The sequence below is a fragment of the Alloprevotella tannerae ATCC 51259 genome, from assembly GCF_000159995.1.
GTDB lineage: Bacteria > Bacteroidota > Bacteroidia > Bacteroidales > Bacteroidaceae > Alloprevotella > Alloprevotella tannerae.
Genome location: NZ_GG700642.1, coordinates 943,913 through 1,001,583, shown reverse-complemented (window position 1 = coordinate 1,001,583; position 57,671 = coordinate 943,913). Strand labels below are relative to the sequence as shown.

50 protein-coding genes and 3 pseudogenes (2 of these 53 running past the window's edge) are annotated in these 57,671 nt (G+C 46.1%); 21 read left to right on the top strand and 32 right to left on the bottom strand.

What is annotated here, in order from left to right:
- Positions 1-482: the 5' portion of a porin family protein gene (locus tag GCWU000325_RS10950; protein ID WP_006254912.1), read on the bottom strand. It extends 256 nt beyond the left edge of the window; 482 of the gene's 738 nt are visible here — the first part of the coding sequence; its start codon is at positions 480-482; the stop codon falls past the left edge of the window.
- Between the two features lie 160 nt (positions 483-642).
- Between GCWU000325_RS10950 and GCWU000325_RS04160 the strand changes: the two genes are divergently transcribed.
- The 5 genes from GCWU000325_RS04160 to GCWU000325_RS04135 all read left to right on the top strand — a co-directional run bounded on the left by GCWU000325_RS04160 (position 643) and on the right by GCWU000325_RS04135 (position 6,385).
- Positions 643-1,332, top strand: a complete 690-nt coding sequence (locus GCWU000325_RS04160) for a DNA alkylation repair protein (protein WP_006254911.1) — start codon at positions 643-645, stop codon at positions 1,330-1,332.
- A 458-nt stretch (positions 1,333-1,790) separates the two neighbouring features.
- Entirely contained in the window at positions 1,791-2,615 is an 825-nt protein-coding gene (locus GCWU000325_RS04150) for an ABC transporter substrate-binding protein (protein ID WP_006254909.1), read from the top strand.
- Between the two features lie 69 nt (positions 2,616-2,684).
- Positions 2,685-4,721, top strand: a complete 2,037-nt coding sequence (locus GCWU000325_RS04145) for a tetratricopeptide repeat protein (RefSeq protein WP_006254908.1) — start codon at positions 2,685-2,687, stop codon at positions 4,719-4,721.
- Complete coding sequence (locus GCWU000325_RS04140; RefSeq protein WP_244832875.1) at positions 4,681-6,024, top strand: carboxylesterase family protein; 1,344 nt, start codon at positions 4,681-4,683, stop codon at positions 6,022-6,024. The genes GCWU000325_RS04145 and GCWU000325_RS04140 overlap by 41 nt, the downstream gene beginning before the upstream one ends.
- 28 nt (positions 6,025-6,052) lie before the next feature.
- A complete protein-coding gene (locus tag GCWU000325_RS04135) occupies positions 6,053-6,385 on the top strand; it encodes a cupin domain-containing protein (RefSeq protein WP_006254906.1) in 333 nt (110 codons plus the stop codon).
- Between the two features lie 22 nt (positions 6,386-6,407).
- On the opposite strand, the gene hflX is transcribed toward GCWU000325_RS04135, so the two are convergent.
- Complete coding sequence (hflX, locus tag GCWU000325_RS04130; RefSeq protein WP_006254905.1) at positions 6,408-7,673, bottom strand: GTPase HflX; 1,266 nt, start codon at positions 7,671-7,673, stop codon at positions 6,408-6,410.
- Between the two features lie 825 nt (positions 7,674-8,498).
- Here hflX and GCWU000325_RS04125 point away from each other — a divergent pair.
- Positions 8,499-8,747, top strand: a pseudogene (locus GCWU000325_RS04125) (HU family DNA-binding protein); the annotation flags it as partial.
- Positions 8,748-9,083: 336 nt separating this feature from the next.
- Here the strand turns inward: GCWU000325_RS04125 and ppdK are convergent.
- The 5 genes from ppdK to GCWU000325_RS04100 form a co-directional block, all read right to left on the bottom strand.
- On the bottom strand, positions 9,084-11,807 hold the full coding sequence (gene ppdK, locus GCWU000325_RS04120; protein ID WP_006254902.1) for a pyruvate, phosphate dikinase: 2,724 nt from the start codon (positions 11,805-11,807) through the stop codon (positions 9,084-9,086).
- Positions 11,808-11,952: 145 nt separating this feature from the next.
- Positions 11,953-13,530 (bottom strand): peptide chain release factor 3, encoded by a 1,578-nt coding sequence (locus GCWU000325_RS04115; RefSeq protein ID WP_006254901.1) that lies wholly within the window; start codon positions 13,528-13,530, stop codon positions 11,953-11,955.
- 56 nt (positions 13,531-13,586) lie between these two features.
- Positions 13,587-14,456, bottom strand: coding sequence for a dTDP-4-dehydrorhamnose reductase (gene rfbD / locus GCWU000325_RS04110; RefSeq protein WP_006254900.1), 870 nt, complete (start codon positions 14,454-14,456; stop codon positions 13,587-13,589).
- Between the two features lie 4 nt (positions 14,457-14,460).
- Complete coding sequence (locus tag GCWU000325_RS04105) at positions 14,461-15,003, bottom strand: DUF4924 family protein (protein WP_006254899.1); 543 nt, start codon at positions 15,001-15,003, stop codon at positions 14,461-14,463.
- Between the two features lie 41 nt (positions 15,004-15,044).
- A complete protein-coding gene (locus GCWU000325_RS04100) occupies positions 15,045-15,710 on the bottom strand; it encodes a LysE family translocator (RefSeq protein ID WP_040599311.1) in 666 nt (221 codons plus the stop codon).
- A 611-nt stretch (positions 15,711-16,321) separates the two neighbouring features.
- Between GCWU000325_RS04100 and GCWU000325_RS04095 the strand changes: the two genes are divergently transcribed.
- Together GCWU000325_RS04095 and mtgA are read left to right on the top strand one after the other, a co-directional pair.
- Entirely contained in the window at positions 16,322-16,705 is a 384-nt protein-coding gene (locus GCWU000325_RS04095) for a DUF3127 domain-containing protein (protein ID WP_006254897.1), read from the top strand.
- A gap of 105 nt (positions 16,706-16,810) precedes the next feature.
- Positions 16,811-17,497 (top strand): monofunctional biosynthetic peptidoglycan transglycosylase, encoded by a 687-nt coding sequence (mtgA, locus tag GCWU000325_RS04090; RefSeq protein WP_006254896.1) that lies wholly within the window; start codon positions 16,811-16,813, stop codon positions 17,495-17,497.
- Between the two features lie 96 nt (positions 17,498-17,593).
- On the opposite strand, the pseudogene GCWU000325_RS04085 reads toward mtgA, so the two are convergent.
- The 4 genes and pseudogenes from GCWU000325_RS04085 to GCWU000325_RS04070 form a co-directional block, all read right to left on the bottom strand.
- A pseudogene (locus GCWU000325_RS04085) lies at positions 17,594-18,097 on the bottom strand (cytidine deaminase); the annotation flags it as partial.
- A gap of 570 nt (positions 18,098-18,667) precedes the next feature.
- A complete protein-coding gene (locus tag GCWU000325_RS04080; RefSeq protein WP_006254893.1) occupies positions 18,668-19,603 on the bottom strand; it encodes an IS982 family transposase in 936 nt (311 codons plus the stop codon).
- A gap of 106 nt (positions 19,604-19,709) precedes the next feature.
- A pseudogene (locus GCWU000325_RS04075) lies at positions 19,710-20,366 on the bottom strand (IS982 family transposase); the annotation flags it as partial.
- A gap of 96 nt (positions 20,367-20,462) precedes the next feature.
- Positions 20,463-21,701, bottom strand: a complete 1,239-nt coding sequence (locus tag GCWU000325_RS04070) for an IS4 family transposase (RefSeq protein WP_040598904.1) — start codon at positions 21,699-21,701, stop codon at positions 20,463-20,465.
- A 349-nt stretch (positions 21,702-22,050) separates the two neighbouring features.
- On the opposite strand from GCWU000325_RS04070, the gene GCWU000325_RS04065 reads away from it, so the two are divergent.
- Positions 22,051-22,956 carry an IS982 family transposase gene (locus tag GCWU000325_RS04065; protein WP_083787965.1) on the top strand — a complete coding sequence of 302 codons (906 nt, stop codon included), beginning with the start codon at positions 22,051-22,053 and terminating at the stop codon, positions 22,954-22,956.
- Positions 22,957-22,980: 24 nt separating this feature from the next.
- Here GCWU000325_RS04065 and GCWU000325_RS04060 read toward each other — a convergent pair whose 3' ends face one another.
- The 10 genes from GCWU000325_RS04060 to spt all read right to left on the bottom strand — a co-directional run bounded on the left by GCWU000325_RS04060 (position 22,981) and on the right by spt (position 32,501).
- Positions 22,981-23,856 (bottom strand): F0F1 ATP synthase subunit gamma, encoded by an 876-nt coding sequence (locus GCWU000325_RS04060; protein WP_006254888.1) that lies wholly within the window; start codon positions 23,854-23,856, stop codon positions 22,981-22,983.
- Between the two features lie 11 nt (positions 23,857-23,867).
- On the bottom strand, positions 23,868-25,451 hold the full coding sequence (gene atpA / locus GCWU000325_RS04055) for a F0F1 ATP synthase subunit alpha (protein ID WP_006254887.1): 1,584 nt from the start codon (positions 25,449-25,451) through the stop codon (positions 23,868-23,870).
- 61 nt (positions 25,452-25,512) lie between these two features.
- Entirely contained in the window at positions 25,513-26,052 is a 540-nt protein-coding gene (locus GCWU000325_RS04050; protein WP_006254886.1) for a F0F1 ATP synthase subunit delta, read from the bottom strand.
- A gap of 2 nt (positions 26,053-26,054) precedes the next feature.
- Positions 26,055-26,561, bottom strand: a complete 507-nt coding sequence (gene atpF, locus GCWU000325_RS04045) for a F0F1 ATP synthase subunit B (protein WP_006254885.1) — start codon at positions 26,559-26,561, stop codon at positions 26,055-26,057.
- 90 nt (positions 26,562-26,651) lie between these two features.
- Complete coding sequence (gene atpE, locus GCWU000325_RS04040) at positions 26,652-26,897, bottom strand: ATP synthase F0 subunit C (RefSeq protein WP_006254884.1); 246 nt, start codon at positions 26,895-26,897, stop codon at positions 26,652-26,654.
- A gap of 17 nt (positions 26,898-26,914) precedes the next feature.
- Entirely contained in the window at positions 26,915-27,985 is a 1,071-nt protein-coding gene (gene atpB / locus GCWU000325_RS04035; RefSeq protein ID WP_006254883.1) for a F0F1 ATP synthase subunit A, read from the bottom strand.
- Between the two features lie 23 nt (positions 27,986-28,008).
- Entirely contained in the window at positions 28,009-28,416 is a 408-nt protein-coding gene (locus tag GCWU000325_RS04030; protein ID WP_006254882.1) for a hypothetical protein, read from the bottom strand.
- A complete protein-coding gene (locus GCWU000325_RS04025; RefSeq protein ID WP_006254881.1) occupies positions 28,413-28,655 on the bottom strand; it encodes a F0F1 ATP synthase subunit epsilon in 243 nt (80 codons plus the stop codon). Before GCWU000325_RS04025 ends, GCWU000325_RS04030 begins: the two co-directional genes overlap by 4 nt.
- A gap of 58 nt (positions 28,656-28,713) precedes the next feature.
- Positions 28,714-30,249: a F0F1 ATP synthase subunit beta gene (gene atpD, locus GCWU000325_RS04020; protein WP_006254880.1), complete on the bottom strand. Its 1,536-nt coding sequence runs from the start codon at positions 30,247-30,249 to the stop codon at positions 28,714-28,716.
- Positions 30,250-31,313: 1,064 nt separating this feature from the next.
- Positions 31,314-32,501, bottom strand: a complete 1,188-nt coding sequence (gene spt / locus GCWU000325_RS04015; protein ID WP_006254877.1) for a serine palmitoyltransferase — start codon at positions 32,499-32,501, stop codon at positions 31,314-31,316.
- A gap of 199 nt (positions 32,502-32,700) precedes the next feature.
- Here spt and GCWU000325_RS04010 point away from each other — a divergent pair, with 199 nt between their 5' ends.
- The 3 genes from GCWU000325_RS04010 to GCWU000325_RS04000 all read left to right on the top strand — a co-directional run bounded on the left by GCWU000325_RS04010 (position 32,701) and on the right by GCWU000325_RS04000 (position 36,057).
- Entirely contained in the window at positions 32,701-33,723 is a 1,023-nt protein-coding gene (locus tag GCWU000325_RS04010) for a diacylglycerol/lipid kinase family protein (RefSeq protein ID WP_006254876.1), read from the top strand.
- Between the two features lie 114 nt (positions 33,724-33,837).
- On the top strand, positions 33,838-35,334 hold the full coding sequence (locus GCWU000325_RS04005; RefSeq protein WP_006254875.1) for an amino acid ABC transporter substrate-binding protein: 1,497 nt from the start codon (positions 33,838-33,840) through the stop codon (positions 35,332-35,334).
- 9 nt (positions 35,335-35,343) lie between these two features.
- Positions 35,344-36,057, top strand: a complete 714-nt coding sequence (locus GCWU000325_RS04000; protein ID WP_006254874.1) for a porin family protein — start codon at positions 35,344-35,346, stop codon at positions 36,055-36,057.
- Positions 36,058-37,075: 1,018 nt separating this feature from the next.
- On the opposite strand, the gene GCWU000325_RS03995 is transcribed toward GCWU000325_RS04000, so the two are convergent.
- Both GCWU000325_RS03995 and GCWU000325_RS03990 read right to left on the bottom strand, forming a co-directional pair.
- Positions 37,076-37,693, bottom strand: a complete 618-nt coding sequence (locus tag GCWU000325_RS03995) for an aminotransferase class IV (protein ID WP_006254872.1) — start codon at positions 37,691-37,693, stop codon at positions 37,076-37,078.
- A gap of 14 nt (positions 37,694-37,707) precedes the next feature.
- A complete protein-coding gene (locus tag GCWU000325_RS03990) occupies positions 37,708-38,697 on the bottom strand; it encodes an aminodeoxychorismate synthase component I (RefSeq protein WP_006254871.1) in 990 nt (329 codons plus the stop codon).
- A gap of 224 nt (positions 38,698-38,921) precedes the next feature.
- Here GCWU000325_RS03990 and GCWU000325_RS03985 point away from each other — a divergent pair, with 224 nt between their 5' ends.
- Complete coding sequence (locus GCWU000325_RS03985) at positions 38,922-39,509, top strand: anthranilate synthase component II (protein ID WP_040598899.1); 588 nt, start codon at positions 38,922-38,924, stop codon at positions 39,507-39,509.
- 96 nt (positions 39,510-39,605) lie between these two features.
- Here GCWU000325_RS03985 and GCWU000325_RS03980 read toward each other — a convergent pair whose 3' ends face one another.
- Positions 39,606-40,433, bottom strand: coding sequence for a hypothetical protein (locus tag GCWU000325_RS03980; protein WP_154646570.1), 828 nt, complete (start codon positions 40,431-40,433; stop codon positions 39,606-39,608).
- A gap of 85 nt (positions 40,434-40,518) precedes the next feature.
- Positions 40,519-41,346: a hypothetical protein gene (locus tag GCWU000325_RS03975; RefSeq protein ID WP_040598888.1), complete on the bottom strand. Its 828-nt coding sequence runs from the start codon at positions 41,344-41,346 to the stop codon at positions 40,519-40,521.
- A 302-nt stretch (positions 41,347-41,648) separates the two neighbouring features.
- On the opposite strand from GCWU000325_RS03975, the gene glmS reads away from it, so the two are divergent.
- The 5 genes from glmS to GCWU000325_RS03955 all read left to right on the top strand — a co-directional run bounded on the left by glmS (position 41,649) and on the right by GCWU000325_RS03955 (position 46,962).
- Positions 41,649-43,514, top strand: coding sequence for a glutamine--fructose-6-phosphate transaminase (isomerizing) (gene glmS / locus GCWU000325_RS03970; protein ID WP_006254867.1), 1,866 nt, complete (start codon positions 41,649-41,651; stop codon positions 43,512-43,514).
- A 113-nt stretch (positions 43,515-43,627) separates the two neighbouring features.
- Positions 43,628-44,191, top strand: a complete 564-nt coding sequence (locus GCWU000325_RS03965) for a DUF4738 domain-containing protein (protein WP_006254866.1) — start codon at positions 43,628-43,630, stop codon at positions 44,189-44,191.
- Positions 44,192-44,426: 235 nt separating this feature from the next.
- Positions 44,427-44,606 (top strand): hypothetical protein, encoded by a 180-nt coding sequence (locus tag GCWU000325_RS12165; RefSeq protein ID WP_006254864.1) that lies wholly within the window; start codon positions 44,427-44,429, stop codon positions 44,604-44,606.
- Positions 44,607-44,816: 210 nt separating this feature from the next.
- On the top strand, positions 44,817-45,671 hold the full coding sequence (dapF, locus tag GCWU000325_RS03960) for a diaminopimelate epimerase (protein WP_006254861.1): 855 nt from the start codon (positions 44,817-44,819) through the stop codon (positions 45,669-45,671).
- A gap of 70 nt (positions 45,672-45,741) precedes the next feature.
- A complete protein-coding gene (locus tag GCWU000325_RS03955; protein ID WP_006254860.1) occupies positions 45,742-46,962 on the top strand; it encodes an LL-diaminopimelate aminotransferase in 1,221 nt (406 codons plus the stop codon).
- Between the two features lie 310 nt (positions 46,963-47,272).
- On the opposite strand, the gene GCWU000325_RS03950 is transcribed toward GCWU000325_RS03955, so the two are convergent.
- The 7 genes from GCWU000325_RS03950 to GCWU000325_RS03920 form a co-directional block, all read right to left on the bottom strand.
- On the bottom strand, positions 47,273-48,583 hold the full coding sequence (locus GCWU000325_RS03950; RefSeq protein WP_006254858.1) for a clostripain-related cysteine peptidase: 1,311 nt from the start codon (positions 48,581-48,583) through the stop codon (positions 47,273-47,275).
- Positions 48,555-49,229, bottom strand: a complete 675-nt coding sequence (locus GCWU000325_RS03945; protein WP_006254857.1) for a DUF4230 domain-containing protein — start codon at positions 49,227-49,229, stop codon at positions 48,555-48,557. Before GCWU000325_RS03945 ends, GCWU000325_RS03950 begins: the two co-directional genes overlap by 29 nt.
- Positions 49,226-49,882 carry a DUF4230 domain-containing protein gene (locus GCWU000325_RS03940; RefSeq protein WP_169303814.1) on the bottom strand — a complete coding sequence of 219 codons (657 nt, stop codon included), beginning with the start codon at positions 49,880-49,882 and terminating at the stop codon, positions 49,226-49,228. Before GCWU000325_RS03940 ends, GCWU000325_RS03945 begins: the two co-directional genes overlap by 4 nt.
- A gap of 611 nt (positions 49,883-50,493) precedes the next feature.
- Positions 50,494-51,255 carry a lysophospholipid acyltransferase family protein gene (locus tag GCWU000325_RS03935; RefSeq protein WP_006254852.1) on the bottom strand — a complete coding sequence of 254 codons (762 nt, stop codon included), beginning with the start codon at positions 51,253-51,255 and terminating at the stop codon, positions 50,494-50,496.
- 4 nt (positions 51,256-51,259) lie between these two features.
- The gene (locus GCWU000325_RS03930) at positions 51,260-52,402 is read right to left on the bottom strand and encodes a metallophosphoesterase (protein ID WP_006254851.1); all 1,143 of its coding nucleotides are present in this window, start codon (positions 52,400-52,402) and stop codon (positions 51,260-51,262) included.
- Between the two features lie 85 nt (positions 52,403-52,487).
- Positions 52,488-53,828 (bottom strand): dihydroorotase, encoded by a 1,341-nt coding sequence (locus GCWU000325_RS03925; RefSeq protein ID WP_006254850.1) that lies wholly within the window; start codon positions 53,826-53,828, stop codon positions 52,488-52,490.
- Between the two features lie 96 nt (positions 53,829-53,924).
- Positions 53,925-54,674, bottom strand: a complete 750-nt coding sequence (locus GCWU000325_RS03920; protein ID WP_006254849.1) for a polyprenol monophosphomannose synthase — start codon at positions 54,672-54,674, stop codon at positions 53,925-53,927.
- A 176-nt stretch (positions 54,675-54,850) separates the two neighbouring features.
- Between GCWU000325_RS03920 and GCWU000325_RS10945 the strand changes: the two genes are divergently transcribed.
- From GCWU000325_RS10945 to GCWU000325_RS03910, 3 genes are all read left to right on the top strand, one after another.
- On the top strand, positions 54,851-55,969 hold the full coding sequence (locus tag GCWU000325_RS10945) for a TlpA family protein disulfide reductase (RefSeq protein WP_006254847.1): 1,119 nt from the start codon (positions 54,851-54,853) through the stop codon (positions 55,967-55,969).
- A gap of 212 nt (positions 55,970-56,181) precedes the next feature.
- Positions 56,182-56,346: a hypothetical protein gene (locus GCWU000325_RS11940; protein ID WP_006254846.1), complete on the top strand. Its 165-nt coding sequence runs from the start codon at positions 56,182-56,184 to the stop codon at positions 56,344-56,346.
- A 291-nt stretch (positions 56,347-56,637) separates the two neighbouring features.
- On the top strand, positions 56,638-57,671 hold the 5' portion of the coding sequence (locus tag GCWU000325_RS03910; protein ID WP_006254845.1) for a lipoprotein N-acyltransferase Lnb domain-containing protein. Its footprint extends 265 nt past the window's final position; only the first 1,034 of its 1,299 coding nucleotides appear in the window; it begins with the start codon at positions 56,638-56,640; its stop codon lies off the right edge, out of view.

Here is a 57,671-nt window from a genome sequence, read left to right as displayed (position 1 = left end):
TGATAGCTTAGCAAAGCAGAAACTCCGGCATTGGTCATATTATTACCGCCCCAGTTGAGATGATCCGCATATAAACCGGCGGCCAGTGACCAATGTTTATTCAGCGGCAAGGCATAAGTCAAGGTCACATGCTGGCCAAATCCTACGCCGCGTGGGGCATACTTCCCGAATCCCGCAGTAAGCGACAGACCAAATTGTGCATTCAGTCCCTTATGTAAGCCCCAAGGCATATTATTGCGGTAATTCGCGTTTATCAGATGCCTTGTGGCTCCCGATGGATGGGGGAGTGCGGCGTCGGCTATTTTATCTTTGTCTACCGATGATGCAGATATGGTGTCTTCCGTAAGATCTTGCGTTGTCTTGGCGGCCGTTGATGCTTGTGAAGTGGTCGCAGTTTTTCTCGGTGTTTGCGTATTTATCTTATTTTGCGCCATTGCCGATGTACAAATGACGCAGAAGAGGTATAGCATGACTTGTTTCATATCAAAGCAATCTATTTTTCTAAAGCGAAAATACGATATTTGTTTTGAATATGGCCTAATCGGTCACGTTTTTTAACGTGATTTGCTGAAATAAATGCTTTTAGTAGGCTATCAGCTCCCGCTTTCTGCTTACTTTCGCCAATCTAAACGATTAGTATAAATGGAAATTACAGCAATACGTGCACATTTGGAAGGTCTGAAGGACCCTCATTTAGCTCAATTTTCTTCCGGTTTGCTGCCGGGACTTACGCGCCCTATTCTAGGAGTTCGCACGCCGCAGTTGCGAACTTTTGCTAAGACGTTGGCAAAAACTGATTGGAGAGATACTTTGGTAGAGCTTACAGCCGAAACGTATGAAGAATTGCTGCTTGAAGGCTTGATTATTGCTTATGCGGCTACGACGCGTGAAGAGCGATTTGCACTTGTCAGCGGTTTTGTTCCTAAAATTGACAATTGGGCGGTGTGTGATACTTTTTGCAATTCCCTCAAATCCTTCCGCCGATATGGGGCTGCGGGCTGGGAGTTTGTATTACCCTATATCCGCTCCTCTGTCGTTTATGAGCAACGCTTTGGAATTGTTATGGGGCTTTCTCATTATGTCACGGCCGACTATATTGATGCTTTCTTGGCTGAGATTTCTGCGTTACGTCCTTTGGGACATTACGGCGCAATGGCCGCCGGCTGGGCTTTGTGTGAATGTTTTGTGAAGTTTCCGGACCAAACTTATCCGCTTTTAATTGATGGAAAACTTCCCTTGGCTTCGCTTAAGAAAGCTCGCCAAAAGATTCTTGAGTCTTTGCGCCCTTCTGCAGCTTGGAAAGCACGGATTCGAAGTATTGCAATTACATGAAATTGTGCGATAGTCTTTATTGTCAGATTCTTATTTTGATAATCAAATAATAAAGTTTGCTAAAATATTGCATAGCAGCACGATAATAAGTTTATTCCAACAAATTATTGCGAGGTAAATGACGCATTTTTCTTTACGCATGGTTTGATTGCTGCATTTTGCATCACGAAAGTATTGTCTTTCCCTCGTGAGAGGACGATCGTCCTCTCACGAGGGAAAGAGCGTACCATCACGATAGTACAAATCAATGATGAGACAAAGGATTTCAGGAATGAAATGAAAGGTGGTAGAAAAACAGAGGAAGACGCGCAAGAATTTGCACTTACTCTGCACCGCAAAGCGTTTACGTGCGCAAAAAGCGGTTGTAAGAGATCAATTTAAGACGGCGTAGTGCAATATTTTGAATTAAACTTTTGAGAATCCTCCTTTCGGCAGTATTTTTGCATAAAAGACAGAATATGCATAAGACTCTCCTTTTACTTTTCCTGCCGGCCTTGATAGCTTGTGCGGGAAAAACGAGTTCAAAGCCTAAAGAAAGCAATAATCAGCAGGCTTCGGAGCAGACACAGGTGGTCGTAGCCGTTCCGATGACGCTCGATGTGCTTCCATTGCTGGTGGCCGATGCTCATGGTTACTTCAAACAACACAATATTCCGATTGCTTTTCGCGTATATCCCTCTCAAGCTGATTGCGATACGGCTTTTCTCGGCCAGGCACAAGGGATATGCACGGATAGGTTAGGGCAGGCCCACTTGGGGAGCGTTGCACAGAGCGAGGCTCCACTCTTAGTAATGCATAGAAAGTGGGGACTTGTGGCCTCTGCAGGTTTGCGTATCCGCCATTTGAAAGAGATGAAAGATCGAACAGTGGCCGCTGCAAAATATTCTTATTCGGATGAGACGTGCACGGAAGCTTTGAGGCAAAACGGCTTGCCTGACAATTTCGTTTTGCGTCCACGCATCAATAGCTTTACGATTTGCAGTGCTATGGTACAAGGCGGACAAGTGGATGGTGCGGTTTTGCCGGAGCCTTACTTGACTGAGGCTGTGGAGAATGGATGCAAATTATTGTATTCCGGAACTTCGGCCCAGAGTTTCTTGCTCATTAAACGCAAAAGCCTGCCCCGGATTGATTCTCGGCGCTTATCTGCCGTTTATAATCAAGCGTCCGATAGCCTTAATCAAAGAGGCATCAGTTTTTGTCAAGATATCTTGATGCGGCAATACCATTTAAATCCTGCTGTTATCAACAAATTGAAATTGCCGCACTATGCAAGACAATAAAATAAAGAGGAGTAAGCATAGCAAGGGAAACTCACTCACTGCGCTTGCGTCATTTAAGTAGCTGAATGTATGGATAAGAGTACGTTTGATATATTGTATAAAGACACGATTGAGAGTTTGCGCGCCCATCGTTTGCTGGACGCTCTCAACGCCTTGTCGGGCTTGATACCGGAAAGCGAAGAACTCGCTGTGACGAGAGAGGATTATATCCGCTTACTGGACTATTTTAAGCAAGGATTGCCGGATCCTGATCGCGAAACGCTGTTTTTACAATTCATAAACAAGGCTTTTTTGCTCTCAGATAAGGCTAAGTATGATTTTCTTAAAACGCAGCTTGGCACTTGCTTTAACCGCTTGTATACCTTGCGGGAAACGGATGAGTTTTATCAGATAGCAGCTTCTGCGCCTTATGATCGAGGTGCATACGAACAAGTTTCGGCTCGATTAAAAGACGAGATGCTTGCGGAGGCACAAAAGCAAATTATCTTAAGTGCGCTTACTTTATCTGTCGTTTATTTGTTTGATGCCTACAAGATCCAACTCTTGCTGGAAAATGTCACGAGTTCCGTGCTCAAAATACGGGCCCGCGCATTCTCCGGCCTTGTATTGGGCTGTATTTTACACTATGACAGACTTAGCAGACACGCCGATCTGACAGCGCGCCTGCAGCTGCTTGCCGATGTCCCTGACTTTTGCCGCGATTTGCTAACGATGCAATTGCAATTGATGCGCACAGCGTGGACTAAAAAGGATGAAAGTAAGTTGCGCGACGAGATTATGCCTGACATATATCGAGCTGCAAGCAAGATGACTCAAGGAAAGAATTTGGATTTTACGAATCCTGATGAATTAGCTAATTTGGACTTAAATCCGGCTTGGGCTTCAGATGAAGAAGTAGACAATATAGGAAAAAAAATGCAGGCCTTGGCGGATATGCGTGAACAGGGTGTTGATACATTCTATACTGCCTTTGCGCAAATTAGTAGGACACATGCTTTTTTCAGTGACATAAAGAATTGGTTCACGCCCTTTTCGCTCCGACATTCCGTCTTTGGCGACCGAGGTGAGTCTTTGTCGGGCCTGAGTGGGCTTTTTGAGATGCATGCGGCAGGCGATACGGAAAAATTCGGAATGTTTCTGATGATAGATCAATTGTCTTCAGGTCAATTGGACGGTATTAAGCAGAATATCAGGCAAATTAACGAGCAGCAAGCAGCCTTGCAGGACAAAATACATCAAACTGATGCTGTACAAACAATAGCAGAAGAGATTCGTTTTTGTATGCAAGATCTCTATCGTTTCTTTTCTTTATACCGTTATCGCGATAAAGATGCTAATCCGTTTGCTTCGTTCTTGTCGATGGTCGATTTGCCGCTCTTTAAGCCCATCTTGCAAACCAAAGAAGCCTTGGTGCTTTTAGGTAATTATGCCTTTCGTGAGCAGGAATGGACTTTAGCCGTCTCTTTATTCCAAAAGTTGGACGCTACAATGCAGGGACCTGAGATTTTAGAGAAGTCAGGCTATTGCTGTCAACAATTGAAAGAGTGGGATAGAGCGATTATATATTATGAAAGGGCTAACTTGATGCGTCCTGATTCAGCTTGGACGCTCCGCCAATTGTCTGTCGTTTGCGTGCAAGCTGCTCAATATGATAAAGCCTTGAAAGTCTTCAAGCAATTAGAAATGCTGGAGCCGGAAAATGCCAACATCTTATTGCGTTATGGCGAATGCTTGATTCTTGCCGGAGAGTCGGAGGCTGCATTTGAGAAGCTGTTTAAGAGTGATTACCTTCATTCTGATGCGCGTTCGACTAAGGCTTTGGCTTGGTGCTCAATGTTGGCCGAGAAATATGAACAGGCGGAGAAGTATTATAAGAAGTTGATTGATAAAGAAGAGGCGCAGGCTGTAGATTATCAGAATGCTGCGCACAATGCTTGGTTGCTGGGCCTTTTGAATAAAGCGCTGGCACGCTATCGAGCTTGTTTGCGGTTGCGAAAAATGGACTTTGCGCCTGCTGATTTTTTTGTAGAAGACGTTGAATTTTTAAATAAGCGAGGAAAAACCAATGATGACATTCAACAAATGCGTGATGCGCTCAATGCCTAAACTGATTCGAACCTTTTTCTTTTTGACTTTGTTTGCTGCTTTCCCCGGTTTGCTTGAAGCGCAGCAAACAGAATTGAGGAATTCCTTTATGCTTTCTATTCGAGGAGAGCATACTGTCTTTCCGGATCAAACCTTAAAGTTTAAGAATATAGAAGGTAAGCGAAAACAGGTTTGGGAAGCTTGGCGAGCAGCTAATCATCTTATACAAGAAGATGAATTGCCAAAAATAGATACGTTGAATGCACAACACGTAAATGTATGGGCTTTGCCGGATTCCTTGGAACCCGCTGCGCGTTTGAACTACTATTTCGGCCGAAAAGGCGATGCGGAGCAGTATCCATTGTTCTTATATCTGCACGGTTCCGGACCTCGTGACCAAGAGTTTCAGACAGGTCTGTTGTTGGCGAAACGTTTTGCGGATGCGCCCAGTGTTTATTTTATTCCGCAGATACCTCAGGAAGGTAAATGGTATAGATGGTGGCAGCGTAGTAAGCAGTGGGCTTTTGAAAAGTTGCTACGACAATGGCTACTTTCAGCTTCTGCCGATCCTAACCGCCTTTATGTTTTCGGCATTTCTGAAGGCGGATATGGTAGTCAGCGTTTGGCATCATTTTATGCTGATTATTGGGCTGCAGCAGGGCCGATGGCAGGCGGCGAACCTTTGAAAAATGCACCGATAGAGAACTTGCGAAATACACCTTTCTCACTCTTGACCGGCGCATTAGATGAAGGCTTTTATCGTAATAAACTTACAGCTTATACGAAAGCGGCTTTGGAGCAGACGAAGTTTGTGTATCGTGTAGAATTGTTGCCGGGTTATGGTCATCATATTGATTATAGTTTGACAACGCCTTGGTTAGCACAATATAAAAGAAATCCGACCCCGCTACACGTCAGTTGGGAAGATTTTGAAATGGATGGACGCTACCGTCGAGGTTTCTCTAATCTTGTCGTCTTGGAAAGGCCGGACACACAAGGGCGCACGTATTACGATGAAGTCATAAGCAATAATACGATAGATTTGTCTGTAAATAATGTAGTCTATACTACAATTGAAAAAGATACGATTTGGGGGATTGATCTAAAGTTTCAAAAGCATTTTACTCCTGTGACAAGCGGTAAAATCAGGATATATTTAAGCGAAAACCAAATAGACTTGAAGCGTCCTGTACGTATCCTCGTAAATGGCCAAGAGAAATTTAATGGACGATTGCGGCCCTCTCTTAAAGCTATGGCTGAAAGCTTGTCTGTTTTTTATGATCCGGAGCGAATTTTCCCCGTCTATGTGGACATAACAATTTAATGCGTAACACGAAATAAACAAAGCCATTATGATTATTGATTTTAAGGAAATAGAAGAGCAAATCCTGCCTTCTTTCAAAGGTGGTGAAAAGGAAATGCACGCACGTATTTTCTCTGATGATAAGGCGAAGATTATGTGCAATCGCTTGCAGCCGGGTGCGTCTATAGGCTATCATAAGCATGAGCAAAACTGTGAGATTATTTATTTGCTCAAAGGTGAGGCTACGGTTTGTTATGATGGTCGGGAGATAACGCTCTTACCCGGACAAGTACATTATTGCCCGATGGGACATAGTCATAGTCTTATCAATAAAACAAAAGAGGAACTACAGTTTTTTGCCGTAGTTCCTGAACATCATTGAGCTGTCTGCGTTTGAAACATCCTTACTCCGGTTGTCCTTCTTGGTCGTAATGCTGATAAAGGAAGTCATTGTAAGGATATTTCTGCACGTGTAGTTCTCTTACTTTCTGATAGAGCAATTCTCGGAGTTGCTCTATATTTGTTTTTTCTCGTGCAGAGATGAAAATACAATTTTCTTGCATCTTCGCCATATAGGTTTGTTGCAGTTCGGCAAGGGATATATTCTCTTTTTGCTTTGGTGTAAGGTCATCTGCTTCTTTTTCTATCCAACGATAAGCATCGATCTTATTGAATACAAGAATCGAGGGGCGTCCGGAAGTGCCCAACTCAGCTAAAGTTTTCTCTACAACTTGGATTTGCTCTTCAAAGTCAGGGTGAGAGATATCTACAACGTGTAGGAGTAAATCTGCTTCTCTCACCTCGTCTAAAGTACTCTTAAATGAATCGACAAGATCGGTAGGGATCTTTCTGATAAAACCCACTGTATCCGTTAGCAAGAATGGCAGATTATCTATGACGACCTTGCGCACAGTTGTGTCCAATGTGGCGAAGAGTTTGTTTTCAGCAAAGACTTCAGACTTTGACATCAGATTAAGTAGCGTAGATTTTCCCACGTTAGTATAACCCACTAAAGCTACACGAATCATTTTTCCGCGGTTGCCACGTTGCGTCTTCTTCTGGCGATCAATATCAGCCAATCGTTGCTTGAGTAAAGCCATTCGATTTAAGATAATGCGGCGGTCCATTTCCAACTGTGTCTCACCGGGGCCGCGCAAACCGACAGAACCTTTTCCTCCTCCGGATCCTGAACCACCACCTTGGCGTTCCAAGTGCGTCCACATACGTTGCAGACGTGGCAGCATATATTTATATTGTGCCAGTTCCACTTGCGTCTTGGCATTAGCCGTCTGTGCACGCATTGCGAAGATATCAAGAATCAGATTCGTGCGATCTACAACACGTACGTTGATTTCCTTTTCTATATTGCGGAGCTGCTTGGCTGAAAGCTCATCGTCGAAAATAACTAAGTCTATTGCTCTCTCAGCCTCCTCTTCGGCGATGATGTAATCGCGTATTTCTTCAATCTTTCCTTTACCAACATAAGTGACTGAGCTTGGCCCGTCTAATCTTTGCGTGAAGCGTTTGGCAGTTGTTGCGCCTGCCGTTTCGGCCAGAAACTCTAATTCGTCTAGGTATTCCTTTGTCTTACGCTCGTCTTGTGTCTTTGTAATTAGTGCGACAAGTACGGCGCGCTCATTTTCTTTCCTTATTGTATTCCGTTCTTCCATAATTGTGTACAAAGTTACGGTTTGACTTTTATAGGGCAAATAAAAACTTCTTGAAAATCTTATAGGTATAAGAAAACGTTTGCATTGAAAGCGTAGACTAAAAGAGGTTTACGCAGCAAGTAAGAATTTCTTTCCTCGGTGCGCCCTCCTTTTATCAATCGTATTGACACTGTGGGACATACAATAGCAGCAATGTCACGTTTATGAATAGAGTGGAGCTCTTTTTACCCCACATATTATACTGCCATTCTTTCTCTGTTTACTCAGCTTTATTACCACACCGTAGTTATAATATCTATTGTTATTGCTCCATACTGCCACAACTTTTATTTCAATTGCTAATATTTCTTTCCGTAATAAGGTAGAATATATACTGAATAAGAGATCTCTAAGCTCTTTTTCTGCTTATTTAGTCCCTATTTCCCGTTTTGATGTGGTGATAAGTGAATTTGTAAGAAGAGAAGATGGTTTTGCAGAGGTCTCAAGATATTTTTCCCTTCAATAAGCATTACTACAAACAGCTGGTATACAATAATTTACAAAACCACACTTCTTTGCTTTGAAAAAGTACTATCGTTTTTACTGAAAAGTACTATCGTTTTCTCTGAAAAGTACTATCGTTTTTTATAAAAGCAAGTATCAAGATAAAATAAAGATATTATCTCGATAAGATAAACGTGGTATCATTCCTTATTGGTGTAAAGTTTTTTAGCTACCTTTATAGCAGACAATTGGGCGAAAGAATTCTGCGAAAAGTGCAGAAAACTCCCCCTTGAAGTCTATAAACAATCTAAATCATGGAACTATTCACTGAATAAACGAAAAATGAGTGTCGGCCCGTTGAAGGGAAAGGAAGTATTTGTGGCAAGTGCCGTTTGCCAGAAGCAGCGCATCTCGTTCGACCAACCTTGCGAGTGAATGGCAGAGGATTCTACCGTAGGACAGGCGGACGTTGCAGCTGTATTCTACAAGTTCCGCAACATACTCGACCGACTTTGTTCGCAGGGCTATATTGTCGATGGCGGTCCGCTTGGCACATTCCGCCCCACATTCTCGTCAAAAGCTGTCGAGAAAGTTCACTAAACTTTTTTACAAGAAGAGGCTTAAAACAAGTTGTCTTATGAGAATGTTCCCTCATCAAGGTTTATTTGCACTTTATGAACAATCGTATTACCTTCGCCTGTCAATAGCCATTTCGTATTAACGCTGAAATAATCTGTAAGTTTTTATTGGTCAAATACGTTTAGTCTATCCACTTTATTGTCTTCCTGTCGCCTAATTGTTGTTTGTGATAGCCCGGTAGTTTGGCTTTGATAATTCAAAATAAAAAATTTTCCATTTATGAAATTAGGCGGAAGCCCCTTTTTCCCGGAACTATCCGCCTAATTTGTCAAAATAAGATTTCGCCGTTTATTCTTCTACAGCAGCCTGTGCCGCTGCAAGGCGTGCAATAGGAACTCTGAAAGGAGAGCAACTAACGTAATCTAAGCCTACTTCATGACAGAAATGTACAGAAGATGGTTCTCCACCATGTTCTCCGCAGATACCACATTTTAGTGATGGTCTTACACTACGACCTTTTTCTACAGACATCTGTATCAGTTGACCCACTCCGGCGCGATCAAGAACTTGGAAAGGATCGACTTTCAGAATTTTCTTCTCCAAGTAAATCGGAAGGAATGTAGCAATGTCATCACGACTATAACCAAAGGTCATTTGCGTAAGGTCATTGGTTCCGAAAGAGAAGTACTCAGCTCTCGTGGCTATTCTGTTAGATGTGAGTGCTGCACGTGGAATTTCGATCATTGTACCAATCTTGAACTCAACTTCAACACCTTGTTCTGCAAAAATGGCCGCAGCTTCTTGGCGAATGACTTTTTCTTGCGCCTCAAATTCATAAAGAATACCAATCAAAGGAACCATGATTTCCGGATGCGGATCAAATCCTTCTTTCTTCAATTCGCAGGCTGCCGTTAAAATAGCGCGCGTTTGCATTTGCGTGATTTCCGGATAAGTGTTGCCCAAGCGACAACCACGGAGACCTAACATCGGGTTGTGCTCGTAAAGGCTATCAACACGTTGCTTGATATATTCCGGCGTTACGCCCATCTCTTCAGCCATAATAGCTTGACCTTTTTTGTCGTGAGGTACGAACTCATGCAAGGGGGGATCAAGCAAGCGGACGTTTACAGGGCAGCCATCCATCGTCTTAAAGATAGCCTTGAAATCTTCCTTTTGATAGGGAAGGAGTTTGTTTAATGCTTTGCGTCTGCCCTCTATATCGTCAGCTAATATCATTTCACGCATAGCCACGATCTTTTCATTGTCAAAGAACATGTGCTCGGTGCGACATAAACCTATACCAACAGCTCCAAAGCGACGAGCTACTTCTGCATCTTGAGGAGTATCTGCATTTGTGCGAACTTTAAGTCGAGTATATTTAGCGCAAAGATCCATTAATGCTGCAAAGTCTCCACTTAATTCTGCTGCTTGGGTTGCAATTTTGCCTTTGTATACGCTACCGTTCGTGCCATTTAATGAAATATAGTCGCCCTCTTTAAGAATCAAACCATCAATTTCAACGATACGCTTCTTATAATCTACATTTATAGCGCCGGCACCGGAAACGCAACATTTACCCATACCGCGTGCAACAACAGCTGCATGACTTGTCATACCGCCTCGGGCTGTCAAAATGCCTTCAGCTTCTGCCATACCGGCCAAATCCTCAGGACTGGTTTCTATACGAACAAGAATGACTTTGTGTCCATCTTTATGCCATTTTACGGCTTCATCAGCGAAGAATACGATTTGACCGCATGCAGCGCCAGGAGATGCAGGAAGACCTCTGGTTAACTCTTTAGCCTCTTGCAATGACTTTTTGTTGAAAACGGGGTGGAGTAACTCATCCAGTTTCAAAGGTTCGCAGCGTTTGATTGCTGTTTTCTCGTCAATCATTCCTTGCTGCAATAGGTCCATTGCAATTTTAACCATAGCAGCGCCTGTGCGCTTGCCATTGCGAGTTTGTAAGAACCAAAGTTTACCTTCTTGTACGGTAAACTCCATATCTTGCATATCGCGATAGTGGTTTTCTAATTTTGTTTGAAGTGCATCTAATTCCTTATAGATTTCAGGCATGGCCTCTTCCATAGACGGGAATTTCTCTCTACGTTCTTCTTCGGAAAATCCCTGAAGTTCCGCCCAACGACGAGAGCCTTCAAGTGTGATTTGTTGAGGGGTGCGAATACCGGCTACAACATCTTCACCCTGAGCGTTAACAAGCCATTCTCCGTTAAATATGTCTTCGCCTGTAGCTGCATCTCGGCTGAAGCAAACGCCCGTTGCTGAGTTTGCACCCATATTACCGAAGACCATTGCCATAACTGTAACGGCTGTTCCCCATTCTTGAGGGATTCCTTCCATCTTACGATAGAGAATAGCGCGCTCGTTCATCCAACTGCCAAAGACTGCGCAGATAGCTCCCCAGAGTTGTTCCATAGGATCATCAGGGAAACGCTTACCTGTGTGTTCAATGATTGCTGCTTTGAAGAGCGTAACCAAACGCTTAAGATCTTCTGTCTCTAATTCATTATCAAGTTTGACGCCTTTTTCTTTCTTAACCTGATCAATGATGGCTTCAAAAGGATCAATTTCTTCTTTACTAGCCGGTTTTAGTTCAAGAACGACGTCACCATACATTTGTACAAAGCGACGATATGCATCATAAGCAAAACGAGGGTTGTTTGTCTTGCGTGCCAAGCCTTCTACAACTTCATCATTGAGTCCTAAGTTAAGAATAGTGTCCATCATACCCGGCATAGAAGCACGAGCGCCCGAACGAACAGAAAGCAAGAGAGGCTTTTCTGGGTCTCCAAATTTCATCCCTGTATTTTCCTCAATTAGACGAAGACTTTTGTTTATCTCATCTGAAAGCAATGCAATTACTTTCTCTCTACCTATTTCGTAGTATTCATTACAAACTTCTGTGGTTATAGTGAATCCCGGGGGAACTGGGATTCCTATCAAATTCATTTCTGCTAGATTAGCACCTTTACCGCCCAATAGGTTACGCATGTCTGCTCGTCCCTCAGCGTGTCCATTACCAAAGGTAAAGACTCTTTTTTGGTTGTCCATAACTTTATGTGTTGTTTTAATATATTTAATTCCCGCAAAAATAAAGTATATTTTGCGGCACTCCAAATTTATTGACTATATATCTTCCGAATATAAGATTATTTCTTTCAGAGAGTCATATTTGCGTAGTTATAACTGTTTTTAGTTAGAACTCGCTTGTAAAATGGAATCGAATTTGCTCGAAATCTTGTTGAGCCATTTGGAGCATATATCCGGAATCTGCCAGGAAAACGTCACGCCCCTCAAGGTCTTTAGCCATATATTGATACTTACGCTGCTTGAATTTTTCTAATTCTTTGGGATCATCACTATCTATCCAGCAAGCTTTATATAAATGTATGGGTTCCCAACGGCATTTTGCGCCGTATTCATTCTCTAAACGGTATTGTATGACTTCAAATTGAAGTTGTCCGACTGTACCAATAATCTTTCGCCCATTGAATTGATTGGTAAACATCTGCGCTACGCCTTCGTCCATAAGTTGCTCGATGCCCTTGTTTAATTGTTTTGTCTTCATAGGGTCTGCATTCTCGATGTACTTAAACATTTCGGGAGAAAAACTCGGTAATCCTTTGAAATGGAGTAGTTCTCCTTCTGTCAACGTATCGCCTATTTTAAATATGCCGTTATCTGGTAAGCCAACGATATCGCCAGGCCATGCTTCATCAATTGTACTCTTACGTTGTGCCATAAATTGAGTGGGAGAGGAGAAACGCAGCGTCTTGTTTTGGCGCACATGTAAATAAGGAGTGTTGCGCAAAAAACGCCCGCTACAAATCTTGCAAAAGGCAATACAAGACCGATGATTTGGGTCAATGTTGGCGGTGATTTTAAAGATAAAGCCTGTAAACTTCGATTCCTCCGGATTAACTGTGCGTTCTTCAGCTACGACAGCGCGTGGATAAGGCGCAATTCGTACGAAGCAATCTAGTAATTCCTTAACTCCGAAGTTATTTAACGCTGAGCCAAAGAAAACAGGAGCTACATCTGCTGATAAGTAGGTGTTTACATCAAAATCATCATAAACTCCACTAACTAACTCAAGATCATCACGTAATTTTTGAGCATCCTCTGCGCCTATATGGTTTTCTAGTTCTTCGCAGGCAATATCAATCTCGACATTTTCCGTAATATGTTGCTTGTCTGCAGCATATAGGTTCAAGCGTTGTTCATATAGATTATAAACGCCTTTGAAGCGTTGTCCCTGATTGATAGGCCAAGAAAGCGGGCGAACTTTGATCTGCAATTCTTCTTCTAACTCGTCTAAAAGATCAAAAGGATCGCGCCCTTCACGGTCCATCTTGTTAACAAAGATAATGACAGGCGTCTTTCTCATTCGGCAGACTGTCATCAGCTTGCGCGTCTGCGCTTCCACACCTTTCGCAGAATCTACAACGATAATAGCCGAATCAACGGCTGTCAGCGTACGAAAAGTGTCTTCTGCAAAATCCTGGTGACCCGGTGTGTCGAGAATATTTACTTTATAGCCATCGTAATCAAACTCCATCACAGAGGTCGTTACTGAAATACCGCGCTGTTTTTCTATTTCCATCCAGTCGCTGGTCGCTGTTTTCTTGATTTTATTGCTTTTGACTGCGCCGGCCACTTGGATTTGTCCGCCGAAAAGCAAGAGTTTTTCTGTGAGTGTTGTCTTACCCGCGTCCGGATGAGAAATGATGGCAAACGTGCGTCGGCGTGTTATTTCTGGATTCAAATTGGACATGATGTTACGTTGGTAAACTGTAAAGGAAATAAAAGAACAACAGAGGTTTTAATGCTTTATGCTTCTTCGTTCAAGAGGCGAGCGATGCAGTCCTGCAAACTATCTTCCCACCAAGGTATGGTGAGTTTGTAGGTTGTTTTAATCTTTGTTTTGTCAAGCACAGAATAGTTTGGCCGCTTGGCTGCTGTAGGATATTCTGTCGTATGTAGCGGTCGCACATCACAAGTTGTGATTCCCGCTAAACGATGAATGGCGCGTGTGAAGTCGAACCAAGAGCAAGCGCCCTCGTTAGAAAAGTGATAAAGTCCGGCTTGTGGTCCTTGCTGTATAATGTTTAGAATGGCTTTGGCCAAATCGTGTGCGTAGGTTGGCGTACCTATTTGATCGAAAATGACGCCCAACTGCTGCTTTTCTTTGCCCAGACGCAGCATAGTTTTTACGAAATTATTGCCAAAGGCGGAGTAGAGCCAAGAAGTGCGGATGACGACGGCCTCCGGACAAGCCTTGAATACGGCCGTTTCTCCTTTGAGCTTTGTCTCTCCATAAATCGTTTGCGGCCGCGTGGAATCCTCTTCTTTATAAGGCAAATAATGCTCACCATCAAAGACATAATCCGTAGATATGTGGATAAAATGACCGTCTACGGCTGCAATAGCTTCAGCTAAATTGCGTGCAGCAATATGATTCAACAAGTTGCACAATTTTTCTTCGCTTTCTGCCTTATCTACTGCTGTATAAGCCGCGCAATTAATTATCGTATCTATATGATAAGTTGCGATAAATGTGTTGATTGCATTAAGATCCGTAATATCTAATTCTTCTTTGTCCGTATAGTAGAATGTCCATTCTGGGTAAGACGGGGCCAATAGCTGGATTTCGTTACCCAATTGACCTTTACAACCTGTGATGAGAATATGGTGTGCCATAAGTTTAAAATGAAATAGGTTCTTTCTTATCTTGAAAATAATAGTCTGACAGCTGCCCAAGTAAGGTGGTTATATCCTTTAGTGCCAGTGACGTTTCGGAAGATACTGGTTTGTGCTGTAGCTTTAAGAGTAATGCACCATAAAGGGCCTCAAAGCACGTCTGTAGTTCGGGCGCAGATTTATCACTTCCTTTTGCGCGTAAACGGACGATGTGTGGGAGCACGTTATGATACATTTCTTTATAGTATGGGAAGTGATCTGAGTGCAATAAATGTTCATGCAATTCCGTCAATTCCTGAAGTATGTTACAATTAATTTGCAAATGCCCTTGCTGCGTTAAACCTTCGCGTTGTATCATTTCACAGAGGTCAGCATACCACTGTCGTATAACTTTTGTTTTCTCATCATCTAATTGAAAACGAGAAAGATATTCTTTTTCAATGCGCTCTATATTACAATCATAAGCTCGGATGAGGTCTTCTACCTGCCACATATAAAGCAGGTATTCAGCCCGATTAGAATTGCGAAGTTGTTCTGCAATAATCATAAGAAAAGTTTAAAGATAGAGATGCGTTATACCGATTCACTTCAATAGAGCGATAAGTGAAGCAGTGTCATAATGGCGTAAGCAATAGAGATGATCACAACGATGGATCCTATCGTATGATTAAGCCTTTTGATGCCGTGCAGGCCAAAGTTTTTTCTCATCTTAACAATAACGTAAGTCAGGCCCCACCACCATATCATTGCTCCGGCTAAGATAGACAAATAGCCGACAATCGACCCGAAAACATTATTGGGCACAACGAATGTCAGCATATTAAACGAGGCCAAGAAGAGAAAAATGATGAGCGGATTGGAGACGGTGACAAAGAAAGAGGTGATGAAATTGTGAAGCAGCGTCCCTTTATTGTGTGAGACGGGGCGAAAACTTTTACGCGGGTCAGACAAGAACGTCCAAATGCCAAAGATGAAGAGCATAACGCTTCCTACCAGTTTAAGCCAAAAGACGTTGCGTTCATTATCGATAAAGTCGATTACAATACTCATTCCGGCACCAGTGATAAGTGCATAAAAGAGATCGCTTAATGCAGCACCGGCACCTGTCACAATACCATAAGACCGCCCTTTCTGTAAGGTTCGTTGGATGCAGAGTATACCTACCGGCCCCATTGGAGCAGAAGCTATGATGCCAATGATTAAACCTTTGAGAAAAAGTTGAAAAGTACTGATATATTCTGCGAAGACGCCCATTTCGCTTGCAAAGTTACGCTTAAAGGAAAAATAGCCAAAGCCTTTAATGCGTTTTTTTAGTCTTGTAAACGATTCCTCGTGATTATAATTGCTTTTCTGAAGCCGCATTTGGCAAAATTACTTTCGTGATCGTACGTATGTCCCCTTACGGAGGGACACTCGTACGCACGTGGAGGGAGAATTGTACAACTACGCGCGTATCACGCATTTGTTAAAGTTAGAAGTCAAGCCTTAGGATACGATGCGATTTTTCTAAGTGTTTGAGAACTTACTATTGTTCATTTTGCCTTTATGATGTGATATAATAAGCGCTAATATGTTGACTTTCTATACTATATAATCTTTTTGTGTCTGTCGGTGGTGTGAGTTGTAGCATGTATAGAAAGAGTAGGAGAGGATGGTGGAAGGTTGTCGGTCGTAAGAGTGAGCAACTGCAATAATAATGCTGAATAATAACCTTTTTTGTTTGGCTATGAGTTCACTATTGCATCATTGGTGTGCACTACTTTGGAAAAAGTTTCGCTCTGATGAGGCATATTATTGATTTTTATGCTGAGAAGATAAAAAGAAAATTGTAATTTCGCCTCGAAAATAATTTTAGCGATACTAAAATGGAAATTACTGGTAAGATAATTGCTGCCCTTGAGCCGCGTGAAGGCGTATCAAAGCGCACGGGTAACAATTGGAAGTCACAAGAGTTTGTAATAGAGACGACAGATGGGCAGTTTCCCCGTCATTGTGTCTTTCGCGTCTTTGGCGAGGATCGGCTGCGTCAATTTAATATACAGGTAGGGCAGGAGCTAACAGTGTCTTTTGACATCGATGCTCACGAGTATCAGGGACGATGGTTTAATGATATATCAGCTTGGCGCGTACAAGCAGCGCAGACGCAAGCCGCTGCACCTATGGCAGCACAAGCTGCTGCGCCGCAAATTGATGTGCCGGCTCCGACGGCTGTGCCTGAAGAAGATCCGACTGACGATCTGCCTTTCTAAATGAACAATAAGACTTAAAAGTTTTTAGGTTAAATACTTGTTTCTATTCCTCCACATTCCGAATCAAAAACGGAATAAGGAGGATTTTTTATAAAGCCTGCTCTTATGAAGTTTTTTAAGATACTGAAGTGGGTCCTTATCGGCTTCTTCTCAAGTACAGTTTTAGTCGTCTTAGCTTATCGTTGGCTCCCCGTCGAAGTCACGCCGCTGATGGTCATTCGTTGTGCGCAGCAGATGCAGCGCGGCGAGTCGCCTCGTTTGCTTCACCGATGGGTGCCGTTGGATAGTATGTCGGTATATATGCCCGTCGCGGTAATGGCTTCGGAAGATCAAAATTTTCTTCACCATCATGGCTTTGATGTTAATGCAATTGCCGATGCGGCAAAAGAGCAGATTAACGGCGGACGTAGGAGGGGCGGTAGCACCATCAGTCAGCAGACGGCAAAGAATGTATTTCTTTGGCCGGGTTCTACTTGGATACGTAAGGGATTTGAAGTTTATTTTACGATATTGATAGAGCTGTTGTGGTCAAAAGACCGCATTATGGAGGTATATCTGAATAGCATAGAAATGGGGAATGGCATTTATGGCGTAGAAGCCGTTGCACGCTGCAACTTTGATTGTCATGCGAAGCAGCTGCGCCGCTCTGATTGTGCATTGATTGCAGCAACGCTCCCCAACCCGCTTCGTTTTGATTCGAAACGGCCCGGTTCTTATATGCGACAGCGGCAGCGTTGGATAGAACGGCAAATGAAGCATATCGCCACATTGAACGAACGAAGAAATAAATAAAAGTGCGAAGGCTTCTATTTGAGGCCGTTCGCACCTTATTATATATAATGTGTAGAAGCGTGGAGCGGTAAGAAAGCTCCACGCTTATTTCATAAATTAAAGACTATCGCCATTAAACTGAAATGGCAGCAGGCAAGCCATCGTGTCGAAGGAATAAATTTCTTTAGTCCCATATAGTAGAACCTTATAAGGTTTTGTTTGTCGATGTTCCACTTCTGCTAATACTTGGCGGCAAGCACCACAGGGAGAAATAGGGACGTTGGTAAACGCTCCATTGCGCTTCTTGGCTGCAATGGCAATAGCGCTTACTGCTACGCCCGGGTATTGAGCGTTGGCATAGAACATTGCGCAACGTTCTGCGCACGTACCCGTCGTGAAAGAAGCGTTTTCCTGATTGCTGCCTTGAATGATTTTCCCATTTTCAAGCAATATGGCTGCACCAACGCAGAAATTTGAGTAGGGAGAGAAGCTCGTTTCCGTAGCATCCTTGGCTAAGTTGATGAGCTTTTTATCTTCGAGCGGCAATTCCGTTTCTGTTTGGTAAACAGTGAATGTGATGTGCTGTTTTTTATCTTGCATGATCGCGTAGTTTAGATATGAGGGTGTAAAATTAGCGCATTTATTTCGTTATAACAACAGTTTATGGATATAAGAACGCCAAGTGAACTAAGCAGATTGTAGTGGAAAATACTAAATCTGCCACTTTTTTGCCGGAATAAAGCGTTCGCTTCGCTCTATTAGGCGCTCTTAGCGTAATTTTGCACCGATAAAACAAGTAAAAATGCATAACGGTCGTCCAAACGGGACACCATAACACAGATGATTATGAAAGAGAAAAATTTGATTAAATCTTTGGAGTATCGCATCAAGCGCTACCAGTCTGTAGGTAATGGCCCTATGTGTCAGAACTTACGCTATGAACTTGGGAAACTGCTATCAGCAAATGATATGACAGATTAGGGATAAGAAAATATTAAGTGGTTATTGGTATTCGCCCTACCTCCTTTTTAGGAGATAGGGCGTTTTTGTTGTATAATCCATTGCTGAAGGACTGTATATAATATACCCCAATTCGGTTTAAGGCCCCCTCCTTTTTACTCAGATTATAGTCCACAACGATTCTTTCGACCTTGTTTTAGGCCGAAGATTTATTGTTTCAGGCAAGTAAATTTAGAAAAGTGTGAGCTGTTTCACTTCTGTTTTTCCCTCCATCTCAAACTCCATATTGATAGAGGGTTTTGTATCGTAGAAAGCATAAGCCGCCATTCCTGCCAAAAGGTTGACAATAAAGTTTGAGATACTTCTGTGGCGGGTATGAACAATCTGTGCCACGTTCTTGAGCATATCGTTAATGGTTTCGATAATGCTTCTTTTGCGGAGCATGATTTTGTCGTGCACATCCATTAAGCGGTTCTTCATATTAGTGCGTATTCCCGTGACGATGTGAACTCCCCTATCGAAGAGTGAAGCAAAAAGAGATTGTGAAATGTATCCCTTGTCCGCATAGAGCTTTCCGAATAAATCCTTAGTCAAGTTATTAAATACCTCCGGGTTACGATCGTCCACATTGGCTTTGGTAAGTGCAAAGTTGAGTAATTCCCCTCGTTCATTACACAGCAGATGCAGCTTAAAACCATAGTACCATCCCATCGTGCTTTTCCCTTTATGAGCATAGCCCTTGAAGACACGATTAGAATACTCACGCTTGTTTTCACACACGGGAATACGCGTTGAATCGATAAAAGTAATCCCTGTACATTCTCCCATCAGAGCTAATTTAAGGAAGAGCAAAAGGGGGATCGCCACTCGTGGCATACGTTCCACAAAGCGGGTATACGAAAGAAGGTTAGGGAACTCTTCTTTAAGTTCTCGACAGACGTAGAAGAGATAGAAATGTTTGAAATTGCGAAACGTATTGCTGTGGAACAACACAAGAATGGTAATCATTTCTGCATCGCTCATTCTTCCCTTTCTATTGCGAGTTTTAGGGGCGTTTGGAGAGGGGTTTGAAAGCGAAAGTGCTTTTTTGTTCAATTCTAACTCATATTCTTTGCAGAAATCATCTGCAACACAATAAATTTCCGTAACTTTGCTGACAAGTTTCATAGAGGATTGTTTTTTGTTATCTGTTTGGTTATCAACAACAAATATACGAAAAATAATCCTCTTTTTGGGCTTTTATTGAAACTATTTTAACGTGAGTTCGACGAATTCAGAACAAAGTAAGCTGTGTATCAATGGTCCTTTGTACATTGATGCATGGCTTCTTTGGGAACAAGCAATAGGCAGCAATGGCACCTAATAAGTTGACGATGAAATTGTCAAAGCATCTATGCCTGGAGTGCTCTACCTGTGCGATGTTTTTAAGTTCATCATTCACAGTCTCTATAATGGCTCTTTTTCTGAGTAAAAGTCTGTCTGAAACACTCATTAATGCTCCTTTCATGTTACTTTTCAATTTGGTAATAAGTTGTATTCCATCAACGAAAAGTCTTTGGAAGAGGTTCTTGCCGATGTACCCCTTGTCACCGAACAGCCTACCTTGTATGAACTCTATAAAAGCTTTGTACTCCAAAGGCTTACAGTCATCTACATCTCCCGGAGTTATCATAAAGTTGAGAAGCTCTCCTTTCTCATTGCAAATCAAATGCAATTTGAAACCGAAGAACCAACCCATAGAGCATTTTCCTCTTTGGGCTATGCCTTTGAAAACTTTGTGAATATGTATTCTCTGGTTTTTGCAGACACGCAATGGTGTACTGTCAACAAAGCTTATGCCCGTGCATTTGCCCAAGAGGACCTTCTTGATAAATAAGGTTAAGGGTACGGCTACCTCCTTTTCCAATTCTACTAAACGGTTATAAGAAATATTGCTGTCCGATAAACGTCAAAAAGAGTAGGAAAGACCGCCTCAATCGCTGAAACAATGCGGTTGAGGTTCTCTTTTTGGCATTCCAAGCCCCCCCTAATCAAAAAGCGAAGGCATTTGAGGGCTTTCGGCCGCTTCTTTCAGGCATGCTTCCCAATCTTTTTCGGGATGATTAAAGAGGCTGTAGAAATCCACATAGTACATCAGTGTTATCCTGACCATTGTGGCCAACCCCGAAAAGCTCCAAGAGCGTATGAGCCTCCTCCGCATTATCATGAGCAGCAGGTTGGCGATCAACGTTACCCAAATCTGTATCTTGATGGCATTGGCACTCTCTCCATAGAAGTATTTGAGTGGAAAGTTCTGCTTTATCTGCTTGAACAACAACTCTATGGCCCATCTTTTGTGGTAGATATCCATGATTTCGAGCGGGTCCGAGGTCATGTCGTTAGTCAGGAGGGAGATGAGTTTGCGCTTCTGAACATCGACATAAGTGACGATGCGTGCGTGATGGACAATGCTGGAACCGCCCTTGAGTTTCTTTCGGAAAGTAACCCGTTGTACACGAACCTGCATCACCCCTTCCGGCGTTTGACACATGACGTCCTCCTCTATCGTGTATTGCAGGTTTTTCTTCATCTTCGTGACATAGACGACGCCGCGCTCAGTCATCTGCTGAAACTTCGCATAGTCGATGTAGGCACGATCCATGGCAATGATATCCCCCCTGTTCAACGTGGCCGGCAAGAGCATAAAAGAGTCATTGGTGGCTGCGGAAGTGAAGCGGATGTCCGATGGAACTCCCTCGTTGGCTTGGATTATACTGTGCACTTTGATACCCCCTTTCTTTTTACCTGTTTTGGGATGTCTGCCTACGCCTTTGAAGAGCAGGTTGGAGAAGAGGGTAATCGTTGTGGAGTCGATTATCTTCAGCCGTTTCATCCATTTCGGTTCATTTTTTCTTGTGCACAGCCGGCTGTCCGAAGAAAGAAGATGACGATGCTTGGCGTATAAATCCCTATAAACGGCCTCAAAGACCGCCTCCGAACGCCTTTTGTTTCCATCCGCCAAAGTGCTCCTTGAAGTCATCATGAAGATGCCGAGATGGCGCAGCTTACAGGCCTCGGCCTGAAGGGACGCGGTGATTTCACGTAGAGAGTCGAAACGCATGATGACGGCATAAAGCATCACAAGCAGATGAGTCCAAGCGTCAAAGCTCTTGACATAGCGTTCTGCGCCCTGTTCGCTGCTTATGCGGAGGATTTCGGACTTGTTCAACAATTTTATGATCTGAGAATAGAGCGGCTGTCCGCTAAAATGTGTACTTTTACCCATGGTTAAATGTTTTTTTGTCGAATACAAATTAACCATTAAGGGCTGACTTTACAAAACGAAATCAGCCCTTTACTTTTTGCCCTCTCCAAAAGAACGGCATATCAATCAAAAAACTTTTATCGGACAGCAATATAAAAGTATGGGGTTATTACCTGTCCCTCATCAAGACTTTTATTTGATAGATATAAAAATGGGATGTACATTTGTTGTACATCCCATTTTATTATACAATAGAAATTGTATTTAACGTGAGTTCGACGAATTATAAGTGTCTATAAATTTGGTGATTAGCGAAATTTGTTGTAATTTTAAGGTGCTGATATACATAGAATTACAAACAAAAATCGCTATGATCACCGAAGCCAAAGTTACTGAAATATTTTGTATGGCAGACGACTTCTGCAAGTTTTTTGATGCAATGACGGCAAAATATGCGCTAAAACCTGCCGGAAAAAGAAAATATCATCGAAGTTCCACGATGTCAAAGGCAGAAGTCATGCTGATAATGATACTTTTCCACGATTCCGGTTATCGCTGCTTTAAACATTTCTATCTTGAAAAAGTATGCAAGCAGCTTCGCCATCTGTTTCCCAATGTTGTTTCTTATAACCGTTTAGTAGAATTGGAAAGGGAGGTAGCCGTACCCTTAACCTTGTTTATCAAGAAGGTCCTCTTGGGCAAATGCACGGGCATAAGCTTTGTTGACAGTACACCATTGCGTGTCTGCAAAAACCAGAGAATACATATTCACAAAGTTTTCAAAGGCATAGCCCAAAGAGGAAAATGTTCTATGGGTTGGTTCTTCGGTTTCAAATTGCATTTGATTTGCAATGAGAAAGGAGAGCTTCTCAACTTTATGATAACTCCGGGAGATGTTGATGACCGTAAGCCTTTGGAGTACAAAGCTTTTGTAGAGTTCATACAAGGTAAACTGTTTGGGGACAGGGGCTACATCAGCAAGAACCTCTTCCAAAGGCTTTTCGTTGACGGAATACAACTTATTACCAAATTGAAAAGTAACATGAAAGGAGCCTTAATGAGTGTTTCAGACAGACTTTTACTCAGAAAAAGAGCCATTATAGAAACGGTGAATGATGAACTTAAGAACATTGCACAAGTGGAGCACTCCAGGCATAGATGCTTTGACAATTTCATCGTCAACTTATTAGGTGCCATTGCTGCCTATTGCTTGTTCCCAAAGAAGCCATGCATCAATGTACAAAGGACCATTGATACACAGCTTACTTTGTTCTGAATTCGTCGGACTCACGTTAGTTACTTATTGCTGAGCACCACCTACGATATCGAGGAGCTCGGCTGTAATAGCCTGCTGGCGACTCTTATTATATTGTAACGTGAGGTCGTGCAACAAATCATCGGCGTTGTCAGTAGCAACCTGCATTGCAACGACGCGCGCGGCGTGCTCACTCGCTAAACTATCAAGCAAGGCTGTGTAGAGCTTTAAGTGCAGTGCCTTGGGTATGAGATTAAGCATCAAAGTTTCGACGTCTGGCTCTATGATATAATCCAAAGCAGGCCCGGCCTTTGTCTTGTCTGCTTCTTCTTGAACTAAAGCAATCGGCAAGAAAGTTTCTTGTGTTAGCACTTGTGTTGCCGTCGACTTAAAGTGATGATAAATCAACTCAACGTGATCTATCTCGCCGTCTTCATACGATTGCATCAATTGGGCGGCAACCTCAGCAGCCGGATTGTAACTCGGATGATCCATCAAGTGAGAATAATCTGCAACGTCTTCAAAGCCAGCCTTACGCACCGCTTCTAATCCTTTTTTACCGAAAGGAAATACCTTGACAATGCTTATACCTTTTGCACGATAGGCGTCGAGTGTGCGCTGAAATTCTTTGATAACATTACCATTGAAGGCGCCACAAAGAGAGGAATTGGAGGTGTAAACCACCAAAGCTACGCGCTTCACCTCTCGTTTTACAGCAAACGGTGAAGAGATTTCACCCTCAAGGTTGCCGACAAAACGGGCCATGATTGCATGCAAACGCTCTTCGTAAGGACGCATGCTTTCAATGGTTTTCTCAGCTTGGTGCAACTTGGCAGACGCCACCATCTTCATCGCACTAGTAATCTTACGCGTGCTACCGACAGATGATATTCGGGTCTTGACTTCTTTTAATGAGGGCATAAGCTATCCTTTTACTGATATTGGGCGGAAACTTCGGATGCAACTTTCTCAATCGCTTGGCAAACTTCCTTACTCAGATTACCTTTGACAATTTCATCTAAAATATCTTCTTGATGAGAGGAACGCACGATTTGCAAGAAAGATGTCTGGAAATCATCGACCTTCTCCAATGGTACGCTCTTCAAGAGTCCCCGTGTGCCACAATAAAGTATGGCTACTTGCTCTGTAACGGGCATCGGCGAATACTGCTTCTGAATCAAGAGGACGTTATTCTTACGTCCACGGTCGATGGTCATAGCTGTCACCGGATCCATATCAGAAGAGAACTTCGCAAAAGACTCCAATTCACGATACTGTGCTTGGTCAATCTTCAACGTTCCGGCCACTTTCTTCATACTCTTAATCTGAGCTGCACCACCCACACGGCTGACGGAAATACCCACATCAATAGCCGGACGTTGGCCTCTGTTGAAGAGGTTTGTATCCAAATAAATCTGGCCGTCGGTAATAGAAATTACGTTCGTCGGAATATAAGCAGAAACGTCGCCGGCTTGCGTCTCAATGATAGGCAATGCAGTCAATGAGCCACCACCTTTAACCTTACCTTGCATACATTCGGGCAGGTCGTTCATATTAGCGGCGACTTCATCTTGATTGTTAATCTTTGCGGCACGCTCCAACAAGCGAGAGTGAAGGTAGAAGACATCACCAGGATAAGCTTCACGGCCGGATGGACGACGAAGAATCAAGGACACCTCGCGATAAGCAACAGCTTGCTTCGACAAGTCATCATATACGACTAAAGCTGACAAGCCACGATCGCGAAAGTATTCGCCAATAGCCGCACCGGCAAAAGGGGCAAAGTATTGTAACGCAGCCGGCTCGGAAGCCGTTGCGCTAACAATAATCGTATAAGGCATAGCGCCGTTTTTCTTCAACGTCTCTACTGTAGCTGCAACAGTAGACGCTTTCTGACCTATGGCGACATAAATACAATAAACGGGATCACCTTTCTCAAAATTCTCTCGTTGGTTAATGATTGTATCTATGGCAATGGCGGTCTTTCCGGTCTGACGGTCGCCAATAATCAATTCACGCTGACCGCGGCCAATAGGAATCATTGAGTCGACAGCTTTCAAGCCCGTTTGCAAAGCTTGATTAACGGGTTGGCGATAAATAACACCCGGCGCCTTACGATCAAGCGGCATCAGATATTTCTCTCCACCAATCGCACCGGCTCCATCAAGGGGAGTACCAAGCGGATTGATAACGCGCCCCAACATTTCATCGCTTACTTCAATAGAAGCAACGCGATCAGTACGCTTCACGCTTTGGCCCTCTTTAATTCCTTCAGACGGACCAAGTAAAACCACGCCGACGTTATCTTCTTCCAAGTTCATCGCTACACCCATCACGCCGTTTTCAAACTGCACGAGTTCGTTCTCCGTGACATTGGAAAGGCCATAAACGCGAGAAACGCCGTCACCCACTGTAAGGACAACGCCAACTTCCTCAAACTTGACCTTGATATTGATATCCTTCAATTGCTGCAAAAGGATATCCGATACTTCACTTGGTTTGATATTGTTTGACATATTATTGTTTGCTATTTAGAATAATCGGAGCATTCGCTCATCGCCCGTCTTCTTTCAAAAACTAAGCAAGTGCGTCGCGCAGCTCCTTTAATTGGGTTTTCAGACTTGCATCTAATCGATAAGTATCGTAATCCAAGATAAATCCGCCTGCTATGGACGCATCTATTTCCACCTTAAACTCAATGCTGCAATTGGTTCGTTTTTCAATAATCTCCTGCAATTTCTGACAAATTGTCTCCGGCGTAGCCATCGGCACAATCAGCCGCCCCTTAATGATACGTTTACGCTTCAAGTAAAGCGTAATATAAGCTTGGGCGATAAACTGCATCAGATCTGTGCGATTATGCACTGTCACTAACTGAATGAAGCGCTTCGTAGAAGCAGATAAACTTTCATTGCCGCACGTTGCACAAGAAAGAATCTCAACTTGTCGAGCATTGTCTGATAGTGGATCCTGAAGAACTTGGCGCAACGTAGGAATATGCAAGAAAGAATGCGCCATCGTCTCCATTTCCGCATAGACGCGCTCTTCCTCTTTATTATCTATCGCAAATCGTAGCAGAGCTTTTGCGTAGCGAATAGAAATAATTCCGATATCCATGATCAGCCTTTATTCATATCATTAAGAATCCTATCGATATACTTCTCCTGCTCTTCGGCATTGTCCAACTGGCGACGTATTACTTTCTCCGCAATCAAGACAGACAGATCTGCAACTTGCGAGCGAATGTCACGCAAAGCGTTTTCCTTTTCAGCTACAATTTGCTTTTTGGCCTCTTCAAAGAGCTGTTGCCCTTCTGTTTGGGCCTTATTTCGGGCCTCTGCGATAATATTATCGCGTGTAGCCATCGCTTCTTTAATGATACGAGCCTGCTGTTCGTGCGCTTCCTTCAAGATGTTTTCACTCTCAACCTTTACGTTGGCCAACCTCTCATTAGTCTCACGAGCATTTTTGAGCGACTCATCAATATAGTTCTTGCGTTCCTCAACAGCCTTAGTTATTGCCGGAAAGCCATACTTTGCCAATAAGAAGAAGACGACTCCGAATGCGAGCAGCATCCAAAATAGCAAGCCAAAGTCGGGCGTCAATATGGATGGCATATTCTCCATAATATCGTCTTTATTTAATTGAGTTTGATAAAGGCCTCCATATATAATATGGAGTGCGGCCTTTTTTCAAATTATCGATGTGTAAAGCTATTACAAGAAGAGGACGAGCAAACAAACGATTGCTCCAAAGAAAGCAACACCCTCGATCAAAGCAGCAATAACGATCATGTTAGAACGAATATCGCCGGCAGCCTCTGGTTGGCGTGCGATGGCTTCCATTGCTGAAGAGCCGATTTTACCGATACCGAAGCCGGCACCTAATACTGAGAGACCTGCACCGATAGCTGCACCCAATTCGGCAATTCCTTTTGCCATGTCCATTAACAGTTGTAACATAGTAGTAAGAGTTTAATTTATTCTTTTATTTGATTTGTAGTATGTTCGTGATGCGGATGTGCCAAGCCAATAAAGATCGCGCTCAGCATCGTAAAGACATAAGCCTGAATAAATGCAACCAAGAGTTCGAGAGCATTCATAAAGATCATCAAGATTGCACTGAAGACTGAGATGGTTGATCCTACATAGAGATTGACTTGGAGAGTAATAAAGATCACACACGTCAATGAAAGTATAATTGCATGCCCCGCCAACATATTGGCAAAGAGACGCACCATCAAGGCGAAAGGCTTCGTAAATAAGCTAAAGAACTCGATAACGGGCATCAAGGGCACCGGACACTTCATCCAAACCGGAACGTCCGGCCAAAATACTTCTTTCCAATATTCCTTATTGCCAAAGACATTGATTGCAATAAAGGTAAGGAAAGCCAAGAGAAAGGTTATCGTAATATTACCGGTCACGTTAGCACCTCCCGGGAAGAAGGGAATCAAGCCCATCAAGTTTGTAACCAAGATGAAGAAGAACATCGTCAAGAGGAAAGGGGAATAAGGACGATAGTTCTTTTCGCCGATTCCTGTTTTGATCACATCATCGTTGATCGCAGAGACGAGCACTTCGATACAGCCCACAAAACCTTTTGGCGCCTCCTTGGTCACCTCGTGGCGTTTATACCAACGAGCACAAGGAATGAAGATCAAAAGCAAGACAAGGACGTTGAGCCAAATCTGCACCACATCTTTGGTAATGCTTAAATCCCAAGGGCGTTCCTCGTAGCCTTTTTCATAAATCTTTCCTTGTCGCGCAGCATCAATATAAAAGCCATCATATACACCTCCCGCACCCTCCTCGAAGCGAGCAGAAGAGAATACGTGCCATTGCCCGTCACGCTGACTTTTTACGATAACAGGGAGCGGTAATGAGATATGCTTATGTCCAAAGGTCGTGATATGCCATTCGTAAGCATCGCTCATATGCCCTAATACGATTTCTTTCACATCGACCTCCTCTTCGGCGTGCGCAGGAGCAGGTACAAATGTAAAAAGAGCAAAAATAAGCGCTATTCCTATGGCGTAAATATGTTTCATATCGTTTGAGATAATGCGAGAATTTATGAAGCTTTAGCCTCCGATTTTGACTTGCTTTCCACCCTTATATAATAATAAGACAAGAAAGCTGTTGTCACCAAGTAAAACCCGGCAAGGTTAATCGTAAAGTATAATAGCTGCGTCTTAACTAATAAGGCGTAGATCAAAAACAATACTAAGGCTGATAATAGGCGCACCACTTTCGTCGTCAAATAAAAGCCGGTCATCGTCTTATTCTGAGTTCGCCGTAAGCGATCGCCAAAGGAAAGTTCGAAGAAAGAAAAAGCAAAGAAAAACGTCCCCAGCAAGATTATCGGCAATATTTGTTTGAGCGCTTCCATCCCAAGCTGATTCCTTTCCAACAGGAAAAGTATAGGACCGAGTAGCAAGTAAACTACTGCCAATGAAATAAGGGGCTTAGCAACTTTCATTTACACTCCTCTTCTACGCAAATACTAACTTCATTGCAAGCTACGTCCACGAATCCGCCGCGCACAGCGAGTGTCACAGGAGCATTTCCGCGGCAGACAACTGTGCCTTTCGTCAAAGTCGAGATAATTGGCGCGTGGTGGTCTAAGATCTCAAAACGCCCCTTCTCACCCGGAACGACTACCGACGAAGCTTCGCCTTGATACAAGACCTTTTCCGGTGAAACTATGATTACTTTCATACGTTTTCGCTTGGTTTAGCTATTTAGAATAACAAAGACAGCTCTATGCGCAAGACTATTAAGCCTGCGCATTTTCCATCAATCGTTTACCCTTCTCGATGGCCTCATCAATTGTACCAACATTCAAGAATGCTTGTTCGGGCAGATAATCGACTTCACCATCCAAAATCATATTAAAGCCGCGGATCACTTCCTCAATGGGCACCATTACGCCCGGAACGCCTGTGAACTTCTCAGCCACAGTAAATGGTTGGCTCAGGAAGCGCTGTACGCGACGAGCACGATTCACAGTTTGCTTATCCTCATCTGAAAGTTCATCCATACCGAGAATAGCAATAATATCCTGAAGCTCCATATATTTTTGCAGAATCTGCTTCACGCGCTGCGCACAGTCATAATGCTCTTTGCCAATGATATTCGGATCAAGAATACGAGAAGTAGAAGCCAGCGGATCTACTGCCGGATAAATACCCAACTCCGTAATCTTACGGCTCAACACGGTCGTAGCGTCCAAGTGAGTAAAAGTCGTTGCCGGTGCAGGGTCGGTCAAGTCATCGGCTGGCACATATACGGCCTGAATAGACGTAATTGATCCATTCTTCGTCGAAGTAATACGCTCCTGCATCGCACCCATTTCGCTCGAAAGCGTAGGTTGATAACCCACGGCCGAAGGCATACGCCCTAACAAAGCAGACACCTCGGAGCCAGCCTGCGTAAAGCGGAAGATGTTGTCGATAAAGAACAAAATATCCGTAGCCTTGCCTTCTTTTACACCTGAATCACGGAACGATTCTGCTACAGAAAGGCCGGACAATGCCACACTGGCACGAGCACCCGGCGGCTCGTTCATCTGACCATAGATGAGCGTCGCCTGACTCTTGACTACTTCATTATAATCTACTTTAGAAAGGTCCCACTCGCCTTTTTCCATAGCGTCGGTAAATTCCTTTCCATATTTAATAACGCCTGATTCGATCATCTCGCGCAAGAGGTCGTTACCCTCACGCGTACGCTCACCAACGCCGGCAAAGACAGAGAAACCATCGTGACCTTTGGCGATATTATTGATCAACTCCATGATGAGTACCGTCTTACCTACGCCGGCACCACCAAAGAGTCCGGTCTTTCCACCCTTGCTATAAGGCTCAAGCAAATCGATCACTTTGATACCGGTATAGAGTATTTCCGTACTCGTCTTCAAATCCTTGAAGTCGGGAGCCGGTCGGTGAATGGGGTAAGCATCAGCGCCTTTGTCTACGCTATGCAAACCATCAATAGTACTGCCTGTTACGTTAAGCATACGACCTTTGATTTGCTCGCCGATAGGCATAGTGATCGGACTGCCCAACTGGCGCACTTCCAATCCGCGCATCAAGCCGTCCGTATTGTCCATTGCGACCGTGCGGACTGTATCTTCGCCGATATGTTGTTGCACTTCGATAATGATCTGACGACCATCCGGGTGCGTTACTTCCAAAGCATCGTGTATTTTAGGCAGCACTTCTGCCGCAGGGTGCCCTTCTGTATCAAAAGCGACGTCAACGACGGCACCAATGATTTGCGAGATTCGCCCATTGATAAGAGATTCTGTCATGAGGTTCGGTGTGTTTCGTTGGCAAAAGTACTTATTTTTTCAAACAGACAATGCAATCCAGACTGAAAAAGTATTTTTATTTTCTGCCTTCTACGCCAAATGAGGTTAAATCACCCACTAAAGGGCAAATTCAACCAGCCCAACTACTACAATTAAGCGCATAGTTACTTACAAATCGTCCAATTTGAAGCTTAAACTGAGATTTACAAACAAAGCCTCAAGTTATATAACGTGACGCATAATACTCATAAAGACAACTGCAAAAAGGCCATAATACCTTCCGCCGCTTAAATGTAAGTATTCAAAAAAACTTATAGACGCATATACATCTAAGTGCCGCCTTAACCCATAAGTGAAAGAGGCTTATAATACTACGTCTTCATTCACAAATGAGTAAAGAAATCTTGAATTCTGCTGGTTAGTCGCAGCAAGATCATGGATAAAGATACACGTTTATAAATAGACATTTGTAGCATAGATACATTATTTATGGATAAACATACTATATACACCTTCATTTTTCACGGCAAAAACCTATTGCAAACTTTGCAAGTTTTCATTTATCATACACAAAGAGAGATAACAACATAAGCAAAAGCTGCGACCACGCACCAAATGCCTCTCTGCCATACAAGAAATCTCACCTTAAAGTGCAAGCAATCTTCCCTATATACGTATACTCTTTTCACACCAAGTGGTTGGAACTTTTTTTTCAAGGCAGCGAATTTTATTCCCAAGCGCTTGGGAATAAAATCTCAAAGGGAGGAATTTTAGTCCCAAGCGCTCGAGATTATTTGGGACGCCTATATAATTAACATTCACCATATTACAATCGAACGTAGAAGGTGCATACAGACATCACTAAGCTCATTTATTCACACTTAGCGTAAAGAGTTTTTCCACTTAAGTATTTATCGGACACGCATTATTCTTTATCCGAGCGAAGTGAAAGACTTAATGTCACGTTTTTATCCGGGTTAGAAAATAAAAGTAAAGGCAACGCATCAGTCGTTGCCTTTACTTACCGGAGAAAAACCGGTTATTCTTTATAGAAAAGTCTTTGCTTATCGAATAATATCCAGTTCGCGGAAAACTTTCGTCAAGGCAGCGATGCCTCGATCTACTTGCTCGTGTGTATGTGTAGCCATCAAAGCAAAGCGCACCAACGTATCTTGAGGAGCGCAGGCCGGTGGAATTACGGGGTTGATAAAGACACCTTCATCAAAAGCACGCTTGGTCACGATGAAAGTTTTTTGCACATCACGCACATAAAGCGGAATGATGGGAGACGCTGTCGCGCCAATTTCAAAACCCTCTTCACGGAAGCGCTTCAAAGCATAATTGGTCACATCCCAAAGCGCCTGAATGCGCTCAGGTTCTTGCTGAATAATGCGTAAAGCTTCGCGGGCACAAGCCGTTGAGGCAGGTGTTGCAGAGGCACTGAAAATATATGTGCGTGCATTGTGGCGCAGCCAATTGATTATTGTCTTATTGGCAGCTATAAAGCCTCCGATGCTGGCTAACGATTTACTAAATGTGCCCATAATCAGATCGACCTGATCCGTGAGCCCAAAATGATCGCACACGCCGCGCCCCTCGCGTCCGAAGACGCCTAAGCCGTGGGCCTCGTCGACCATAAGCACCGCATTATATTTATGCTTAAGACGCACGATTTCCGGCAAGTTGGCCAAATCGCCCTCCATAGAGAAAACGCCGTCAACGACAATGAGTTTAACGGATTCGGGCGTACATTTTTGCAACTGCCGCTCCAAATCTTCCATATCATTGTGCTTATACTTCAAAGCCTTAGCAAAACTCAGACGACGCCCATCAACGATTGAAGCGTGATCGCGATCATCGCAGATGATATAATCTTCGCGCGTCAGCAAGGACGGGATCACGCCTGAATTGACTGTAAAGCCGGTCGAAAAACAAAGCGACTCGTCTTTGCCTATGTATTCAGCCAACTCCTTCTCCAACTTTACGTGAATGTCCAGCGTACCATTAAGGAAGCGCGAGCCGGCACAACCGGATCCGTATTGTTGCAAGGCCTCAATGCCGGCATCAATGATGCGCTGATCGCCGGGCAAGCCTGTGTAAGCGTTTGACCCGAACATCAAAACGTCATGACCACCCATATTTACTTCTGTCCCCTGCTTGCCATCTATTTCTCGGAAATAAGGATACATCCCCAGATCCATGTAATGTTGGGGCAAGGTGTATTTGGCCAGTCTATCGTCTAATATGCTCATATAATAATGATTTTCGTACGAATTTCGGCTCACTTTGAGGCAATTCGTGCAGTGAGTCCGCTTTTCAAGGCTGCAAAGATAGGTATTTCCACCTTAAAAGGTCTGGCAAGCACTTATTTTTTTTCATTGAGCGGCAAAAGGTTAAGTTGGAGGGAGAGAGTTTGGGCGGCTATTTATATTTTTGCAGCAAATTTCTATTATGAAGAAGATCCTATTCATCGTCAATCCGATTTCCGGCAACGGTCGCAGGACAGCAATCGAGCACGCCATAGAGAAGAACATTGATCGCAAGCTTTTCGAATGCGAGCTCCGCACGACAGAATATGCCGGCCACGCTGAAGAGATCGCCCGCGAAGCCGCTGCACAAGGCGTTCACATCGTCGTGGCCGTAGGAGGCGATGGAACGATTAACGAAGTGGCCCGCGCATTAGTGCACACAGATGCTGCCTTAGGTATTATTCCGTGCGGCTCAGGCAACGGTTTGGCGAGACATCTGCGCCTGCCGATGGACCCGTCGAAAGCTACGCGTATTCTGAACCAAGCAGTCATTCACTGTCTTGACTACGGTAAAATCAACGGACGGCCTTTCTTTTGCACCTGCGGCGTAGGCTTCGACGCGCTGATCAGTATGAAGTTTGCAGAAAGCGGCAAGCGCGGCCCGCTTACTTACGTTGAGAATGTGCTGAAAGAGTGGGTTAAATATCACCCTGAAACTTATACCGTGACGGGTGAGAACGGGACGCAAACACACAAAGCGGTTGTCGTAACCTGCGCTAACGCATCTCAGTATGGCAACAACGCTTACATTGCTCCCTTTGCTTCTATGAAAGACGGCCTGCTTGATGTTATTATTATGGAACCCTTTTCTACCCTTGAAGCACCTCGGTTAGCGATGCAACTCTTTAGCAGAAAGTTGATGAAAAATAGTAAAATTAAAGCTTTTCGTTCGCGCAAGGTACACATTATGCGGCCAAATGAAGGCGCTATTCACTGTGATGGTGATCCTTTTATGACGGGAAAAGAGATTGAAATCGAGATTATTCCGCACGGACTCAACATAGTAGTTAACCCTAAAGCCCACAACCGGCAGTATACACTGCTACAAATTTTCGGAGAAGGGGGCGAACAATGGTGGAATAAGCAGCGACGTGTCTTTATCCGCCAACAAGTGAAGATTCGCCGCCTGAACCGCAACATTTTAGAACGGTTAAGCAAACTATAAGCCACGTGCTTCGTTGCGTAAGTTGCTGTTATCTTCTTAGAAAAAAACGTAAAACTCGCAGCCGAGCCATTCATTTTTACTACTTTTGCCTAAATCAAGCAGTTACAAAAAAAGATGAAAGTTTCTACACACATAATGCGCCTCGCTCTTCTCTGTTTTAGTTTTTTACTGTACGCACAGATTGCCGAGGCGCAACAGAAAAATGTGCCGCATGTCGTACAAGGAGGCGAAACGCTCTATAGTTTGGCACGCCTGCACCATACTACTATAGATAAAATATTGTCTATCAATCCCGGACTAACCGTCGAATCGCTACAAGCGGGCCAAACGATCTTACTGCCGACAGGCGGAGCAGCGGGAAGCCCCACTACGCACGTCGTCAGCAAAGGAGATACGATGTGGAACATTGCGAAGCGCTACAACATTACCGTAGATGAACTCGTGGCAGTCAATCCGGCAATGCGGCAAGAAGATTATAAATTGAAGAAGGGTTCGGTTATCAACATTCCGACCTCGACTACGGCCAGCAATAGTCCGACGCAGGCAGCCGCTCCGGTCAGCAAAACAGTCGGCATAGCTTTTCTACTGCCTATGAAAGCTACCGGCATCGAAGGCGAGCGAAGCGTAGAGTTTTACCGCGGCTTTCTGATGGCGGCAGATAAGGTGCGTGGCAACGGCCGCGACATCAATATCTACACGTATAATGAGGATGCTGATCAGTCAACTGTGGCTACGATACTCAACAAACTCAGAGCGCAAAAGCCGGATGTTATTATTGGCCCGGTTTATCCGACCCATTTCACAGAGGTGGCCAACTTTGCGAAAGAGCAACAGATTCGTATGATCGTGCCATTCTCTTCTAAAGCTTGGCAAGTGCATACTACGCCGCAACTCTGCCTTCTCAACACGCCGACGAAGTATCAACAGATTTTTACGGCCGACTTATTCTTGAAGAGTTTCAAGATCCGCAACGCGGTGTTTATGCATATCAACAACGCCAACGAGCAATCATTCACACAACAACTCAAAGCGCGCTTAAACGCAACGGGCGTCACAACAACAATCTATAATCTTGATGCACCCCTGACGCAATTGAAGTCGGCTTGCGCCAAGAACAAACAGACCGTCATCGTGCCCGACAGTTCCGATCCTGCAGTCTTGCGGCAAATACTTTATAAAATCAAGCTGTTTAAGGCGCAATATCCAAAGTATAAAGTGTCTCTTTTCGGCTACCCGACTTGGTTGGAGCACGAGGAGGCTTTACGAGAAGATCTCTGTGCGGTTGATACATATATATATACTAATACGTTCTACAATCCCTATTCGCGCGGCATCGCCGAATTCAACGCGCAGTATAAGGCGTGGTTCAATGCAGATCCTTTAGATGTAACGCCGCGTATGGGACTCTTAGGTCACGATCTTGCCTGCCATCTGCTGCAAGGCTTGTTTACGTATGGCAAGAACTTCACTACGCAGCGCGCCGGCACGGGTATGTTACAAAGCAATATGCACTTTGCAGCGACTGAAGCAGGTGGAGGATTGGTCAACAACAGCGTGAGCTTCATTCATTACAAGAGCGATAAGACCATCGAACAGATACAATCTCGCTAAAAATTGTTTATGAAAAAACTCCTATTGGCGCTCTTCGCATTAAGTGCTACGCACGTTTATGCCCAATTGGGCGAGCCTCGCAACACGCTGGCCTTTGGTGTCAACGCCGGCCTCGCGATGAACCAAATCGGCTTCACGCCCTCCATCAAGCAAGGCTGGCATATCGGTCCAACGGTAGGCGCTACGTTTCGCATAACGAGCGAAAAATACTTCAAACTTCTTTGCGCCCTGCAGGTAGAACTCAATTTCACCCAATTAGGCTGGAAAGAGCAGATTCAAAACAGTCGCGGCGAACCGATCGCAGACCGTTATCGCAGAGATATGAGCTATATTGAGATGCCTTTTCTCGCCCGCCTGAGTCTCGGACGCGAGCAACGCGGCCTGATGGGCTATCTTATTGCCGGCCCACAGATTGGTTTTCTAATCGGAGAACGCAGCCATAAAAGCGCAACGTGGACGCTCGACGCAGAAGGACGCCCTGATCGCCCAAACGGACTCTCTGCGCAATACGACATGTCGGCCGATCACAAATTTGATTACGGCATTACGGCCGGTTTAGGCTTAGAATTAAACAGCAAGGCGGGACATTTTATGCTGGAAGGAAGATACTACTACGGATTGAGCGATATTTGGAAAAACGATAAGCGCCACGTCTTCTCGAGGTCCAATAATGGAACGCTTGCCATCAAGCTCACTTATCTATTTGATTTGAAAAAGAATTGACAAAACATAATATTTAATTAAGCCGTCCCAACGACGATGCACACCTGTTGACTGTGCGCAAATTCATACTTAATGAGCAGTTTTCTGCACAAACGAACGTGGGAGTAAGTTTAGGCTCAAGCATTATAATTGAAATAGTTAGACTTCTCCGATCGCGGTTTTGAACTTATTTTGCTTAGAATAGTTTGCAAAACACAGGTCCAAATGTTATTTCTACAAGAAAATGTAGTCAAATGTTTGGACAAAATGGTTACAACACCTTATCTTTGCATCGCTTTTCAAAAGCAAGGCCGGCACGAATGCAAATTTAAGCCGGATCAACATAGAGATTCAAAGCGCTCTATATATAATGGTATTAGGAAATGATTATAGCGCAACTGAAAAAGTTCAATTATTAGGTATTAGGTTTTAGGTTAGTTTTAGGTTACATGAGATGAAGACTCTGAAAGGAGTCAAGTAACAACAGTATGGCCGTGAGGCCTGGTTGTTAGGAAAAAGAAAGGGCTTCGGCCCTTTTTTTTGTATCCATACGTGGCGCATGCTAAGTCCGGCAGCTACTATGCACACGGCTACACAGTCGGGCAGCGAGGCGACAGCTACGAGGCGCGCGTGGACACCATCGTGGGAAGGCAGAGCAGCATTTGAGGGCGAATGGGTGAGGCCGGGAGGCTGAGTAGCAAGATCGACCCAGCTCGAAGCAACATCCCACTAAAGAGCAACAGTAGGCCAGAGAAAAAGACGAGAAAGGGGATTTTGCGAATAAACAACGTACAAAAACGGTCCAAGACTTAAGCATTTGAGGCCTCAAATTTAGTTCGCGGAGTTTTTTATCACGAGCACAAGTACTTTTCATCGTGAGCGCAAACCTTTATTATCACGAGCGCAAACCTTTATTATCGTGAGAACAAATCGAGCTATTCGACTTTGCAGACTGTAAAAGAGGCTTTGAGGCCATCATTTTGCAACTTTCAGCAAAATAATGAGAAGACTCCTTGCACGCTCTTCAAGGGGCAAGGTATCAGATTTGACCTAAGATGGCTTCGATGGGGAGCTTCACCTCGCCCAACTTCAGCATCGCATTGATCAAACAAACGTGGGTATATTCAGAAAGCGTCTCGGGGCGAATGTCGGCCAAGCGGCAAGCCTGCGTTTCCAAGAGAAAGCGGCGCATTGTGCCGGCCAAGAGATAAGATGATGGGATATACCAGCTATCTTGCCGCAAAAAAGCGACGTTGGTATAAGTCGTATCCGTGATCCTTCCCGACTGAATGATCAGGGGTTCAACGCCGGTTGGCAGCGATGCCTTCAATGCGTCGAGTCCACTGCGATCTGCGTATTTCAAATGGTAATCTAATGAAGCAGGTGCTTCAACGAGTTGCAACTGATTGACGACTACCGGCGCATAAGGCGAGAGTGAAGCCGTCTGTATGCCATCGGCATCATAAATAAAGCGAAACTTATAGCGCATCTCTGCGCCGAAAGCTTCCGGCGGAGCGAGCTGTTCGGCCAAGTGCTGAAGATGGTCGGCTGAAAAGGGCAAGGAGAAACCCAGCGTGGCCTCCATGCGTTGCACATGATACGCCGGTTGGCGGAGAAAGCCGCGATACCAGCAGAGCGTTTCTAAATAGTCTGTCATACAATTGCGAGAAATTAACGGGGAAGGTAGACTTTCTGAATCACTTCTTCATACTCTTTGCGGCAATCGCTGTTGACCGTGATGCCTCCTCCCGATCGAAAATAATATTGTCCGTCTTTCAGCTCGATAAAACGGATCATCACGCCGCAATCCAGCGTCTGCCCGTCGAAATAGCCGCAGATGCCCGTGTAATAGCCGCGCGAAATCTGTTCGGCTTCAGCGATCAGCTTCACGGTCGAAGCCTTGGGCGCTCCGCAGATAGAGCCGGCGGGCAGGAGGGCCGACAGCATATCGCCGAGTTGCGAGGGCCACGTGGAAGGAAGCTGCCCGACGACCTCCGAGCTAACTTGCAAGATGGCGCCTTGGGCCGTAGCAATGCGATCTATGTAACGGTAGCGCCGCACTTCAATATCGGTGGCCACGCTGCCTAAATCGTTGCGCAGCAAGTCGACGATCGTGGCGTGTTCGGCTTGCTCCTTGGGATCAGCCATAATCGTTTCGGCCGCATTGGGCAGTGTTGCGTCTATCGTTCCCTTCATCGGGTGAGCCGCAATCCGTCCTTGTGCATCGATAACGATGAAGCGCTCGGGCGAGAAGCAGACAAACTGATGAGGCAGACAAACTTTATAAAGTGCCGGCGAATGCAGAAAGATGCTTTGCAGCGACAAAGGGCCGTCGATCGGCGTGCGTATCGTCAAATTGGCCAGAAATGAGTTGCCGTGATGCAAACCGGCTTGTATTATCTCAAACCGCCGCGCATAGGTCTCAAAACTTTCAGGATGTATCGTCAAGTTTGGGGCAACAGGAGCCGGAAAGTCTTCCGGCGCAGGCAGCGTAACGTTGCTCCGCCCTTGAATAGTGGCCCAAAAATCAGGCGCTTCCTCTCCCGCCAAAGAGAGGTAGCCCTCGGTGAGTTCGTAGTTGATCAAAAAGAAGCAAGGCCTTCGCGCCTCGCCCAACCGATTAAGCCGCTGAAAAAGGGCAGAAACGTTGTCGAAATACATATTTGCGTAAATATGACTTTATTCTTCGTGCAAAGATAACACAAACTACGCGGCGCAGACTTGGTTTTCCTTTGTTTCCTGCCGGTTTTTGTTCGCGGCCAAGGTAGTCCGTAGGCAACCCTACTCATACTTTGTGCAAAAAACATCAAAAAGCGATAGCGGAAAGCGCTTATCCTTGGCGCGCATTGTACGAAAAAGGAAAAAATAATAATTTTGCGCCTCGAATGAAACGCGTGTTACTCATCAATCAGCACGATTCGTTTGTCTATAATCTGGTTCAAACGTTTCGCAAAGCTACGCCGGCAATTGATTGTCGGGTGATGGACTACGACTATCTGGATGAAGACGAGGCCTTAACTTACGATGGACTCGTCCTATCACCGGGTCCGGGTCTGCCGGAGGACTTTCCGCGGACGCTTTCCCTATTGCGCCGCTGGATTGATCAGCCGGAGACGCGCCCTTTGCTGGGCGTCTGTATGGGCCATCAAGAATTGGGCGCCCTGTGGAATTGCCCTTGCAGACCGCTTCCCCACCCTGCTCACGGAATTTCCTCAATCTTAAAACGCACAACGCCTGCTCCCCGACTCTTGCAGGGAACAAGCGCTGCTGTACGTGTAGGCCGCTATCACAGTTGGGCCTTAGAAGTGACGTCTGCCGCACCTTTTATAATAGATGCCCTGACGGAAGAGGATGATTGCCTTATGATGATGCACCACAGCCAACTGCCCTTGTGGGGCGTGCAGTTTCACCCCGAAAGTATCTTGACGCCGGAAGGCGGAATTATGCTGGCCAACTGGGCTGGTTTGCTTTAAGACGCCGCCAGTGCGCAGTAAGCATCCTCCGCCACGACTTAGGGTGCTTGAAGCGTCGGCTTATGGCCGTCTTTATCTCATACTGACTTTCGCAAATCAGCCTTGCATATTTGTTTCCGTAACGCCAAGGATCGGGCGTTGGCGCAACTCCTCGATCGAAGGTTTCACCGTCTCGCCTTCTGCCTTTTGAAGCGACAAAACAGCCACGATGTGGGACATATTTTCGCAATTGCGCAGATAGCAACGAATATAAGGGCTGTTTTCAACCAACTCTGCGCCGATCAAATCGGGAACAAAAGGCGACCCGGTAAAGACATCAACAGTAGAAATTCCGTAAATAAGACGCACGCCGCGGCAACTCATCGCAAAGAAGTCAGCAGCAACAGGATTATAGACAAAGAGCGGGAAGATCTGGACCAACGCCTCGCGAAGCGACAGGCGAACTGAAGTATGATTGCGACGCTCAAAAGTCGTGGTACGCTCTTTTGCCTCTAACATAGACTCAAGTATGTGGTATTTTTTTCCATTAACCTTAAACTTATACTTGGTCAAGACAGGCAGTATACCGAGCAGGTCGAAATACATTCGCTCCGTTTCAATACAAACTTGGTTGCGAACAATCTCGACTGTGCGTTTCCCATAATGCAGTACGGCTCTGTCCGGCTCAATATCAATATAACCGCGCGCCTCTCCCCATTTAGGCCACTTAAAAAAAGCATTGAAGCCATAAATAATCTGTGACAGTAAAACCACAGCAAAGATTGGCCCCCAAATAGGCATCACCTTGGTGAAAGAAAGGACATCTGAGAGGATGAGAAATAGGAGTACACCCCACACTACCCCAAGCCCGACAAAAACCAGCAGGGGTAAGAGCATAACTTCATTGAGTGTACGTTTACAATAACGAAATTCTATTCGACGCATAATAGATATTTATTTTGTTTATCAAAAGGTGCGGCGCGTGTGACTCATACTTATCGATTGCTTTTATATTGTAGACTTGCGCGAATCAGCCTTGCATATTTGTTTCCGTAACGCCAAGGATCGGGCGTTGGCGCAACTCCTCGATCGATGGCTTCATCATCTCGCCTTCTGCCTTTTGAAGCGACAAAACAGCCACGATGTGGGACATATTTTCGCAATTGCGCAGATTGCAACGGATATAAGGACTATTTTCAACCAACTCTGCGCCGATCAAATCGGGCACAAAAGGCGATCCGGTAAAGGCATCGACGGTAGAAATTCCGTAAATAAGGCGCACGCCGCGGCAATTCATCGCAAATAAATCGGCCACAACGGGATTATATATAAAGAGCGGGAAGATATGAACCAACGCCTCGCGGAGCGAAAGCATAACCGGTGCATTTTTTGTACGCTCCAAGAAGGTGGAACGCTCTTTTGCTTCCAACATAGACTCGATGATGTGGTATTTTTTCCCGTTGGCCTTAAATTTATACTTGGTTAATACGGGCTGCATACCGAAATTGTCGAAATACAAGCGCTCTGTGTCGATCTGAACTTGGTTGCGCGCAATTTCAACTACGTTTTTTCCGTAATAAAGTGTGGCTCTGTCGGCCTCAATATCTATATATCCGCGCGCTTCGCCCCACTTTGGCCACTTGATATAAGACACGACCCAGAACCCAGCGAAAGCCGGAAAGAACAACACCGCGAAAGCAAGAAAGAAAGGCATCACATTGAAGAGGGAAAGAGAGAGAAAAAAAGAAAGAAAGAACACCCCAAAAGCCAAGCCAAGAATCACGAGAAGGATAATCGAGGCAACCTGCATAATTTCATTGACCGTACGTTTGCAATAACGAAATTCTATTCGACGCATAATAAGATATTTATTTTGTTTATCCAAAAGTTGGGGCACGCCAAATCAAAGTAGGCGGCCGATTATCGAGGGCCAAAATTAACAAAATCAACCTACAGGAGCGAAAAAACCACCCTTGCTTTAGTCTTTTTTAGTTTGAAGCCCATTATTTCCCCTTTAAAAAAGTTCGGATCCGACTTTGGGCGGCAGATTATCCTTATTTAGTTGAGAGGTTTCCCCCAAAAAATGCGGCCAATTATAGTTTTTATGCGTAAATTTGTGGGCTGTATTGCAACAGCAATCAATACAAAACATAAGAACATATGTGTGGAATAGTTGGTTATATTGGAAAAGGACAAGCCTTTCCTATTCTCATCAAAGGATTGAAAAGACTAGAATATCGTGGGTACGATAGCGCCGGCGTAGCGCTTTTGCCAAGCGCCGGAGAGCTAAATATTTACAAGACGAAGGGGAAAGTTTCAAACTTGGAAGAGCTTTGCAAGGACAAAAATGTACAAGGCCACATCGGTATTGCACATACTCGCTGGGCCACCCACGGTGAGCCGTCCTCACTCAATGCACATCCACACGTTTCTCAAGATGGTAATTTAGCCATTATCCACAACGGCATCATAGAAAACTTTTCTTATCTTGCAGAGCAACTCAGCGGAAAAGGATATTCGTTCAAAAGTACGACAGACACTGAAGTATTAGTTCAGCTGATTGACTTTTATTACAAAAAGACGCCTGAAGATCTTCTTGAAGCCGTGCGTCGTGCGCTGCGAAAGGTCGTTGGTGCTTACGCCATCGCGGTAATCGACCGCAATCATCCCGAACACATTGTCGCAGCCCGCCAATCCAGTCCGTTAGTTGTCGGAATGGGAAAAGACGAAGCAGAATATTTCATCGCCAGCGACGCTACGCCGATTGTAGAATACACGAAGCAAGTCGTTTATCTTGACGACGGGCAAATCGCAGACATAAGGCCGGGTCAGCCCCTCCACATTGTAAACCTTGAAGCCCAAGACGTAGAAGTCGACATCAAGGAAGTAGATATGGATATCTCTATGTTAAGCAAAGGCGGTTTCCCCCATTTTATGTTGAAGGAAATCTACGATCAGCCGCAGTGCTTACAAGACTGCCTCAGCGGGCGTTTGACGATCGACAACACGCGCCCCGAGCTCAACAAGATTGTGCTGTCGGCTGTAGAAGACTATAAAGAGCGCCTCATCTCCGCCAAGCACATCATCATCGTTGCTTGCGGCACGAGTTGGCACGCCGGACTCATCGGCAAACAGCTCATTGAGAAAACTTGTCGCATCCGCGTCGAGGTAGAATACGCCAGCGAATTCCGCTACCGCGACCCTGTGATCAGCAAAGACGACGTGATTATCGCCATCAGCCAGAGCGGCGAGACGGCCGACACATTAGCCGCCATCCAGTTAGCGAAACAGCACGGCGCACTCGTGATGGGTATCGTCAACGCTGTCGGTTCATCCATTGCACGCGAGACTGACACCGGCATCTACACCCACGTGGGGCCGGAGATTGGTGTAGCCAGCACGAAAGCCTTTACCGGACAAGTCACCGTCCTCACTATGCTTGCCTTGGCGCTGGGTCACGCAGTCGGCACACTGCCTGACGACGAATATCATGAGGCTGTGCGCGAACTCGCTCACATTCCGCAAAAAATGCGTCAAGTATTGGAGCTCGACAAGCAAATCAAAGAGTACTCAAAGACTTTTACTTATGCGCAAAACTTCCTCTATCTGGGCCGCGGCTTCAATTATCCCGTAGCTTTGGAGGGCGCTTTGAAGCTCAAGGAGATTTCTTACATCCACGCCGAAGGATATCCGGCCGCCGAGATGAAGCACGGCCCGATCGCCCTCGTCGATAAAGATATGCCCATCGTATTTATTGCCACCCACCACCAACTATACCACAAAATCATCAGCAATATGGTCGAGGTGAAGTCGCGCGACGGACGCATTATGGCCGTTGTCACGGAGGGCGATGAGGAGATTCGCAAGATTGCCGACGAAGTCGTGGAGATTCCTGACGTACCCGAGATGCTCGTACCCCTGCTCACGGTCATCCCGCTCCAGCTCTTGGCCTACCACGTCGCCGTAGTCAAAGGCTTAGACGTAGACATGCCGCGCAACCTCGCGAAGAGCGTGACGGTAGAATAATATCAAGCGCCTCTTTCCGCTATTTCTCACATCGGAAAGAGGCGTTTTTCTTGATTTAATCAAGCCACGGCGCGATAATTCACCAGACAACAACCCTTTTTCAAACCAACGACATGAAAAAAGCTTTTGGATATGGCATGCTGCTCCTGCTTCTATCGCTCTACAGCTGCCATAGCAAGACGAAAAACGAAGCCACAACCCAAGACTCCACGGCAGTAAACGCCACAGGACCCAAAGAATCGTCCTCACCCCTGGAGCGCACAGAAACGTTTAAGGCCGGCGGCCACACTTACGTGCTATCCATCAAGCGCGAAGCCAACCACGCCCTGCCAACCGTCAAAGACGAATCAGGACAAGTATATTATGACAACACCGTCGAAGTACGCCTCACGTGCGATGCTCAAGAAGTTTACTCGCACCTCTTTACCAAGGCCGACTTCGACAGCTATTTGAGCGACCAAGAGAAGGCCAATTTAGTATTACAAGGTATGGGCTACGATCCAACTCAAAAAATCAGCACCGTAGTGATGCTCGGAGCGCAGATCGGAACAGCCGGTTTAGACGGCGACGGCCCCGCCTTCACGCTTGAAATCCCCCTGCAAGGCGGCAATGCGAAGATCACGCCGATCAATGCGCAAGATACGACCGGCGAGGATCAAATGGATCTGGGCGACTAAGGCTAACGGCAGCGCGGAGGTGGCTGAAAAGACAAAGTCGGCAGCCATAGGCAGACGCCATCGCGACACGTTTTCTTGCGGCGACTCATCGCCCCATCATTCCAGCGCCTAATCAACAGAAAATCAGTTCGCCAACTTTCAATCCAAACTCAATCACGAGCGCGGGCAACCGATTTTTTTGGCTTTTTCTCACGATGAAAAAGGCTTCATCTCGTGAGAAAAAAGGTTTCATCTCGTGAGCGCAGAGGTTTACGCTCACGAGCGCAAACAAAATAGTTGTGCGTTGCAGCCTTTCCTTTCATACATGATCGAAAATTTGGAAGCACAAGTAAGTAGCTTTTTCCAACAGCAGGCAAAAAAAGGCGACTTCGGTCAACTAACGACCTACGCTCTGCTGCCGCAGCGGCGCGAGTAGCATATGATGGCGGCACGTCGACTTCAAATCAGTAATCTGCGTGAGGCGAAAAAGCAAGGGTCGTACAACTTCATACGGACGAAGCGGTGCAGAAAAACGCGGTCAGCATTTTTTCATTAGTGCATTGTTTTCCCCGCTTTGCTTGCCTTTTTTCAGGCTTTATCGTAACTTCGCAGCTATAAGACGAACAAATACAGTATTACCATAAAAATGGCTCAAAAAATAGAATTTACAAAAATGCATGGCGCCGGTAACGATTATATCTACATCGACACCATGCGCTTCCCAATAGCCCACCCCGAAAAGCTTGCCATAGCTTGGAGCGATCGGCACAAAGGCATCGGCGGCGACGGCATTATACTCATCGGGAAGAACGAAAGCGGGTACTTTACGATGCGCATCTTCAACAATGACGGTTCGGAAGGAAAAATGTGTGGCAACGGCATTCGCTGCGTGGGCAAGTATCTCTACGATAATGGGATCACGTCGGAAAAAGAATTGCCCATCGACACGCTTTCCGGCACGAAACTACTCCATATGACGACTGACGCCGACAATAAAGTAGTCGAAGTGACCGTGGACATGGGAGAGCCGATTCTGGCCGACAAGCATCAGTTGGCTACACCCGATGGGAGTATGAAGGATGGTGAAGTGACGATCGGTCATACGAACTATCGAGGCACTTTTGTTTCGATGGGAAATCCGCATTTTATCAACTTCATCAACGGCGTAGAAGAATATGATGTGCAAACGAATGGCGTTCGTCTCGAGCAAGCTCAGATTTTCCCCGAACGTTGCAACATCGAGTTTGCCGAAATACGGCCCGACGGAAGCATACGTATGCGCGTCTGGGAGCGCGGTTCGGGCATCACGATGGCTTGTGGGACGGGGGCTTGCGCCACGGCCGTAGCGGCAGCGCTGACAGGGCGCGCGGGACGCACATCTACGATCGTGATGGATGGCGGCCAACTGACCATCGTCTGGAATGAGAATGATAATCATATTTATATGACCGGACCGGCCACCACCGTGTTTACCGGCACGATCGAATTGCCCAAAGAATAAAAAAACGAGGCACGACGGCGTGTCATATAGCAACAAGGGCCTCCAATTTGCCCCCTTAAACTCTTAGAATATGGCTTTTATAAACGACAACTTTCTGAAACTGCAAAAGAATTACCTCTTCGCGGACATCGCACACCGTGTAGAAGCTTATAAAACGGCACATCCTGATGCGCCAATCATACGCCTTGGCATCGGCGACGTAACGCGTCCGCTCGTACCGGCCGTTATTGACGCACTGCACAAAGCCGTCGACGAAATGGCCCACGCGGAGACCTTCAGAGGCTATGGCCCTGAGCAGGGTTATGAGTTTTTGCGCTCGGCTATCGTAGCGAATGTGTTTGAACCGCGCGGCATTGCGCTTTCAGCCGACGAGGTATTTGTCAATGATGGGGCAAAAAGCGATACAGGTAACTTCGGCGACATTCTGGGTCGGGACAACACGATCTGCGTAACGGACCCGATTTATCCCGTTTACATCGATTCGAACGTCATGGCGGGACGTGCCGGCGATTTTAACAATGGTTTGTGGAGCAAAATCACGTATTGCGCTTGCTCGGAAGAGAACGACTTTATCCCCGAACTGCCCACGAAGCCGGTAGATATGATCTACCTTTGCTATCCTAATAACCCGACGGGAACGGTTTTGACGCGGGCGCAACTGAAAAAGTGGGTGGACTACGCTTTACAAACGGGCGCTTTGATTCTTTACGATGCGGCTTACGCTACATTCATTCGCAACGAAGACGTTCCGCACTCTATTTACGAAATCGAGGGTGCTAAAGAATGCGCCGTGGAATTTCATAGCTATTCAAAGACAGCCGGCTTCACGGGTTTGCGCTGCGGCTTCACGATAGTGCCGAAAGAAGTGACCGCACGCGGAGCTGACGGAACACGCGTCCACTTGAATCCGCTATGGAACCGCCGCCAGTGCACGAAATTCAACGGCACGCCCTACATCGTACAGCGCGCAGCGGCAGCAATCTATACAGAAGAAGGCAAACGCCAAGTAAAGGAAGTGGTAGACTTCTACTTGGAGAACGCACGCATAATGCGCGAAACGCTAATGGCTACAGGCTTAAAAGTATATGGCGGCACGGACGCACCATACATTTGGTTTAAGACACCGGAGGGGATGAAAAGTTGGGATTGCTGGGAAATGCTGCTCAACGATTACGCTTTGGTGAGCACGCCGGGCGTAGGTTTCGGCCCGTCGGGCGAAGGTTATATTCGCTTAACGGCCTTCGGTACGCGCGAAGATTGCGTTGAGGCGATGCGCCGTTTGAAGAAATAACGCATAGGTGTTAAATAAGTAATGTGAAGTCGTGTCAAGGCCGCACCGCGGTTGTTGGCACGACTTTTTTGTAAGCCATTGTTGCGTCGCAGCTCTTTCTCATCACCCAAAACAACAAGCATTTGAGGCCACTTATTACCTAAAGCAGATCATTACCAACGGAAAAAGTAGCAAGAGCCACCGCATTCAACTACACCTTGAATAGAATAATCTGCTCTTCAATCCGCATTGGCTACACATTATATATAATATAGAGGTTTGCAAAGCGCATTGCCTGTAAACCTCATCAAGAAATTCGTTACTAAAAGCCCTACCAGCCCGTCTGCGCCCAACCTGCTGCTTTATACCATTCCGTCTTCCGGAAAGCAGCATTCAAATCGCCATGATGCTTTGCCAAGGAGGCCTTATCAGAATAGATCTGCTGAGGTATAAACATAGAAGTTCCGCAAAGCGTAGGCGAATTTAATTCTTGAAAGTCTACGCTGGAAGGACCAATCCAAAAGCGCGGCGAATAGAAAGTAAAAGGAACGGCTTTCTGCATTTGTAAACGCACAGCCGCATAATCGGCCGGCGAAAGCAAATGATGCAAAGCGTCCAAAGCATCATAATAATGCGGGCGATAGTAGTTGGATGGCGAATAATAATGATAGGGCGTCACGTTCGTCATATCAGGCGAAAAGCGCGAGCCGGTGCGAAATGCCGATTGGGGCAAAGCGTTTTTGATCGCGGCCGCCAAAGTTTCCAACTGCTTCGTATCGATTACGGACAACACGATGCCGAAATCGCCATACGTATCTTGCTGATTAGGGTCGACTACATCGTTATAATATGTGACGGCGATCTGCTTTGGATCAGCTGCAAACAAGCCATTTTGCAATTGGTGCGTATAATTGGCGCCCGCCGCGTGAATGGCAATGGGCGAACCAATGAGATAATCTGTGACGTGGCGCAAATCATAAGCCACCTCCAAACTCTGCATCAAGCAGGCATCAAAAAGGATAAAGCGCAAATGGACACCGCTCTGCTGAATCGCCGTTGCCAAATCAGGAATATCCGTTTGAGAACCCAGACGTCCGGAAGCATCAACATCCATCCAAGCGTTGCCGGAAGGCCCTACGTCTATGCCGAAACTCCGTGGCTGATAATCTTTGTTCGTTGAGGGCAGCCAGCCATCAGCGTGCGACCACAGCACCAAACCATATTCTTCGGCGGGACACTTCTCTTTAACCCATTGCAGGACATCTTGCAGCGTTTTAGGATCAGCCGAATTGGCATCCCTCTCCCATTGGCGCACAAGCAGCGGCGCGTCGTATTCCTTTGAAAAGAAATAAATGCGAGGGGCGCGCATATCGTCCACAAACAAGAGAAGCCGATCTTCATCTTTTAAGTATCGAACACCTTCCGCGAGTTCGAGGGAATCTAAGCGGTTATAGCCTTTCTTTCCCAAAGAATTTTGCGCTGCTTGATAAACAATGACCGTTCGCCGCCCCGGATTGCTCGCATATTTTCCAAAGCCATTGGGTGGTACGTCCTCTTTCGCGCAACCGGCGAGCGCAATCGTCAAGCAGCAGAGCGCGCTGCAAAGCAATAATCTATTTAGCATTTTGTGTAGTTGATCCATAATTAATAATGATGTATTTATATCCGAAAGCAAAGAAGATCTGACTGAATTGTGCCGTAGCTTGTTGGCGTGCAGCCCTAAGATTGTCGACTGTCAAACAGCGCGCCATCATCTTTCGATAGGCGATGACGTACAATTTATTTTTGTCCTCCGCGCGCCACGTGCCTTTCTCGTAAAAAGCCTTCGTTTGCGCCTCATCTATAAAGTTTTTATCTAAGAGTCCGACGGCGGGCAGATACAAAACGGCCGTATCGCCTTTGGCTGTAAACCAATCGTCGGGCGCTTTTTTCATATCAATGCCTAAACGCACCGTACCGGTGTAGATCTGCGCCAACTGTTTGTCGCCAAGCAGCGCTTTTTCGTCAAGTTCGGCCAACTCTTCCGTCCGAATGGCGAGAAACTCCCATTGGCCGATGTCTTTAATCTTGCGAATTTCTTCGGGCGAAACGTCGATTTGCTTGTTGGAACTCACATGAAGCCCCTCCCCACTCCGCCATTCGTCTCGACACTGGCGCAAGCACAGGGCAACGATGACAATGGCCAACAAGATAAGCCACAAGTATCGAAACTTCACAACGATATAAAATACCACCTTGGCGAGGGCTTTGAGGCGGTAGCTCTTGGTTTGGTCTTGTCTTCCTTTCATCGCTCAATCGTGATTAGGCTTTCTACATTTGCGGGCGTCGGATTTTTGTCAAATCTGATTACGACTTGCGACTCATCGTAGCCCATTCGATGCAACATAGGCAGCAATACTTGCGCCGCAGAGCGCTCTGCCGATTTCAAAATGTCGGTTTGATCCAAATGTTGAACAATGCTATCTTCGCCTTGCTTGGCAAAGGCCACCACTTCGGCCGATGAATAGCGCGAGCGCGTCAAATCTATATATTGTCTGATGCCTTTTTCGTCGATTTTGGAGGAAGATACGATCACTTTGGGGTTGGGCAGCGTCACGACAATGCCCTTTTCGGTACGCTGAATGCGCGCCGCACTAAAATCAGAGAAATCTATGTAGGCCTTAACCGTCACGTCGATGGGGATAGCGATCTTTCTATCGCCAACGGTAAGCGGCAAGCTGACGGGAACGGAAAGAACCTTGCCCTCCAAGCGCCGCGTATCAGCGTGAGTAACCAACTTATGGATCTTGTACTCTGTCGTATACAAGCGCGAACAGCGCACAATTTGGTTGACGATTGTAGCCGTCGTATCTATCTTCACCTTATTGCTATCCTCGTCTGTTTTTCCTGACTTGCCGCACGCAAAAAGGAAGACGCAGGAGGCTAATAACAAATACTTCATATAGTTCATATCTTGCAAAGATAGCACAAGCCATCGAGTTTTGTTCTTATTCTTGAAATTTATTATCTGTTTTTACTTGCGCAATGCTGCTTTTGACCGCCCTATGTACTATCGTTTGCGCCTTTTGACGCCGGTTGCCGATGCTTCTCACTCGTAACTGAACGATCCCGGCTGAAGATGTCAGTCCGGCGCACGCATGTTTATTGCTTTTCCTATTAACTTACGTTTTCCATCTTTGAAAAACGGAGGCAAACTCTGCGCCAAAAGTGCCCAACATTCTCATTTTTAAGTACCGAAACCGCATTTCCGGATGGTTTGCTCCCGCCAAACGATGGTTTGCTCCCGCCAAACGATGGTTTGCTGCCACCATACGATCGTTTGCTGCCACCAAACGAAATTGATGTCAAGCCGGAAAACGAGAAAACGCCACTCTCATCGGTCACGACTGCGATTTACTAACCGGCCGTGCGGAGTTTGAAGTTACCGAGACTGGCGGAAGGGAAAGTAAGGGAAGAATAAAAATGCGGCGGAAGGTCGTCGCGTCGACAACTTCCCGCCGATATGGGGTTTATTATAATGATGCGGCCGGCCAAATGAGTCGGCAGCGTTGTTTATTGGTCGTCGTTCTTCACGTAGCCTTGATAATGCGGCGGCAAACCACACATGATGGCGTCGTAAGCCTGATCCTTTATTGCGAGAATATCTTCTGCGCTGCGCGAAGTCGGATAAATAGGGTCGTGAATAAGGAGCTGGAGTTTATGATGCCGCACAAAGTTGAAGCCTTTTGTACGGGGGAGGATATCGAACGAGCCATTGATGGTCATCGGCACGATGGGCAACTGCAAATCATCGGCCAACTGAAACGCGCCTTTGCGAAAGACGCCCAAATGGCCGGTGAAGGTGCGCGCGCCTTCGGGGAAAACGACGAGTGAAGTACCACCTTGCAGCGTCTTTCTGGCAAAGTCGATGGTCGCTTTCACCTTTCGCGGACTCGATTTATCGACAAAGATGTGCCGCGCCTTGTAGCAGGCGTAGCCTACAAAGGGCAGGCGGCGCAGGGCCTTTTTCATCATCCACTTAAAGTTGCGGTCGAGATACCCATACACGAGAAAGATATCCATAGCCCCTTGGTGGTTGGCCACAAACACGTAGCTCTGGCCCTTAGTCAACTTCTCGCGACCGACAATTTCGACTTGCAGCAACAGGAGTCGACAGACGAAGCGCGACCACAAACGAGCCGGATAATAGCCCCAGAAATGGGCGCTGCCTAATACGCTCCCGATGCTGGTAATCAGGGCGGTGAGGATGGTAGACAAGATGAAAAGGGGCAAAGCTACCACCAATTGATAACAGCAATAGATGAAGCGAAGCATGCGTTTAATGATGTTTTAATGTAATCAAGTTTATCTCGGGCCAAGCGCCGATGCGGAAAGGCAGAAGTACTTCGCCGACGCCCAAACTTACGTAGAGCGTGCGTCCGCCCTCATAGTAAGGCCCGCCCCATTCGGGATAAAACCATTCAGATGGGGAGAAACTTCCTATTTTCAGCTGCATGCCGTGCGTGTGTCCGGCGAGCATCAGCGGGATGCTGGTCTCCGGCAATACGCGACGGCGCCAATGCGTCGGGTCGTGGGAGAGCAAGATCTGGAAGCAACTATTTTGCAAGCCGCGTTGAGCCCGCGGCAAATCGCCTAAAGCCGGGAAAGGCGGCTTGCCATCGTTTTCTACGCCAACAATCGCAATGGAATCATTTCCGCGGCGTAGTATGTAATTATCATTGAGAAGCAGGCGCCACCCTATCGCGCGCTGATGATCTTGCAGCAAGCGGACGTTGGCCAAACGCGCCTTTTCGTCGGGCCAGTTGTAGTACGTCATATAATCATGGTTGCCCATAATGCTGATAACTCCGTCGCGAGCGTGCATTTTTCGGAAGATATCCTCAAACTCAAAGAGTTCTTCTGCGTGGTAGTTGACCAAGTCACCCGTAAACACGATTAAGTCGGGCTGCAACGCATTCACGCTGTCGACAATCCGCTCCACGACGACGTGGTGACGACGCAAGGTACCCACGTGCAGGTCGGAGAGCTGCACAATTCGATACCCATCAAACGCTTGCGGGATGGCTGCCGACGTGTACGTGAAGGGCTTGACCACTATCTGGCGATAACCCAGCGTGAAGCCGTACAACATCGTCAGAAACACGACCGAACTCACAAACAAGGCGATGCGGCGTACCCACAGTCGATACGACTTGAAGAGCAAGCAGAAGAGCAGCAAAAGCGATAGGATGATTTCCGGCACAGCTACGCACAGCGTGGTCGACAACAAAATGGCTTTGAGCTGATCCGCAGTCATCGAATAACTTTCCTTGATGCTCGCGCCGATAAGCAGGAGCGCGAGCAAGAGGTTGGGGGCGTAAATCCACTTGCGCCAAGACTTTTCGCGCAGCATCAAGCGCTCGATTCCGAAAGGCGGGAGCAAGAGAATCAAGAGTAAGACAGGAAGTATGCGAAGTATCATTTGTATTGTTCTTAAATAGATTACTGCCGGCGCAGCGCTTGCTCCGGCGGTTTGTCGTTAGGAATGCAGCGTTGCCAATCGCCCTTTAGCGAGCATAAGTCACGGCGCGGCCGGGCACGTGCTCATCCGTCATATGCCCTTTATTGTATAAGAGGAAACCATTTACGTAAGTTTTCTCCACAGCCCAATGCATTGTGCGCCCTTCTAAAGGACTCCAGTTGCATTTGCTTCGTATAATGTTCGGCGTAATGGTCTTTGGACTCTCCGGACGCACAACAACGAGATCGGCATTATAACCTTCGCGCAAATAACCGCGATTTTCGATGCTGAAGATCGACGCCGGACGGTGACACATCAATTCTACGAGGCGCGGAAGGCTTAGTACGCCGCTGTCAACCAATTCGAGCATCGCAATAAGTGAGAACTGGACCATCGGCATCCCCGACGCGGCGCGTGCAGCTCCGCCCACCTTATCCTGTATTTGATGCGGCGCGTGGTCCGTCGCGACTGTAGCGATCCGGCCATCGTTCAAGGCCGCGCGCAATGCATCGCGGTCGGCGCGTGTCTTGACGGCAGGGTTGCACTTTATACGAGTGCCCAAGCGCTTATAATCTTCGTCGCAGAAAAGCAAGTGCGGGAGGCAGGCCTCCGCAGTAATCTGCCGGCCGGATGGGGCAAAGAACTCCAATTCTGCGGCCGTCGACAAATGTGCTACGTGCAGCCGCGTCCCATATTCGTTGGCGAGTTGCACAGCTAAGCGCGTCGACTCCACACAAGCGGCTTCGGAGCGAATAAGTGGGTGATACGAGACGTCAGGATCAGCTCCAAACTTCTCCTTATAAGCTTTCATATTCGCAGAGATGGTTGGCGTGTCCTCACAGTGCGTCACGAGGATCGTCGGACTGTTTGCAAAGACGCGGCGTAAAGCTTCCGCGTCGTCAACCAGCATATTTCCGGTCGAAGCGCCCATAAAAAGTTTCACGCCGGCAATGTTCCGCGTATCCAATTGCGACAGAGCGTCGGCGTTGTCCAATGTAGCGCCAAAAAAGAAGCCATAATTAACGTGGCATTTCGACGCTGCGATCGCTTGCTTTTGTTCGAGCGCCTCCGGCGTCGTAGTGGTCGGCAGCGTGTTGGGCATATCGAGGATCGTAGTCACCCCGCCGGCCGCAGCGGCCAGACTTTCGGTGTGGAAATCTGCTTTCGCCGTCAGTCCGGGCTCACGAAAGTGAACGTGTTCGTCGATTACGCCGGGCAGGATGTAAGCCCCGTCAAGGTCAACCGTTTCTTGCGGCGGAATAGTTGGTTGCGCGTCGCGCCCTTCCAAGATTTGCTCGATGCGGTCGTTATCAATGAGCAGCGCGCCCAAGAATTGGCGGCCCTCATTAACGAGTATAGCGTTTTTAAGTAAGATTCGTCTGTGCATAAGTCTGATCTGATTTCATGTAAGGCAAGACAACAGCCAAGCGAAGGTGGAAAACGAGTGTCGGCAGCCGATGCTGGTCGACCGCCGACGTATTTTTTATACTTTTCGGGGCTTAATTTTGCCGGTTATGGCTGCCCAGCGCAATCGCATAACGCCAAACAGCGCCTCGCCGAATATACCTCCGCTCATTTTGCTTGTACCTTCGCGGCGGTTGACAAAAATTACAGGCACTTCCTTTATCTTAAAGCCCAACTTATATGCAGTAAACTTCATCTCGATCTGAAAAGCGTAGCCCTTAAAGCGGATTGCGTCAAGGTCCACCGTTTCTAAGACGCGACGACGATAACATTTAAAGCCCGCAGTCGTATCTCTCACGGGAATACCTGTGACAAACTGCACATAACGCGAAGCATAATAACTCATAAGGACGCGCCCCATAGGCCAATTGACCACATTCACGCCGCTCACATAGCGCGAGCCGACGGCCACATCAAAGCCCTCGTCGGCGCAAGCTTGGTAGAGGCGCGGCAAGTCTTCAGGGTTGTGACTGAAGTCTGCATCCATTTCAAAGACGAAGTCATAGCCGTGCTCCAACGCCCATTTGAAGCCGCAGATATAAGCCGTACCCAAGCCGAGTTTACCCTGCCGTTCTACCATAAACAGTCTGTCGGCAAATTCGTCTTGCATCAAGCCGCGCACGATAGAAGCCGTGCCGTCGGGAGAGCCATCGTCGATGATCAGGATGTGAAACGACTTGGGCAGTGCAAAGACCGCGCGAATGATATTTTCAATATTTTCCTTCTCGTTATAAGTGGGGATGATAACAATGCTGTCGCTTTCCTTCATAACCTATGATCTGCTTAGAATATGCGGCGAAGTTAGCTATATTCCTGCAAAATCGTGTCATCAAAACAGAATTTTACACCAAAAAAGACGTGTTTTTTCATCTTTTTCTCTCGCAATAATGTGCCAATAAAAAAGAAAGCCTTATCTTCGTCCCCACATTTTTTATAAAACAACTTATGAAAAAGATTTTAACCTTTGTCGCAGTGCTCTTACCATTGACGAGCATCGCGCAACAATACAAGGTAACAGGAAAAGTGCCAGTTAAGACTAAAGTTTATCTCTTCCGCACTCCCGAACTCTCTAAGGAACAAGCCGATAGCGTTGTATCCAAGAACGGGACGTTTACATTTAGCGGAACAACGACTAACCCCGAGCTGTTCTACGTCGTGAAAAAAGCTGCCAAAGCCGGCCAGCCGGGAACGATGGTTCCTATCGTGACAGACGGCAACGTCACGGTGGATTTTACGACCCAGACCGCGAGCGGAACGCCTGAAAACGATGCACTCAAAGCTGCTTTGACGCAGGTAAAACCGCTCTCCGATCGCTTGAAGGGTGTAGAAAAACAATTTGAAGACTTGGAAAAGTCCGGCAAAGAGCCATCTGAAGCCGAACTGACAAAGCTGTCTGACAGCTACGCCGAAGCACAGGGCGCGATGATTGAGGCCGTGTCGGCAATCTGCAAGAGCAATGTGGACAAAACCTATCCCGCCTATTTCTTGGCCGACTTCTATTCGCTGATAGACAAAGCCACACTCTACAACTTCTATGATGGCAAGGCAAAGTTTATGCAGCCGTTCGTCGTGTCTCACGTTTGCCAACTGATAGAAGGCTGGAAGCGTCGCGAACCCGGTCAGCAGTTTACCGACTTCGACATGGAAGATCCGACCGGAGCGAGCCGCAAACTCTCCGACTATGTTGGTAAGGGCAACTATGTGCTCGTAGATTTCTGGGCTTCATGGTGCGGTCCTTGCCGTCGTGAAATACCTAACGTAAAGGCTCTTTATGATAAGTATCACGCACAAGGTTTCGACGTTGTCGGCGTTTCATTCGACAGCGACAAGGCACCTTGGCTGAATGCCATCAAGAAAATGAACCTGCCCTGGCATAACATTTCCGATCTCAAGGGATGGAAAAGCAAAGCCGCAGCTCTGTATGGCATCAACAGTATCCCATCTACCCTCCTCATAGATCCGCAGGGCAAGATCATAGCTACAGATCTGCACGGTGAAGAATTGGAGACCCAATTGAATACTATTTATGAGAAGAGCGATGTAGCTTCGATGCCCAACAAATAAGCCGATCAACAACATCGAAAAAACGCAAACAACATAGCAAGCCGAGCCGAGAAAGTTCTTTCCGGCTCGGCTTTCGCTTTATTTGCATCCGCGCTTTGTCTGTCATAATGACGCTCACGCTCCCTATCGGATAGGGGCGAACTCCCGTATCTCCCGTTTACGCTCACGATGAAAAAGGCTTCATCTCACGATAAAAAAGGCTTACGCTCGTGATGAAAAAGGTTTCACCTCACGAGCGCACACTCCGCCAACTTGGCGGCGAGGGTTGGAAAACCAGAGTAAGGCCTTTAGAGTTGCAACTCTTCTTGCATATTTTCCAAAGATTATCAAGCAATTACGAGTTTACGCCGACAGTCATCAGCAGGATATGCCCTTAAAAGAAAAACAAGAGAAACAGAAAAAGCCCCTTTAGCGAGCGCAGTTGAGGAGCGGAGGGGAAACTGAGCGAGCAACACTATACAAGGCTATATCTAAACATGCAAAGACCAAACGGACGAAGCGCTGAACGGGCCTCAAATGCCCAATATTCCCAACCTCATCACGCCGTTTTACGAGTTGGCGTGGCAGGAATCAACGATGGAGGGCGGTAGCTGCGTAAAGGTTTGATCATATTTGCTTTGCACTCTGTTTCGTTTGCACTACCTTTGCAAGCAAATTTGACCTCGGCAATGCATCATTTTAGCAGCATACTTTTCATCTTCATCTGGCTCTTGACGACTCCGATTACGGCGTCGGCGCAGCAGTCGGCCGATTTTGGAAAGGGCACAAAGCAAAATGAAATCGGGCCGAAGGTGGATGAAAAAATAAGTGTAGACAGCTTCGTTATCAGCCTTTTGACCTGCACAGCCGGACAAAAGACTTACGAACTTTACGGGCACTCGGCGCTACGCGTGAAAAACGTGAAGACCAACGAAGACTTGGTCTACAACTATGGCGTGTTCTCCTTTTCAAAGCCCAACTTCACGTGGCGTTTTGTGCTGGGACAAACGGATTATACGGTCGGCGTCGTGCCTACCCCCTACTTCATTGCCGAATACGTAGACAACGGGCGGAGCATCAGAGAGCAAGTGCTCGCTTTGCGCCCCGCAGAAGCTGCACGCTTGGTCGAAGCGCTGCGCAAAAACGCGGCTGAGCCTGATTGGACGTATCGCTATAATTTTTTGGGAGACAATTGCGCTTCGCGCTTGGTCGTTATGATCGAACAGGCACTGGATGGACGCCTCGAACTGCCCCCTGAAAAGCAACGCACGACGTTTCGCGATATTATTCACAGTTGCGTGACGCCGGAAAACCCTTGGGATCGCTTCGGACAGGACATTATTCTGGGCTGCGCCGTAGATACGCCGCTGACCTCGCGCGCCGAACTGGCCTTTCCTTTTTATACGGAAAGCATTTTGCGCCGCGCGGCCGTTATCAGAGGCTCGGGTGAGCGCCAAGCCTTGGTTTCGCACGACGGCTATTTGGTGGAAGTAACACCCAGAGCGACCAAAGCGAAGCCTTTCTTCACGCCGCTGAAAGCCGTATGGCTACTGCTCTTTTTAGCTTGCGCGGCCGCTTGGGCCGAACACAAGCGGAGATGGAGGCTGCTCGGTCGGTTATTCGACGATTTCTTGATGTTGGTGACGGGCTTGGCGGGCTGCTTGGTCTTCCTCTTATTCTTCTTCTCCGAACATCCGACCGTCGACTCCAATTGGCTGATCGT

Coding starts and splice junctions, on each gene's coding strand:
- GCWU000325_RS04070 (WP_040598904.1), bottom strand. CDS start 21,701: ATGGGTAAAAGTACACATTTTAGCGGACAGCCGCTCTATTCTCAGATC.
- GCWU000325_RS04005 (WP_006254875.1), top strand. CDS start 33,838: ATGAAAGTTTCTACACACATAATGCGCCTCGCTCTTCTCTGTTTTAGT.
- atpA (WP_006254887.1), bottom strand. CDS start 25,451: ATGTCAAACAATATCAAACCAAGTGAAGTATCGGATATCCTTTTGCAG.
- GCWU000325_RS03945 (WP_006254857.1), bottom strand. CDS start 49,229: ATGAAAGGAAGACAAGACCAAACCAAGAGCTACCGCCTCAAAGCCCTC.
- GCWU000325_RS11940 (WP_006254846.1), top strand. CDS start 56,182: ATGAAAAAGGTTTCACCTCACGAGCGCACACTCCGCCAACTTGGCGGC.
- GCWU000325_RS04095 (WP_006254897.1), top strand. CDS start 16,322: ATGGAAATTACTGGTAAGATAATTGCTGCCCTTGAGCCGCGTGAAGGC.
- dapF (WP_006254861.1), top strand. CDS start 44,817: ATGGCTCAAAAAATAGAATTTACAAAAATGCATGGCGCCGGTAACGAT.
- GCWU000325_RS04030 (WP_006254882.1), bottom strand. CDS start 28,416: ATGAAAGTTGCTAAGCCCCTTATTTCATTGGCAGTAGTTTACTTGCTA.
- GCWU000325_RS04025 (WP_006254881.1), bottom strand. CDS start 28,655: ATGAAAGTAATCATAGTTTCACCGGAAAAGGTCTTGTATCAAGGCGAA.
- glmS (WP_006254867.1), top strand. CDS start 41,649: ATGTGTGGAATAGTTGGTTATATTGGAAAAGGACAAGCCTTTCCTATT.
- GCWU000325_RS04060 (WP_006254888.1), bottom strand. CDS start 23,856: ATGCCCTCATTAAAAGAAGTCAAGACCCGAATATCATCTGTCGGTAGC.
- GCWU000325_RS04100 (WP_040599311.1), bottom strand. CDS start 15,710: ATGGGCGTCTTCGCAGAATATATCAGTACTTTTCAACTTTTTCTCAAA.
- atpB (WP_006254883.1), bottom strand. CDS start 27,985: ATGAAACATATTTACGCCATAGGAATAGCGCTTATTTTTGCTCTTTTT.
- GCWU000325_RS03965 (WP_006254866.1), top strand. CDS start 43,628: ATGAAAAAAGCTTTTGGATATGGCATGCTGCTCCTGCTTCTATCGCTC.
- hflX (WP_006254905.1), bottom strand. CDS start 7,673: ATGGAAGAACGGAATACAATAAGGAAAGAAAATGAGCGCGCCGTACTT.
- GCWU000325_RS03935 (WP_006254852.1), bottom strand. CDS start 51,255: ATGCTTCGCTTCATCTATTGCTGTTATCAATTGGTGGTAGCTTTGCCC.
- GCWU000325_RS03995 (WP_006254872.1), bottom strand. CDS start 37,693: ATGACAGACTATTTAGAAACGCTCTGCTGGTATCGCGGCTTTCTCCGC.
- GCWU000325_RS03920 (WP_006254849.1), bottom strand. CDS start 54,674: ATGAAGGAAAGCGACAGCATTGTTATCATCCCCACTTATAACGAGAAG.
- GCWU000325_RS03990 (WP_006254871.1), bottom strand. CDS start 38,697: ATGTATTTCGACAACGTTTCTGCCCTTTTTCAGCGGCTTAATCGGTTG.
- GCWU000325_RS03955 (WP_006254860.1), top strand. CDS start 45,742: ATGGCTTTTATAAACGACAACTTTCTGAAACTGCAAAAGAATTACCTC.
- atpD (WP_006254880.1), bottom strand. CDS start 30,249: ATGACAGAATCTCTTATCAATGGGCGAATCTCGCAAATCATTGGTGCC.
- GCWU000325_RS04010 (WP_006254876.1), top strand. CDS start 32,701: ATGAAGAAGATCCTATTCATCGTCAATCCGATTTCCGGCAACGGTCGC.
- GCWU000325_RS03975 (WP_040598888.1), bottom strand. CDS start 41,346: ATGCGTCGAATAGAATTTCGTTATTGCAAACGTACGGTCAATGAAATT.
- GCWU000325_RS04080 (WP_006254893.1), bottom strand. CDS start 19,603: ATGAAACTTGTCAGCAAAGTTACGGAAATTTATTGTGTTGCAGATGAT.
- GCWU000325_RS03925 (WP_006254850.1), bottom strand. CDS start 53,828: ATGCACAGACGAATCTTACTTAAAAACGCTATACTCGTTAATGAGGGC.
- GCWU000325_RS10945 (WP_006254847.1), top strand. CDS start 54,851: ATGAAAAAGATTTTAACCTTTGTCGCAGTGCTCTTACCATTGACGAGC.
- GCWU000325_RS04150 (WP_006254909.1), top strand. CDS start 1,791: ATGCATAAGACTCTCCTTTTACTTTTCCTGCCGGCCTTGATAGCTTGT.
- atpF (WP_006254885.1), bottom strand. CDS start 26,561: ATGGAGAATATGCCATCCATATTGACGCCCGACTTTGGCTTGCTATTT.
- rfbD (WP_006254900.1), bottom strand. CDS start 14,456: ATGGCACACCATATTCTCATCACAGGTTGTAAAGGTCAATTGGGTAAC.
- GCWU000325_RS04115 (WP_006254901.1), bottom strand. CDS start 13,530: ATGTCCAATTTGAATCCAGAAATAACACGCCGACGCACGTTTGCCATC.
- GCWU000325_RS04160 (WP_006254911.1), top strand. CDS start 643: ATGGAAATTACAGCAATACGTGCACATTTGGAAGGTCTGAAGGACCCT.
- GCWU000325_RS04145 (WP_006254908.1), top strand. CDS start 2,685: ATGGATAAGAGTACGTTTGATATATTGTATAAAGACACGATTGAGAGT.
- GCWU000325_RS04105 (WP_006254899.1), bottom strand. CDS start 15,003: ATGATTATTGCAGAACAACTTCGCAATTCTAATCGGGCTGAATACCTG.
- GCWU000325_RS03940 (WP_169303814.1), bottom strand. CDS start 49,882: ATGAAGTATTTGTTATTAGCCTCCTGCGTCTTCCTTTTTGCGTGCGGC.
- mtgA (WP_006254896.1), top strand. CDS start 16,811: ATGAAGTTTTTTAAGATACTGAAGTGGGTCCTTATCGGCTTCTTCTCA.
- GCWU000325_RS04050 (WP_006254886.1), bottom strand. CDS start 26,052: ATGGATATCGGAATTATTTCTATTCGCTACGCAAAAGCTCTGCTACGA.
- GCWU000325_RS03985 (WP_040598899.1), top strand. CDS start 38,922: ATGAAACGCGTGTTACTCATCAATCAGCACGATTCGTTTGTCTATAAT.
- GCWU000325_RS04140 (WP_244832875.1), top strand. CDS start 4,681: ATGATGACATTCAACAAATGCGTGATGCGCTCAATGCCTAAACTGATT.
- GCWU000325_RS03930 (WP_006254851.1), bottom strand. CDS start 52,402: ATGATACTTCGCATACTTCCTGTCTTACTCTTGATTCTCTTGCTCCCG.
- GCWU000325_RS04000 (WP_006254874.1), top strand. CDS start 35,344: ATGAAAAAACTCCTATTGGCGCTCTTCGCATTAAGTGCTACGCACGTT.
- GCWU000325_RS03980 (WP_154646570.1), bottom strand. CDS start 40,433: ATGCGTCGAATAGAATTTCGTTATTGTAAACGTACACTCAATGAAGTT.
- GCWU000325_RS04065 (WP_083787965.1), top strand. CDS start 22,051: ATGATCACCGAAGCCAAAGTTACTGAAATATTTTGTATGGCAGACGAC.
- GCWU000325_RS04135 (WP_006254906.1), top strand. CDS start 6,053: ATGATTATTGATTTTAAGGAAATAGAAGAGCAAATCCTGCCTTCTTTC.
- ppdK (WP_006254902.1), bottom strand. CDS start 11,807: ATGGACAACCAAAAAAGAGTCTTTACCTTTGGTAATGGACACGCTGAG.
- GCWU000325_RS03950 (WP_006254858.1), bottom strand. CDS start 48,583: ATGGATCAACTACACAAAATGCTAAATAGATTATTGCTTTGCAGCGCG.
- atpE (WP_006254884.1), bottom strand. CDS start 26,897: ATGTTACAACTGTTAATGGACATGGCAAAAGGAATTGCCGAATTGGGT.
- spt (WP_006254877.1), bottom strand. CDS start 32,501: ATGAGCATATTAGACGATAGACTGGCCAAATACACCTTGCCCCAACAT.